Raw genomic sequence first — 57,671 nt, 5'->3', positions numbered from 1 at the left:
AAATCAGTAATTCCAATTCGAACTTTACCATCTTCCACACGCACCCATTCATGTTCTTCAGAATAGCGCAATTCTTTTGGTGTGTTCATGATTTATGTCCCTCCAACAGCAATGTATTCTTTTTAATAATAACTGATTTTTTTGAAAAACTCGACTGTATTCGTTATACTTGTCCAAAAATTTTTTCATAAGCTTGCTCATCAAATCCTACTACCACATGCGTCCCATCTGTTGCAATCGGCCGTTTAATCAGCATGCCATCCGATGCCAATAGTTCAAGCAGCTCGTCGTCAGTCGCTGTGCTGATGCGATCTTTTAATCCTAGCTCCCGATACCTCATGCCGCTTGTGTTAAAAAACTTTTTGAGCGGAAGCCCGCTTTGTTGATAAAGCTCTCTTAATTCATCTTTTGTTGGTGGATGTTCGGCAATATGTACATCATTCACTGCGATGCCGCGCTCCTCTAACCATTTTTTCGCTTTTCGGCAAGTGCTGCATTTCGGATACCAGTAAAAAGTTAACATGATCGTTCATCACCCTCTATAAACAAAGTACCAGACGCTTCGTCTGGTACTTCTCATTATTACACAATATAACGTTCTGCTTCAATGAGCGCGGCCGCCGCTTCGCGTTTTTTGGCAATGACATTGATTAGCGTATGGCGCGTAAGCTTGCGCAATGCCGATAGCATCATTCGCAGCATATCTCCTTGCTCAACCGCTACAATCGTTTCTTTTGCATGTGCTTCGATTTCATTAAATGCTTCCTGGCAGAAAATTTCTGTATATAAAATTTTTTGTTTATTTTTCTCTGCTCCAAATTTTTGAATCGCCTTTTCTGTGCGAAGAAGCGCTGATTCCATCGCATAAATATTGCTGACAATGTCGGCAATATTCACTAGCACTTCTTGTTCTTTCTCTAGTTTCGGCCCAAATTTCTGCACGGCTAGGCCGGCTGTCAACAGAGCAATTTTTTTCGCGTTCCGTACCAAATATTTTTCTTGCTCTAGCAATCCATCTCCTACTTCTTCCGGCATTAGCATCATGAGCTCTTCTTGCAGCTTTTGCGCTTTTTGCAAAAGAGGAAGCTCTCCCTTCATCGCTTTCCGCAAATACGTTCCCGGTACTAACAGGCGGTTGATTTCATTCGTTCCTTCAAAAATACGGTTAATGCGCGAGTCGCGATACGCCCGTTCAATTTCATATTCCTGCATAAAACCGTAGCCGCCATGAATCTGTACCCCTTCATCCACAATGTAATCCAATACTTCCGTTGCAAAAAATTTATTCAATGAACATTCAATGGCATATTCAGCAATAGATCTAGCAATTTCTTTTCCTTCTTTCGCTTGTTCGGCATCCAGCTTGCTCATGCGCTCCTCAAATAATCCAACTGTGCGATATACCGAGCTCTCCGCAGCGTATAGTTTTGATGCCATCGTCGCAAATTTTTCTTGTGTTAATGAAAATTGGGAAATTGGCGTTTTAAATTGCTGGCGCTGATTCGCATATTGAATCGTCACCTCTAGAGCCCGTTTGGAGCCGCCAACCGCTCCGACACCTAATTTATAACGGCCAATATTTAAAATATTAAAAGCAATGACATGCCCCTTTCCAATTTCCCCCAATAAATTTTCCTTCGGCACAAGGGCATCTTGTAAAATTAATGTGCGAGTGGAAGAGCTTTTAATTCCCATTTTCTTTTCTTCTGCTCCGGTAGACACCCCAGGAAAATCACGCTCTACAATAAAAGCCGAGAAATGCTCGCCATCCACTTTAGCATAAACGACAAACACATCCGCAAACCCTGCATTGGTAATCCATTGCTTCTCTCCATTCAAAACATAGTGAGTGCCTTCTGCATTCAGCTTCGCTGTCGTTTTCGCCCCTAAAGCATCCGAACCGGAGCCCGGCTCTGTTAAAGCATAAGCCGCTATCTTTTCACCTGTGGCCAATGCCGGCAAATATTTTTGTTTTTGCGCTTCTGTTCCAAATAATACAATAGGAAGTGAGCCGATTCCTACGTGGGCGCCATGCGAAATCGAAAACCCCCCGGCCCGCGCCATTTTTTCGGCAATTAATGCTGAGCTGATTTTATCAAGCGACAAACCTCCATACTCTTCCGGAACATCTGCGCTTAAAAGTCCAATTTCTCCCGCTTTCTTTAGCAGTTTAACAGAACGATCAAACTCATGATTTTCTAAGTGCTCTAACTGAGGCAACACCTCATTGATCACAAATTCCTCTGTTGTTTTGGCGATCATTTTATGCTCATCTGTAAAATCTTCCGGAGTAAACACGCGTCCGCAGTCTACCTCTTCAATTAAGAAGCTGCCACCTTTCACCACATTATCCATCGCTTTTGCCATTGCGTTTCTCCCCCTTGTTTTTTATGTGAACAATCTTCATATCATCTGCTCGGCCCTACTCCAATAATTCAAATACACCAGCGGCTCCCATGCCGCCGCCGATGCACATCGTAACAATACCAAATTGCTCATGCCGGCGGCGCATCTCATGAAGCAAGGTCAGCGTTAATTTAGCCCCTGTGCATCCGAGCGGATGCCCGAGTGCAATCGCTCCGCCATTGACATTGACTTTTTCTTCATCTAGACCGAGCTCGCGAATCACTTGAATCGCTTGTGAAGCGAACGCCTCATTTAGCTCAAATAATCCGATATCGGAAAGCTCTAATCCAGCAAGCTTTAGCGCCTTTGGAACAGCAGCAATCGGCCCGATTCCCATCACTTCTGGAGGGACGCCTGCTACGGCGAATGAACGGAATTTTCCAAGAGGCTTCAAGCCAAGCGCTTCTGCCTTTTCGCGATCCATCACCATGACCGCTGCTGCCCCATCGCTTGTTTGCGACGCATTTCCTGCAGTGACTGTTCCATTAACGGCAAACGCCGGGCGCAGCTTTGCTAATATTTCTTTGTTCGTTTCCGGACGAACACCTTCGTCTTCAGCAAATACGATCTGTTTTTCCGTAAGTCGGTTATTTTCAACCGTACGGATCGTGACATTCACCGGAACAATTTCATCCACAAACTTCCCGTCACGGATCGCTTGGGCTGCCCGCTGATGGCTGCCTACAGCAAACGCATCCTGTTCTTCGCGGCTGATTCCATACTTCATAGCCACTTGCTCTGCTGTATGTCCCATTGACATATAGTATTCTGGAATGTTTTCAGCAATTTTTGCATTCGGCCTCACAACATGCCCCAGCATGGGGACAAGACTCATTGATTCAACGCCGCCAGCGATAATCGTGTCAGAGTGGCCAAGCATAATGCGTTCCGCTGCATAAGCAATCGCCTGCAGCCCTGATGAGCAATAGCGATTGATCGTAATGGCTGGAACAGTGTAAGGGAGACCTGCCAATGCCCCTATGTTGCGGGCTATATTTAGCCCCTGCTCCGCCTCCGGCATGGCGCAGCCAAAAATCAAATCATCGATGTCTCCATCATAATTTTCCGCTCTCTTTAATGTTTCTTTCACAACAAGCGCGCCTAAATCATCTGGACGCATATGAGCAAGCGTCCCTTTTTTCGCCTTTCCGACCGGAGTACGCGCTCCCGCTACGATGACTGCTTCTCTCACAATCTTCCCCCCTGTTTCTATATAGGCTTTATTTAAGATTTTACGAGCATGAATGCCTTACAGCATCCAAACCATATTCCACGCAACTTCGATGAGAGCAGCGGATCATAAGCTAGTCAATCCATCCCCTTGCTATTGTTAAGAGAAAGCCCCCTGTGCTCATTTGATACGGCCGCATATCTATGTTTGTTATTTAGTTGCGCAGCGGCTTTCCTTTTACAAGCATATGCTGCATCCGCTCCTGCGATTTTCTTTCTCCTACTAAACTTAAAAACGCTTCTCTCTCTAAATCTAATAAATATTGTTCATCTACCTCCGTACCGTACGGCACTTTTCCTCCAGCAATGACATAGGCAAGCTTTTTGGCAATCTTTACATCATGCTCTGTAGCATAACCGGAAAGGTGCATGGATTGAGCAACTAAAAGCAATGCTGCGTATCCAGACTCGCCTACGACCGGAATCTTTTTGCGCACAGGCGGCTGATAACCGCTGTCGTATAGAGAAATTACAGCCTGTTTGGCATCATAAAGCAAATGGTCACCATTCATCGTAATTCCGTCTTGTCGATTTAAAAAATTCAGCTCGCGAGCTTCCAACGCCGATGTAGATACTTTGGCCGTCGCAATCGTTTCAAACACTTTATTCGCCACTTTTTGCAAATCAAAGTCCACACCATTCGGCAGGCTGTTTAAATATTTAATATATAGTTCCTTGTTTCCACCGCCGCCAGGAATCAACCCAACACCAACTTCAACTAATCCCATATACGTTTCTCCTGCCGCCTGAATGCGTGCTGCGGGCAAGCAAATTTCCGTACCGCCGCCAAGCGTCATCGCAAAAGGAGCAGCAACCACTGGCTTTGGACTATATTTAATATTCATCATCGCCTGCTGGAACTGTCTCACAACGAGCTCAATTTCAAAATAATTATCATCTTGGGCCTCCATTAAAATCAGAGCCAGATTGGCACCAACACAGAAGTTTTTCCCTTGGTTTCCAATGACAAGGCCTTTATAGTTGCGATCGACTTCCTCTAGCGAGTCGTTGATCATTTGGACAATATCAAGGCCGATCGCATTATTTGGTGAATGAAACTCTAATAGCGCAACATCATCCCCTAAATCAATCAAGCTGGCACCGCTATTTTTTTTGATAACCCTGTTTTCTTCTTTTAACCGTTTAAGATGAATGACTTTTGGATTCTCTGAAACAGGCTTGTATTCTCCCTTGTCATAAACTAAAACTTTTCCGTTTTCTCGCTTATAAAAGGATGTATGCCCCGCAGCAAGCATTTGAGCAACCCAATCAGGAACGTTCTTTCCTTCTTCTTGCATTTTGCGAACAGACGCTTCCACACCGATCGCATCCCATGTTTCAAACGGGCCAAACTCCCATCCAAATCCCCATTTCATTGCCCGGTCAATGGCGACAATATCATCGGCAATTTCCCCTAGCAGTTGTGCCGAATAAAGAAGGACCGGGCTTAAAATATTCCAAAGCAATTCTCCAGCACGGTCATCGCTATATACAAGCGCTTTCAATTTATTGCTTAATCCTTTAGCCTGCTTGCTCATCTCGACCGCTGGTGTTTTTAGTTTTTTGCTTGGTTCATATTCCAGGGTTTCATAGTTTAATTCTAAAATGTCCTTTCCTTTTTTGAGGAAAAATCCTTGTCCTGCTTTGCTGCCAAGCCATCCTTTTTCCAGCATTGCTTTCATAAAATCAGGAGTGCGAAAAACCTCTTTTTCCTCTCCGTCCACTTTTTCAAATACATTGTTCGCTACATGAATAAATGTATCTAAACCAACGACATCCAGCGTGCGAAACGTAGCGCTTTTCGGACGTCCGATTAACGGCCCTGTAACCGAGTCAACCTCGCCAACGCTGTAGCCTCCTTTGATCATTTCTCGCACTGTTACTAGCAGCCCATACGTTCCAATGCGATTAGCAATAAAATTAGGCGTATCTTTAGCAATGACGACTCCTTTCCCAAGCACTTCCTCGCCAAATTCCTTCATAAAGGCAACAACCTCTGGATCAGTGGCTTTCGTCGGAATGATTTCCAGAAGTTTTAAATAGCGGGGCGGATTAAAAAAGTGAGTCCCTAAAAAATGCTTTTTAAAATCTTCCGAACGTCCTTCAGACATGGCTTCCACTGAAATACCAGACGTATTGGAACTTACAATGCTCCCTTCTCTTCTGACTGCGTCGATTTTAGCAAACAGCTGTTTTTTTATGTCTAAATTCTCCACCACTACTTCAATAATCCAATCAGCCTCCGCCAGACGGTGTAAGTCATCTTCAAAATTTCCGGTCTCGATGAGCGCCAGCTTTTCTTTCGCCATCAGCGGCGCCGGTTTTTGCTTCAATAGCTTTTGCAGAGCCTGATTCGCCAAGCGGTTACGAACAGCTGTATGTTCAAATGTAAGACCTCTTGCTTCCTCCTCCTTTGTTCGTTCACGCGGCACGATATCAAGAAGCAAGGTTGGAATGCCGACGTTCGCTAAATGTGCGGCAATGCCGGAGCCCATTACTCCAGAGCCTAATACCGCGGCCCGTTTAATCCGTTTGACCATGGCAACTTCCCCCTCCGATATATTGAATGAATAATCATTCATTTTTTCTCAAAAAAAATATTGGCTGACTATTATTCTTATAATTTAAATATAAAGTATCTTTTAAATTTTCGCAATATATATGCTTAACAATTTTTGTCTAGAGTATAAATTATTTTTTTCAGCCAAGCTAAAAACGGAGGTGATAGGGATGGCAAAAATGCAGAAGAACCCGTCTAAAGCAGCCGTCAGCGCCGCAAGTGTCAAAGGAAACGCAGGACCAAATGTCGAGATGGATGGAAGCGGGAAAAAAACAAGTCAAAATCAGCAATATAAAAAAGCAAACATGCAAGGAGAGTAACGATACTTGCTATAGCTGGGCAATACATGCAACAATGATCCATACAACTTGATCCTTCAACATTCACTTCCACTTGAGAAGTCGATGGTTGAGCGATCGAACATCCCCCTTTCGGACAACCGGATTTGTCTGAAAACGGCCTGTTGATTGGGCTGGCGGTCGCGCTTTGGCGTAACGGCCGCAAGTTACCGACTTGCCTTTCGACCGTAAGTTTTATTGACACCATTCATTTATTCAGTAGATATAGCGTAAGGACCATAAACGAATCGATGGGATCTAGCACCACGAGTGAACGATATAAAGGGGCTGCCTTCTAATAATAGGCAGCCCCTTTTGGATAGAGCAGAAAAATAAAAGCGGAATCAAACGAAGAAACAAAATCGCGAATTTTTTTCTTCATTCACTGTTAAAAGCTTAACCACATGAGATAGGTACGGCCCTTCCCAAATAACGAACGTTATCATTCTGTTCAAGGGAAGGGGCAGAAAAGCTTGTGTTTACCCATATCATGCTGTGATTTTTATAAAACAATAAACCATGGATATTTGTGCCTTTACTATTTACGCAATATTCCTTTGATAACAAATGCTACATTCGCTGGGCGTTCAGCAAGACGGCGCATAAAATAGCCGTACCAGTCCGTTCCATACGGTACATAGACACGCATGGTGTATCCTTCGCGAACAAGCTGTTCTTGTCGTTCTGGGCGAATCCCGTACAGCATTTGAAACTCAAATTGATCATTTGGAATGTTATATTCCTTTACTAGCTGCTTTGTATATTCAATAATCGCATCATCATGAGTCGCTACCGCCGTATAGTTTCCATTCAGCAGATGCATTTTAATAATTTTTTTGAAATTATCATCAACATCTTTTTTCTCAGGAAACGCTACTTCCTGCGATTCCTTGTACGCTCCTTTAACAAGGCGCAAATTCGGATGGTAATCTTTTAAATCTTCAATATCGGATTCCGTACGATATAAATACGCTTGCAATACCGTACCCACATTATCATATTCTTTTTTCAACTGCTTAAAAATATCCAATGTTTTTTGGCAACGTGAATAGTCCTCCATATCAATGGTAACAAATACGCCGTTTTCTTTTGCCGCATCTAGAATCCGGCGCATATTTTGCATCACAAGCTCATCAGAAATGTCTAGTCCCATTGATGTCATTTTTAAGGATAGCTGGGAGTTCAACTTCTCTCTTCCAATTGCGCGAATGGCTTCAATAGAATTGTCAGCCATTTCATTCGCTTCTTTTGCGTTATCAACAAACTCTCCTAAATAATCGATCGTTACTGCAAGCCCTTTTTTATTTAAATCTTTAATCACTTCTACAGCACGTTCAATCGTTTCTCCAGCTACAAAGCGAGAAGCCCCGAAGCGCAACCCGTATTTTTTCGCCAATTTTGTCAATGTTTTATTTTTTGATAAAAACAAAAAAAAGTCACGCATCAATTGCTCCATCTTACTACCTCCTTATTTCCGTAAACGCCTTCATGTACTATCTACGATGATTTTAGCATGTTTTTTTATAATTGAATATCTTTTTTCGACAAAATTCGCCTTTATGTATATTATTCCACAAACCGGATAATCTACAACCGAGTCATTGATACCATATTTATAAAAGGAGTGGAACCTTATGCAACAGCAACCCATCCAACAGCAGGCTGCTATGCCTCAGCCGCCGCAAATGATTTCATCAAAAGATGCCATGTATTTCACAGATATGATGTCTTGGAACTTGCTCGCTATGAAAAAAGCGCACTTTTTTGCATCGCAGTGCCAAGATCCAGAAGTCGCAGCTGCTATCGAAAGAGCTGGACAAATGCATCAACGTCATTATGAGCAAATTTTACAACACTTGAAACAGCAACCAAATCCATCCATTACATCATCTTTTCAATAAGGAGGGAAAATAAATGAACCAAGCATCTATTCAAAATCCAGAAACACAAGTGGCTAAAACACCACAAATGAACGACCGCGACTTTTTAAATGATTTATTAGCCACTGAAAAGTATATGACCTCTTCCTATACTACATTTTTACACGAAGCAAGCCACCAACAATTATATCAGGATATGCTTCATATTTTTACTGAAACGCAAAATTGCCAGCGTGAACTGTATAATCTTATGTTTAAAAAAGGATGGTATAAGCTTGAAGCGGCAGATCAGCAAAAGCTGCAACAATCTTATCAGCAATTCCAAGGATATACGAATCAATTTCCATATCAACCAAATGTTCAATAAATGTTTCCCCCGTATAAAACGTACGGGGGAAACACTCATTAATACCAATATCCTCCATAAGGATATGGACCATACGGAGGAAACGGGCCATATGGTCTTGGGTATCCATAAAAAAGCGGTGGAATTAACGCGCTCCCGACTAATCCTCCTAACAGTCCTCCTAAAAATGGGCCACCGAAAAACCATCTCGTTTCATAAGGGTTTGCCCGAATCATTACGGTTCTCCTCTCATCAGTCCATATTAGCGCTTGATTCACCCTTTCCTATTTTTAATAGTAATAAGGGTATCCGAAAAATGGAGATCCGCCATAAAACGGAGGAACCAATGCGCTGCCTAATAATCCTCCTAAAAAACCTCCAAAAAAGGGACCGCCACCGAAAAATGGACGTGGACCAAAAAATCCCCATGGACGAACTCCCCATCCCCAAGGACGTCCCCAAACTCTCGTGTCTTGACCAATAAAATCATTCATGTTGATTTTCCTCCTCATCTTTCATAAATTCCCACACTTCATACATATGTCAGGCAAGTGCGGAGAGCGTGGGCGAATGTCCCATTTTGAGCAAATAAAAACTTCCGCTTAGAGTATAGGGAGCTATCTATATAAACGATGAATGATTTCAGCATTCAATCCATTTGCGAATGATATAGAATCATCCAATAAGCAGAATCCCATGTTGGCAACGCTCGAAAGCAAGTGCGTGACTTGTCTCCAACCGCCGCTTACTTGAGGACAAATATTGATATATCAAGCTGTTAATCTATCTAAATACCCGCCAGTTTGTCAATCTAAATCTCTATGCATCATAACACACATGGTAAAAAGTTACGTTTTATCCACGTCATAATAGGCAACCCTCTGCTTTGGCTTAAGCAACGATTCCACGAATCATGATGGAAAGCATCTTTTTGAACGCTTCAGCATCATCTACGGTATCTCCATGAAGCACAGCTTTGTATGCTTCTGCTCCTTTTGCCACATTCACGTATCCTATCTCCGTGTGAACAAACTAACACAGACCATTTTTTTCTTCCGCATGAAAAGGTCATTCTCAGCAAAAACGATCTCCCCCTGAAGATCACCTTGATCTGATTAACATTGGACAATAAACAAGTTTTTCCTTTATACTAATAGATAAATGATAACTATTCTCAACTAAGGAAGAAAGGATGCTTTACGTTGCGAGATGTTCACAATACGGCTCTTTTAGCCATTTTATTTTTCGTTTTTATCCCTATCATTGTTTCATACAAACAATCATTAAACTTAGAAAAGGATATCCTTTGGTCCTCGTTAAGAGGATTCGTTCAACTCCTGCTGCTCGGGTATTTTATTTCCTATATTTTCTCCTTTAAACACTGGTATGTCATCATAGGTTATGTATCGGCTATGATTATTGCTGCTTCGCTGAATGTTTCTAAAAGAGGGATAGAATATAGACGCACATTTGCTTTTGTATTGTTGGGAATCTCTGCATCTGTCGGCTTTTCTATTTGCTTATGGCTTATAGTTGGCGTCATTCCTTTCCAAGCTCAATACATCATCCCGGTCGGCGGAATGTTTTCGGGAACAGCCATGGTGGCTGCTAGCGTAGTTCTAGAAACGATGAAAAAATCAGAAAATACAGATGAGAAGGAAATGAAACGGAACGCTATAAAAATCGCCATGATCCCGACGGTTGACACGTTAAAAACAATGGGGCTTGTTCAAATTCCCGGCACAATGACAGGGATGATTTTAGCCGGGGCTGAACCAATCGCTGCAGTCAAATATCAAATTTTTATCGTCTTTACCCTTATGGTTGTCGCTGCTATCGCCTCCATCATCGTTTGCACATGCAACTACCGTGTATTTTTCTATCATTCTCATACGGCGCGGCAAGAAGCAAGCGCAGGAAAATAAGGTTTGTAGAAGCTGACGGCTTTACTCTCCATCGTCGTTCCCATATCCTTGATGCTTTCTAGCAGCTCTTCTATTTTCCATTAAAGAGCTGCCGCATCAACTGTCTGTATTGCTCTCCTGCCCCATCAGCGGCCGAAAGTAGGGACATCGCCCTTATGACACAAAACAGCGGACCATGACTCGGTTTTACAAGATGATATGGCCGGCGTTCAATAAAATCAGCAGGGACCCCCTGCTGGTGTTAGTTCTGTCTATGATTATGATTGGAGTAAGTCACTCCACGATTTTTCTGGTGTCTTTAATGTGATCTCACTGAAAAATGTATGGAGACGCTGCTTCCATGTATGGCATTTAGCACATCGTTCTTGTCCGGCACGGGCAATCGCTTCAGCCTCGTCAGGGTGATCTAAATAGTAACGAATTTTTCCAATTAAATCCTCTTTATTTTTATATCCGACAATTTCTTTATCATATTCAAAAAACTGACGCATTTCATCGAAATACTCTGTAAATAACAACCTTCCCGTAGCCACCGCTTCAAAGACACCAACTTTCACATTCGTATACCCTGCACCTGTTTTTGGAAAATTGACGACCATTTTCGCCGAATGCATCGCTTGAAACCATTCCTCGCCATATACAGGACCTTCCGATTTCAAAGGCCATCCTCTTCCAAAAATTTTTGCTTGAAAAATATCTTGAAGCGATTGGGCAATTTCTAATCGATTGGGCCGATAATGGCCAATGATTGAAACATCTGATTGGTACTTGGCAACAGGCTCTCGTGGAATAAAAAAGCGCGAGTCGATCCCAAACGGCATATAAAAAGTATTCGTTATCCCTGCTTTCTTATATTGCTTATAGGATAAAACTGAATTCGTTGTGTGGTAATCAAATTTTCCAACGAACTGCCTGACAGTCGGATACACATCCGGATCGCTTAATGTTATTCCAATGACCGTGCAATATTTTTTGACTTCTTCTAGAACCTCCGGCTGAAATGTCAATCCTCCGGCACAAAACAGAATGATATCTGGTTGAAAGCGGGCCACCTCTTCCTTAATAGCTGGCCATTTCACATACACAGGTCCATGGCCGCCAAAACGACGATAAGGATTATAAATGAGATGGGGTCTTAGCTTTAAATTGATCTCATGCACTTGATAGCCATTTTCAAGCAACCCCATTTGAATGCTGCGGACAATTCCTGTTTCTCCCTCTGTATACCTGCCAATAAATACGATTTTTAACGGGCTGCTGTCCATCCTTACATCCCCCCAAGCATTTTCATAAGAACGGTTTGATTGATCCGTTCTCTTTCTTGCAAAGCGGTAACGTTATCTTGAATCAACCGGCGATGATTTTGAGGGTTGGTCAGACAGTCCTCGATGATCATGCGGAGAGAGGATATATCGATCTTTTCAATAGGAAAGCAATATGGCTTTAAATCGAGTTCTTGATAAAGACCGCTTACTTTGTCATCATAGGATAACCCGATGCTTGGCACTCCTTCGCTCAAAGCAAAAATACTGGCATGAAGCCGCATCGCAATCATTAAATCCAGCTCTCTACACATCGATTTATATTCCTCCGGAGAACAATCATATGGCAAAATCAGTGAATCTCCTTTAAGACGTTTAGCAAGCTGGCGCGCTTTTTCTAATTCTGATGGTAGTTTGTTAAAAGACATAATCACAAAAGTAACCAAATATTTCTCAGACAGCTGATTGAGTACAGAAATAAGCTGATGCTCCGCCTTCTTTGCGCTTTTGCGGTCATATGACCAATTGCGCAAATTCAATCCAATATATTTATGCAACGACGTTTTTTTGTTTAGTGAGAAGTTGGTTTGAGCAGCAGCAGGTAATGTGATCACTGGGTCGGCAGACAGTTGTTGCTTGGAGATACCTAACGAGGTTAATAGCTGCGCTGAAGCAGCATCTCTTACTGTAATGCTGTCGACCATTTCGCCGATCCACTTCATAGCCCGCTTCGATTCCTCGCTCGCTAGCGGACCGATCCCAACAGCATATAGCATGGTTTTGACATTTAGCATTTTCGCTAAAATAATGGGAGCTGAGTAATAATTTAATGCTCCTTTTTGATCGATGAATAAATTTTCTGGTGCAAAAGTGTTATAATCTTGAAACAATCCTCCGCCCCCGACAATCAATAGTACGCTTTCTTTTAAAACTTGGGTAATCCGCTTAAAATCTAAGCCGAAAATATAATCAATTTTTTCATCTCCATAATACGCTTTTATGTTTTTGGACCAAGCAATCACTACAATTTCTATTCGATGATCGACTTGTTTAAGCGTCCGGATAATAGAATGAAGAATAGCGTCGTCTCCGGCATTTCCAGCTCCATAAAAGCCATGGATTAATACTTTCATATAACATCACCCTTTTCTTTTTGTAAGTACAAGTAAATGGTTCGACATCCATAAGCTCTTCTTGTTTATTCTTTCCGCCTACTAAAACGGATAGCGATAAAAGCAAAAGGCTAAGCAACCCATTGGATTTTGCAACACACACATAGTGCATGATTATTGTTTCTGTTTCATATTTTCATAGAAACAAACTTCTTTGTTCGTTCCATTAATAAAAATAGATGGCCAACGTTTATGATTATATTTATATTGCTCTTTCCTATTTTCGGAACGGCAGAAAACCTAGAATATCCTTGGAGCATATCGCTCTGCGCATTTTCATACTTTCGCAACAAGACTGAAAACCTCTATATAAGCGATCAAAGATTTCGACATTGGATCCATTTGTGAATGATCGGGATTGAACGAGAAGATGAAATAGATGGCCTATTCAAAAGCAGCCTTTGATTTTTTCGCCTTGCCTTCGTCATACCAATGTGCATGACAGATGACCAAACAACGAACCGCCTTCCAGACAAATGTATTGATCCGGAAGCGGTGTTCTTCGGTCATCCAACAGTCGTTTATTCAAAGAGGTGAATATGTTAACATGTCAAATTGCCTCTCTATATAAATGATATGGTGCCAGTTCCAAATATGAGAAATGATGTCGAAAGCGTCAATCTGTTTGATGATAGAATACATCTTTCGTCGTTATATTATCTCTTGAAATGTGTAAATTCTTTAATAATCGCTTCGATTTGCTCACCGCGGTGATCCCAAGTGTGCTGTAAAGCATAGCGGATGCGGTCAGACGCATCTCCTGCATGATGGATATAGTGAAGTACCTTGGAAACAAACTCATCATGAGAATGTCCGATCTCTACATAGGGATACATCTGTCTGCATTCGGGGAGATCAGTTGAAACGACGGGCTTTCCAGCGGCTAAATATTCATATGCCTTTACAGGATTAACAGCGGCTGTAAGTTTATTCTTTTGGAAAGGGATGATACAAACATGAAAAAAAGGAAGATAGTTCGCAAGCTGCTCATGCGTTTTATGCCCTAGAAAATGCATGTTCGATTTCCCATATGAACAATAATTCAAACCAAATTCGGCTCCAATGACAACCAAATCAATTTTCTCCCGCAGCAGTCGCCGCACAAGCTCTTCGTCAATCCACGGTGCCCATGCCCCCACATAACCTACTAGCGGTCTATTATTTTTTGGTAAATCACGTGGAAGGATGGACGATGCATGTTCTAGATGAAGTGATAAATCGGGATCGTAGCCATTTCGCACAATCTCAATACGCTTGAAGGGATAGTCCTTTCGCAGCCGCTCAAACAGAGGCTGTGACGTGCAAATAATGGCATTTGATCGCTTTACCATTTCCGGCTCGTAACGCTGCCATCTTTCCATTTCATCTACGCAATCATAGATCACCCAATCCGGTTTCATTTTTTTTATATAAGGTGTTAATTTCGGCCACGTACACCATAGGCCAATTACATTTCCTTCCGTCTGTTTCAGTCTTGGATACTCTTCTCTCACCCATTTGCTAAAATGATGAACAACATATAATCTTGGCATCATTTCTTCTACAGGCTTCTTTTGCGTTGATTGATTGCAATAAAAAACGGTATATCCTCTTTTAGCCAGCTGCTTGGCCAATTGTTGCGGCCGTTGCCTCATCCATGACCAATCAATCGTCGGGGGAAAAATAATCATGTTCATCATGATCCCTCCATCACCATTTTTCCTCTATATACAATTTTAAAGATGGATTTATAGCAGATTGGAAAGAAGCGACTTGATTTTTTCGACAGTTGGAGACAAGACGGTGACTTGCTTCCATCACGATGGAAGATCGAACAATGAAGTGTCTTTCAGACCTGGGAACGACATTGTTTGACCACTCAACTGCCGAAAGCCAACAATCGCTTCAGCGAAGAAGCGAAAATGTCGATATGTCAAGTTGCCTCTCTATACATACTATGAAATATAGCGGAAAAAGTACGAGAAAAAATGGTTTCGCTAGCAAACGATAAGCTACAACATCCCTTGAAGATGAAACTCTCTTCGCGTCCGTGTGACGAAAGGTGGAACAACACCGACGGCTGACCAATCCCTTTGTCAGCAAACGATGTTGTTTAGTCGCCCGACTAGCGAAATGGCTTATCACCTGCTCACTTTGGAATAAAGTTGATGTATCCAATTGCCTCTATATAAAAATAAATACTAGTGAATATCCAACATTCACAAACCATTTTCTGTTATTCTTTCTCCACACTGAAACACTTTCCGTCGCTGTCGATTTTTCGCTCCAAATCTATATAGTTAATTGCATCAAATATGCAATTCCTAGTGAAATCGCTTATCCAAGAGAATCCGTTGATACATATACTATCAAAGTATCAAACATCAATGAATGAAAGGATGGTTACATTGGCAACTAATCCACAAACAGAAAAATTAAAAAAACAGCTCGTTGCTCTTACACAACGATTAACGCCGACGGACTCCGCTAACTGCGGGATCGATTTCTCCTTTATGATTGACCTGCTAGGTATCGATCTTGATTTTTCTATTCATCTCCCATGTCCTAGTCCTCCAACTCCTGGCGGGCTCGAGCAATATCTTTATAAGGAAATTGCCGTTACAACTCCAAGTGAAGTGATTAGTGGCACACTGATTGCGATTCAGGAGGATTATATCGTAATGGTAGAGTTTGATGGTTCATTAGTTTTGATTCCCCTGGACAAAATTGAAGAAGTTAATGAAATTTAAAGGAGGGAACCACTTCTATGTTTAGTCCCACATTTAGAGAAGAACTTGCAAAGCGTGTTGGTCAATTGGTAGAGCTTGAAACGAATGATTTATTTGTATCCGGGATTTTAGGAGGCTTAAAAGATAACTCGATTGTAGTGGTAGAATTTACTGGATACAGCAATGTCACACATTTTATTTTAATTGCTGACATTAACTTTATCCGCTTCCCGATCGCTTCTTAATCAAGATATTTGATGAATTCGCTCCATTTGGAGTGATTTTTTTTCGTAATGCTTGCATGATGCCTACGAACATTATATATAGTAAAATTTTCATAATGAAGACGTCCCTTTTTTAATAAATCATTTAACACTAGTACATCCTCGTACAGGCGGCCATCCTGAAAATCTTTTACAGGGAAGCCGCCATTTTCTTTTAAAGCCGACGTTCTATAGATACGCGGTCCCAGCGGAAAAGGATATTCTATTAAATCCTGCTGATTGTGAACAGGCTTCCCTTTTCGAATTCCTTTAAATATAACATCCCCATTGTTTTGTTGCTTCCAAAATCTCAAATTCCCATAAAGAACAGAAACTTCCTCGGAAAGATGGGCCAAATGCTGTTTTAAAACAGCTATTGCATCAGGATCCAGCCAATCATCGGCATCCAGCTCCAACACAAAATCCGACTTGATTTGCGGCAATAATTGATTGAAAGCACGCGCTTTCCCGCTATTTATTTGCTGGAAGCTTTCGAGAGGGATTACCCCGTTCCACTTTTGGATTTTTTCATAGGAGCGATCCCTTGAGCCATCGTCAATCACCAATATTTGATCAGGTTGTACCGTTTGATAAAAACAAGAGGCAAGAGCGATGTCAATATATTGTTCCATATTGTAATTCGCCAACATAATGGAAATTGAAGGGGATTCTGTGAGATTTATAGGACGGCTAAAGTATTTCTGGATCATCTCTTGTTTATAAAAGCTAGTATGATTCGCAACGCTTCTTGTTTGCTTGACCGCCCCCTCCGAAATCATGATCGTATTGACTGCGTTTAAACGACTGAACCAGCAAGGCAATACCGCTTCCTTGAACGGGACTTGGCGCTCCACTAAAGAAGAGGATTGCTGCAAAAGACGCGTTTTTACTAAAAAAGGACGCTGTATCGTTAAATCGCGGACACGATACGAATCGACCATCATCATATTGTCTTTCTCTAATTGCAATAATACGTGTTGAATTTTTTCTGTTAAATAATCATGATCGTACAGAAATAATGTATATTCGCACCCTCTTGCTCTAACAAGCTGTTGGATTGTTTTCCCTAAATTTTCCTCGATGATCTTTTGGTATGTGACCGGTTGCGGCAAGGCGGGAATATGAAGCGAAGGAACTAAATCCCCTTTATTTATTATGGTAATATGTTTGATCCGCGAGTGAAGAAGCTGTAAAGAAATAAGCGCCTTCGATAATGAAATCGGCGATGTATAATCTAAAAGCAACACATGAATATCTTCCGCCACTATCATCCCTCCAATGTTCTTTCTTTATCACATAAACAGACAAGCTCCAGCGCTCTGAATAGGGAAACTGTTATTCATATATATGTAGAGACGGTGCATTCCGCTCTGCAAAATCATTCAATATGATCATATCTGCCTTTCCACCTATCCAAAAATAGTCCCTTCATCTATGATGAGTGAATGGCCGCTTTTCCTCCTTCCGACGGTGATGGAGTTTTTGTCATAAACATCTATACAGATTCAGCTTAATAGTAAAAAAGACGGAAGGGATGAAAGATCTTCAACTGTCGCTTCATCACATGAATGGACGGCATCATACTTTCCATACTCATCTATCAAATCAAAATCTACAATCTACAGCTGCGGATACGTGACAAAGATTGAAACAACGCCGCTTTCAGACCTATTCACCATTCTGTAAAGCGGCGTTGTCCGGTCGTCCACCATTGGAATTATCCGCACCTGTTTCCGTTATTCTTTCCGTCCGACGAAGCTTTTTCATTGATGACGATTTTTTTCACACCCCCCACCGAGAAGTCTCCTCCTCTACACGAAGGAACGGGAGGAGAGGTTCATTCCGGTCCATATAGGTTAAAGTAAAAAAACAGCTAGGCTTTGTTAGAAGGCCTGCCAGTAAAAACATAAAAAAATAGTCCCTATCCATAATGGAACAGGGAACAAAACAGATGATAAAAGGGAGAAGCTATAAGGACGAGCGCTGCTTTAGCCATTCATCCCAAAATTCCGGCATTCCTCCTTGTAACGCAAACGATACGTGTCCTCCTTCCACTTGTTGATATGTTTTATCATGGCTTGAAGCTTTTTCGATGATCGGATAAGATAATTCAGCTGGAATTAAGCGATCTCCATTTGTGCACACAACCAACAAATTGGCCGTGATATTTTCCAATTGAACAGACTTTCCCTTTATTCGAAGGAGGCCATTGATTATTTTATTTTGAGCAACCAAATCCATTAAATCAAGAAAAGCGGCACTCGAAAAAGGAATATGATCGTTCGTCCAATCGTTGAAAAGCTTCCATTTCCTCACATAGGCTTCATCATGGGCGCGCTGCAAAAGAGAGAAATAGTGGCTAAAGTAAAGAGGAACTGTGCATAATCGAACTCCTGCCTTAATGAATTCCCTTGGTACGATGCCGATCTCGCGAAAAAATGAAGCAGGCTGAATCGTTCCGCTTCGAAGCGCCTCCACCCATTTATTCATAATGGGGAGATTTTTCATATCCACCGGTGTAGCAATGAAAATTAAATTTCGAATCGGTTCCTCCGCAATGGCAGCATAAATCGCGGCCATTGTCCCTCCTAAGCAGTAGCCGATTAATGAAATTTCAGCGGCTCCCGAATGCCTGATTGCCCGTTTCACTGCCTGCTGAAGATATGAAACAATATAGTTTTCTAGCGTGATATCTTTGTCCTCATAAGCAGGAGCTCCCCAATCTAGCAAATAAACGTCATATCCTCTCGATCCAAATCCCTCAATTAAGCTTGTGCCCGGGGCCAAGTCCAAAATGGAGGCGCGATTCACGAGCGAATAGACATGAAACACCGGAATATCATACTTTTTATCTGGAGAAGGATAATACCATAGCACAGCTTTGTTTTTTTTCCAAATCGAAATTCGTTTTGTTTCATTTGCACGCTCCGCATCTGATCGTACCGTCCATATATTGCGCCAGCGGCTGATTTCTTTGTGGACATGCCCTACTAATTCATTCTGCTCCATTTTTCATATCTTTCCCTTCATTCAAAGAGTGAACAACCTTCGCCAGCATTTCTCGAATATCCCCTAATTCTGCTTCTATTTTGTTGATTTTCTCATTAAGTATGGTTTGTTGCCGTACATCAGATAGCGGCCAAAGCTGCTCTTCAAGGGCATCAATTTTTTCTTGTGTATCCACGACAAGTTGGGCAATATTCGCCATATCGCTTTTTAAAGGAAGATTCAATACATTGGATAGCAATTCCTGATGGGCTTTTATTTTCCCTACTTGCCGAGAAATAAGCGGCTCTAAAACAGCGAATAACCGAACCCATGCTTCATGATTCAACAATTGCTGAATAGATGCATTTCCCTTGTTTTCAAGCTGAAAGCTTTTTGTTTTTAATTGTTTATATATGGCATCTAAATTGCGAGCTTTGAAAAGATTTTTATTGATTTGAACCTCTATGTTATATGGTCGCACTCATTCCACCGTCCACTACAAGAATATGGCCTGTCACGTAATCCGATGCTTTAGATGCAAGATAGATCGCAGCTCCCTTTAAATCCTCTGCATTCCCCAATCTCCCCGATGGTGTTTTTGCCAAAAGATCATCACGGACATGCTGTAATGCAGACGTTAGTTTTGTAGGAAAAAAACCTGGGGCAATCGCATTGACCTGTACATGAAAAGGAGCTAGCTTGGCCGCTAAATCTTTTGTCAGCGCAATCACAGCACCTTTACTTGTCGAATAGGGCCATGCATCCATCAATGTTGCTTGCTGTCCGTACATGCCGGCTATGGAAGCAATATTGATAATTTTCCCTGACTGCTGCTCAGCCATCATTTTTCCAGCCGCTTGCGAAAATAAAAACATCCCTTTGACATTAACCTCCATCACTTTCTTCCATTTGTCTTCAGGAACATCGAAAAAGGGAGCCATCCATGATGTTCCGCTATTGTTGACAAGAATATCAAGCGCTCCAAACCTTTCCTTTGTTTGCTGTAAAACCCGCTTGATATCATCCGCTTGAGTCACGTCACAGGCAAGAGCCATGGATGGTGCTCCTAATTGTCGAATTTCTTCGCATGCTTCCTCGCACTTTTCCAGCTTGCGTGAACAAATCACTACATTCGCCCCTGCTTCTGCCAGCCCAATAGCAATTTGCTTTCCTAACCCGGTACCTCCGCCTGTAACAATGGCTGTTTTATTTGTTAAATCAAATAATTGATGCATCATTGCTTCTCCCTTCTCTACTGCTTTTTTCGCAAAAGAAAGCCATGCTCTCGTTCATTCCTCGCTTCGCTCAGAATGATCTTACATGGCTTTCTTTACATTGCACAATCGATTACGATACAAATGCAATTGAAAGATGGAATAACGGATCTCTGAAACATGAACGGCCGAAGGCAAGTTCACTAACCTTCCCCTGTCGCTCATTCACGTGACAAAGATCCGAACTGTACCGCTTTCAGCCGCATTGATGGTTTTGTGAAGCGATTCGTTGTTCGGCCATCTCACCATTGAAAAACAATCTGAACTCCATATCCAATATAAATTACGAAGAAGGTTGAGCTACATCTATATAGATATAGCCCTTAATGAAGAGATGCTAAATTAAGGAGTACAAATATCTAAAGTTGGGAACAAGGCGCAGAGCACTGCTTCAATGACACTTAGTAAAATATTCAATATCTCTGTTAGATCAACTTCTGGAAGATCTAAATCAAAAGAAAAACTAATCGTACCAAGCGGAGTGGTAAGCGAAATGCTCAATCCAAAGTCTGGATCAATTACTTGTTGTGCGCTTACTTGCTGTGTGCTAGCTTGAGCTGTTGATGGAGCCGCTGTGCTCGCTGTATTATTAGTCGTAAGCTTCCCATTTCCCAATGACTTGACAGCCTCGTTAATTCGGTTAATGAGCTCGGCTGCTTGCGCAGAATTTCCTAGCCCGCCAAGGTTAAGCTTCATAATTTATTTTCCCCCTATTATTAGATTTCTCTATACTATACTCATTTTGATTGAAAATGCTGTAGGTAAAGAGAATAGATTTCAAAAAATATGCTATTTCAACATAGATTTAGGAACATATGTTTAAATCTGGGTCTATTGCACAAATGATCGCTGTCACAACATTTAAAATCGTATTCAACAAGTCTTCAATCGGTAAATCCAAACCAATTGAAAACGAGATGGTTCCTAGAGGTGTTGTTAAAGTAATCGTTAAACCGAGATCTTCTCCAACCTGCTGCGCACTTACGTCCTGCTGAGCTGTCGGATTCAAATTCAAAGAAATATTTTGACTGTCTGGCAAAGCCGCTAATAAATTTTTAAACTGTCTTAACAGTTGAACCTGTGTATCTGTGAAGCTCCCTAAATTCGCTAAAACGAGTTTTTTCGCCATTCTGCTTTTCCTCCTTTCAAGCAAGTTATTATATTCTATTTTTTCCCATCATCATTGTTGTGTGCGATTGTAATGGCTCTTGTATCAACTATTAACTATTTTTTCAGCTCACAGTCGAAACAAATATCCATACTCAATCGAGTACAGGACAAATTCCGACAATCCGTATAGAGATGATGCGGCGATCCAATAATAGCCGCTCCAAAGAAAGATCGCTCATTCGATGATGGGAGGAAAATCGGCGAATGGCTCGTGTCACGTCAAAACGTGACCAAAAGCTGAACAACATGACAGACTCCTTGCTTATTCAGGATGAAAATCAAATGTCAACACACCCTATTGGATTGATAGAGTGAAATCATCTGTACTGGATGGCAACGCTAAAAGCCACATCTATCAAAAATGACTCTTCAACGGCTTGTCTGTTGTAACATATTTACTTTATTGATATGGGCTATCCTCGACATCATGAATAAAAAAAGCGCAAAGCACCCTTCCAGTGTGAGTCGACGCGACTCGAGCCGATGGTGTTTGAAGCTAGACAGCGCCTTACTTCTTTAATAAGGGAGAGAAATTCTAATATGAAAAAAAGCTCCATTTTCCTGTTTTATATTCTTCAGGAAAAGGAGCCCTACTAACAAAACCTTTATGTTTATTCTTTTTTTCGTCTTCTTCCGCATCCACAGCCTCTTCTCTTTTTTTTGTTTTCTTTCTCTTTCTTTTCAGCCGGTTCTGCAGACTTCTTATGCTTTTCTCGTGCCATCCTTTCTCCCCCTTCTACAAATAAATTTAACTTGAAATTTCAGCTCTTCGCTGTTCAAAAAATCAGTTCGTCTATTCCCAAAGAAGGCTTGGAGGGAGCACTCATGTCCAGCCGGACGGCCCAATAAATGGTTTGAAAAGCCGAAATACCAAGCTATTTCTATATAATCTTATGTTCACTCTTTGATAATGGTTAACAAAATCAACTATTCTACTAATTTTTCTACAATGGCTTCGATCACTCCAGCCATTCCCGCAATCGCCAGGATCATGATCACCGGTTCAAAAACTGCCGGAAAAAGCCACCCTCCCAAAAATAATCCTGCCGCACACCAAATTCCTGTGCACCAGTAACAGCTTAAAAGCTCTCCTAGAAAGGCACGAATCCCTTTTCCTTTAATGACCACATATGTTTCTGTCACATTTTCATCATTTGTTTCTACAACTTCCTCTAAAAAAGGTTTTCTAATAAAACTCGTTATTTGATCGTAGACCAACAATCTAGTCAGCCGAAAAACAGCAAACGAAAAAACGAACAGTTCTATATATGAAATACTGTTCAGCATCCCTTTCCCCTCACTTTCCTTATCATCATATGCAGGGAGGAATCAATTATGTTCAGCCAACTGCGAACTTGGGAATGGATCAATCCTCTCTATAGAATGGGCGTTCGAAGCCAAATCTGTGGACTTTCTTTCCCACGCCAATATGAACCTGCAAAGCCATCGGCTCTTGGACATCGGACAATCGACAGTCAATCCAAGCTCTGAAAAGATGCAAATGTGAACATCTAAAACCTCATCTCCCCTGAAATTATCGATACATCAACATGCCAAGTTCCATCTATATCTCCTGTCCATAAACAACAAAAACAGCCATCAAAGAATAGTCCTATTTTTATAAGAATAAAGCAGCAATAACCGATCTTCACACGGCCGAATCCTAAATGGCCGGCCCCAGTGAAGCAAAATAGAAAAAATGGGCACAGGCATTTGTATGTTTATCCAATCAAAAATCGGCACATTTGCATTATATGTATACAGGAAAGGAGGATATTTACCACGTTTCTATTCCATTTTGCCGCATTCCAATTGAAAAAACAGTTCATCTCAAAAGAAAAAACGGCCCTGAGGACCGACACTGTGACACATTGAAAGGAGGAGAATCCATTTGTCTGATAACAAAAAAAACCTGGAGCAAATCTCATCAAGCTTAGCCAAACTGTTTATTTTAGATGCATTTAATAAGCACAACGTAAGCAGCGAGCACAGACGGCAGCTTTCAGATGACGAAAAACAGCAGCTGAAAGCACTAGTAGGAAATTTACAAAACCAAGTAAATGAATTTCTCGAAAAGCAAAACCAACCAAAAATCGCGAAAGCCAGCAAAACTCCTGAACCCCCAAAAAACACCACTCTAAGAGATATGTTAAAAAACAGAAAAAAATCGTGACAAGTACGCAATAAATGGGTCAATCCCCTAGGGCAAGTATCATATACAAAAAAATCCTTTCCGCATTTAATAGTATTAAAAGAAAAAGGAGGAAAATAACTATGGAAGCCAGACCATATTCGTGGCAGGCTCACGGTTCCGCATGTCATCCCATTGAAAAACGGTTTGAGCCGAATAATTACTATAACAACAGATTTAACGTCTGTGATGATAGCGACAACAATTCTACAGTGATGCAGGATGCGGTTCAGAGAGCTGACACAGAGCAATTATCGTCAGAAACCATTATCGTTAAGGACTCTTGCGACATCGAAATCTCTTCTACAGAAACACAAGTAGCTGTCGCTCTACAAGTTGTTCTTCAAGTAGCGATCGCATTAGTCATTAACTTAACAATCGCTGACAGCATCCGTGCTGAGGCAGTCACACAAGAATTGCTACAAAAAGCAACGATTACTCAAGCAAACAAACAAAAATTGATCATCGAAAATTCTAAAAACGTCGTTGTTACTACTACAGATACTGATGTTGCTATCTCCCTCCAAGTATTGATTCAAATTCTCGTCGCGCTTGTTGTACAAATCGACATTCTCTAAATCTGTCAAGGCGAGGGTATTCGCCCTCGCCTTTGTACCTTTCCTCTCCCAGCACGATTGCTTTTGTATCATCGATTATGAATCAGTGTTTTATCATTTGGCTCTTGAGATTTTCTTTTCATCTGTCATTTCAAATCCAACATTCTTAGGCAAATCTATAACATAAAAAGCAAATCTTTTCCATGATAAACACATTTCTTTCTTGAATATTTTCCCTAATTTTTAGACAAATGCCCACACACTATAAAATGAACGCACATACTCTGTTAGGGACAGAAGGTCAATAAAACCAGTTATAAGGAGTTGAATTAAATGGGCCACGATAAGCATCATAAAGATTATAATTGCGTATGCAGAGCGGTTGAAGAAATTTTTGATGCGCAAGAAGCCATTGAAGAACAGTGCCCGACTAGCTGCTTCAGCAACTTGTTAAACCCTGCTATTTCTCCAGGAAGAGATACCGTTCCTTTTATCCTCTATACAAAAAAAGGAGATCCTTTCACTATTTTCGGAAATGTGGGCGGCTTTACTGGCGATATGGCATGCTTTAAAACGATTTTCTTCCGTGTTGAAAATATTAAAGACTGCTGCGCAACGTTATCTTTATTAAGACCGGTTGATGGAGATGGCGAAACCATTAGTGTCTGCGATCCTTGCGATCCAGATTTCTTCGGTCTCGAAAAAACGAATTATTGCATCGAAGTCGACTTGCAGAACTTCACTGCTATTCAATGCTTACCTCCTGATTTAGTAGGCCGTGCGAGAGATACAAAAAAACACCATCACCACGGTTAAGAAAGGAAAATGGCTGCTGGTTCTACCAGCATTTTTTCTGTCAAGTTCCTAAAAATAGACTGCCCAATACAACGAGGCAGTCTATTTTCATACAATAAAGAAAGAAGCAAACAAGAAGATGGCCAAAAAAATTTTTTACCCTGCAGAATATATTTTATTCAGAAGCTTAATATTTGAATATTCAAAATTTCATTTTGCGCAAATTCCAATAACCGTAAATCGCCGCTTCTTCTAATTTTCACTCTGTTATCTTCTCTCTCTACAATCACACCTCGAATGTTTTCTGATTCTGTTTCAATGATACATAGCGCTTTAGGTACATAAGATGGCAAGTTCGTTAAATAATCGATTTTCTCGGCAACCGTCATCTCCGTAAATCGTTTCCGATGCTCACGTATATCCGTATCGCTCCATGTTTCTTCTTCTTGCTCTGCCTCTTCCTCTTGTTCCGTCACTTCTTCTTGCTCCGTCACCGCTTTCTCCTCTTCCGTCTCTGCTTCAGTTTGTGTAGCATCCTCAGCTTCTTCAACCACCATCTCATACTTTTCTTCCACTTCTTCTACATCTTTGACTTCATCTTTTACCTCTTCAACATGTTGCTCTGTCTCATCCTTCTTTTCTTTATATGGTGTTTCCGAAACATCCTTTTCCTTTTTTATAACAACTTTTTGCATCGGAGCATTCATTCTTTGAAAGCCCGGCTGCGCAATATACAACAATGGCTTAGGTGATGGTTTTCTTTTCATGCAATTTTCACCTCCTGTTCATGTTTATTCTATGCGTTCCCTCTCTTTTTTGATGACCAGAAAGTGAACAGGAGGGATTGTGCATGAAGTCACAAGCGTTTCGTCTTGTCTGTTGCTTAGAGGAGGAATTAGAGAGGCCTGATCAATCTATCGATAGAAGCGGAAACCGAACCATTCATCAGCTGGCAAAATACGAACGTTTTTCTGGAGGATCGAACAAACGGCATATGCAAACAGCTACGGTCGCATGAATCTCGTTCACTCGCTTTTTCGTCAGCGTGACAGAAGCCCGAACCACGCCGCTTTCATCTCCATTTCAAGGGACGGCGTTGTTCGGCCAGCGGATCATCCACGCGCTTCTTACCAATGGTAGTCTCCCACCTACACTTCAACTTAGAGGCGGGAGACTTCTCGATGAATATGTTTTAAACGACTTTATATAAGATCCATCGCCAGCACACATGATTTTTTCCTATATCTCGTTATGATTCAATGACGGTTAATTTTTCTTCCGCTTTTGTCCGCGGTCTGGCCTGTGGGATCGAAGCAGGGTAGCCAATATGTAATAGCCCAACAATTTTTTCTCCCAGCTCTACTCCTACTTTTTTGCGGAAAGATGGCGAATAAATATTGGCTCCTGTTTTCCATATAACGCCAATTCCTTTTTCCCATGCAGCCAGTTGGAAATTTTGGATTAAGGCACTTGTTGCCGCTAAATCCTCCTCCCATTGCTTTTGACGCGGATCTTCCTGCATGACGACTAATAAATGCGCTGGAATCGGTTGCAGCTTTTCTCTTAATAGATCAATATTCTTTCCATTATTGGATTCTTGAGCAATCGCATCAATCAGTTTTTCTTTTCCTTCATTCACAAACAGTATAAAACGCCATGGCTCTCTTAATCCATGATTAGGCGCCCAAACAGCTGTATTTAATAATTCACATATCACTTCTTTTGGAATGGGATCTTCTTTAAACTCCTTAATCGACCGACGCTCTTTAATGGTATGAGCTACTTTGTATTCCTGCTGCATGGTGATCATTTATGCCTCCTTATGATAATAATAATGATTTTCAATTACAATTATTTCAAAATTGAAGGAATTTGTAAATGTCTTTCCCTTCAGCCTTTTCTTCACCTTGCTCCTCATTAGATATGAATTCCCCCACCTGCGTCTATTATCATTGCAGCACTTCTCCCTTAGATGCCTGCTGAGGCTCTATCACCAAATTGTGCCATATAAAGACGATAATAAGCTCCTTTCCGCCGCATGAGCTCATCATGGCTCCCTTCTTCAATAATCCGCTGATCCGCTACCACGGCAATCCGATCAGCCTTTTTAATAGTCGCCAGCCGATGCGCAATCACAATGGTTGTTCTTCCCTGTGCCAAATGATCCAACGCTTCTTGCACAGCTTGTTCGGTTTCTGTATCTAAAGCGGATGTAGCCTCATCTAAAATAAGAATAGACGGATTTTTTAAAAACATCCTTGCGATCGCGATTCTTTGTTTTTGCCCGCCTGACAGCTTCACTCCTCTCTCCCCGATCAACGTATCTAATCCATCCGCTTGACTGTAGATCACATCTTCTAATTGCGCTTTTCTTGCGGCTTCCCAAATTTCTTCTTCTGTTGCATCTAATTTGCCGTAAGCAATATTATCGCGGATGGTGCCATCAAAAAGATAGACATCCTGTTGCACAATGCCGATATGTGAACGCAGAGACTTTAAAGAAATATCCTGAATATCGATTCCATCAATCATGATGCGGCCACGATCTCGCTCATAAAATCGCGGCAGGAGATGGCAAATCGTCGATTTTCCCGAACCTGAAGGCCCTACCAATGCAATGGTTTCTCCCGGACGAATATGAAGATTTAAGTGATCCAGCACACGTTTATCATGTTTATAGGAAAACGACACATTCTCATAACGAATTTCCCCATGGACATGTGACAGCTGAAGCGCATGAGGGTGGTCCGTAATTTCTGGTTTTGTCTCTAAAAACTCGATAAAACGTTTAAAGCCGGCAATGCCCTTTGGATATGTTTCAATGACCGCGTTAATTTTTTGAATGGGCCCGATCAACACGTTGGCTAATAATAAGAAAGCGATAAATTCACCATATGTCATTTGCCCATCAATCACAAACCACGCTCCTGCCAGCAGCACAAACAAGGAAAGAATTTTCGTTAAAACATAATTCATGGATGAGTTATTGGCCATAATTCGATAAGAGCGCAGTTTTGTCCAACGAAAGAGATCGTTGCTTTCTTTAAATTTCGCAATTTCATGCTCTTCATTAGTAAAGGACTGCACAACACGAATACCGCTTACATTGTTTTCAACACGTGCATTAAAGTTTGCAATATCGCCAAATAGCTGCGAAAATGCCGCGGACATTTGCTTCCCAAAATAAATCGTCAACAGCATAATAATCGGAACGAGAATAAAAATCATCACGGCCAGCTTGGGGTTCACCGCAAGCATAATCCCAAATGTGCCAAGCAACGTCATGATGGCAATAAACAAATCCTCTGGACCATGATGAGCCATTTCTCCAATATCCATTAAATCGTTCGTCATGCGTGAGACTAAATGTCCCGTCTTTGTGTTATCAAAATAGCGAAAAGAAAGCTTTTGAACGTGCTGAAACGATTCGTTGCGCATATCTGTCTCAATATTGATCCCTAATTTATGGCCCCAATACGTAACAACGTAGTTGAGCAAAGCATTCAAAAGATAAATGAACAACAGTCCTACACAAGCCCATAATATTAGGCTCCAATTCCCGCTCGGCAATAGATCGTCTACCACTTGATTCACCGCAAGCGGAAACATTAATTCAATAATGGCTGCTAATACAGCACAAGAAAAATCAAGCAAAAATAATCTTTTATATGGTTTATAATAAGCGAAAAACCTTCGAATCATCTTTACTACCCCCTTTTCATCGAAGCTCTATATACATTGTACAGACTTCAGCGCTTCCCCGCCATTCACTCTTTCTCTCTATCGCCTTCCAAACTCGAATCAATTTTCAAATGTCGATAACAACCCATTTAAAATAGGTCGCGGACACCTAATGAATGATAATGAAAATCATTTTTGATTATAATTTTACAATCAAGCTCTTGTCAATAAAAGAAAACGTCTGGATTGATGCTGCGGTTGCCCTATTTTTTTAATCCTGCTGGATCAATTTATATGAACCTTCCATCAGATTCCGTGAGGCTGTCCAATGCTTATCCTTGACCGTTCCAAGGGGTTCTGGGATACTGAAAAAAAGCGGGAAAAGGAAAGAAACCAGAGCTTGATCACGCTGATTCCTTCACGTTAATGGAAATTATACTGTCCACTTTTCGGACCGCAGTGCACAAGCGCCGTTTTTCATACTTTTCCCTTTTGATTGCCGACTACTTTATGAGCAATATCTACTTTTTTAGTTAAATAATTACTATAATCAAAAATATATCATTATAATAAACCCAATCGGTCACAGCTATAGGATTGTAGTTATAAATTAACTTCATCGTAGAGTCCAAGTGTGAAGCAGCACCAGAATTATTTATAAAAAACAAAGATGATGAATGTGATGAATGCTTCAATAAGTAATATCACAAGGACATAATAATCGTTCATTTTATCATCTTTCGATAGGAATCTTTGACCTATATAATTTAAAATGAAAAATACAAAAGATGTCAATCAAAATAAGAAACAGATTTTCAAAAGGATTTTAACGAAGAGATATGTAAAATTTGTACTATTCATTTCTTTAGAAAGATCCAGATACTTATTGTTCCATTACCTCAACTAACGAAACTAGGAGGATATATATGAGCAACAGCGCAAAATTATTGTTTAGCTATTTAAAAGATTTTAAAAAGAACTTGTCCATCGCTTTTCTTTTATTAGTTGTTCTTTCTGCGATTACGGTACTTCCAGGATTAATCATTAAGAATATTTTTGATTTTGGAATAGCCAAAAAAGATTATCACTATGTTCTTATATTCAGTGCAATACTTGCATTCGTATATGTAAGTAAGAGCATGCTCAACTATTTTTCCAATGTAGTTTTTACAAAAGTAAGCCAAAATATCGTATTGAATATTCGGCAAAATATATCAACACGGCTACTGAAGCTACCTATGGAGTTTTTCCATTTTTACCCCAGCGGATATATTACATCAAGATTAAATGAGGTAAACCATATAGGGGGATTGTTTTCTGCCAACACCTTTAAAATTTTGCTAAGTTTTTTTGAACTAGTTGCTACCTTTATTATTCTGACAACAATTAATTCCAAATTAACATTCATTTTATGCCTGTTAATGCCAGTATATTATATAATTTCAAACAAATTCTTGTCTTCGATATTTCATATATCTACTGAAACTGCTGAAAAAAGTGCCGTTTTAAACAACAAAATACAGCAGTCCGTACAGGGGATCGAAGAAGTTAAAAATCTCTCAGTAGAGGATAAGGAAACAGAAAAAATCCATTCAGCAGCTAAAGATCTAGTGGCTGCCAATATTAAACAATCAATCTTTTATTCAATTGGTATGGAATTAATTGTTTTGGTTGGTTCGCTGTCTTCTGTTTTATTAATCGTTATGGGCGGGAAAGATGTCATATTGAACAACATGACAATAGGCGGATATATGGTATTTATGAACTATCTCCCTAGACTGTATTCGCCTATTCAAAATATATCGGCTACTGTTCTGACAATCCAGCCGGCATTAGTAAGTCTGAAAAGGCTTCATATATTTATGGAGCAAATAGGAGAAGATGAGGAGCAGAATAAAGTCAAAATAAATGATATTAAGAGCATTGAGTTTAAAGGCGTATCTTTCAGATATAAAGAAGACCAGCCCTATATCTTGAACAATGTAAGTTTTTCACTAGCCCCTTCTGATAATCTTCTAATAAAGGGGAAAAATGGAACCGGCAAAACAACAATACTTAGAATATTAATGGGATTATATAATGTGCAAAAAGGACAAGTTCTTATAAATGGAATACCGATTCATGACATCGATAAAAAATCGCTTCGGAAAAACATTGGCATCGTATCGCAAAAAATCTATTTATTCAACGATACAATTGAAAACAATATTAAATATGGTGTAGAAAACGTTGATTCGAATACTTATATGGAAGTGCTGAGAGCGACTGGTTTAGATGATATGATAGAAAAATTGCCTGATAAAGAAAAGACATTAGTCGGGGAAAACGGTAAAAATTTATCAGGAGGCCAAATTCAACGAATTGCTATTGCCAGAGCTCTTTTAAAAGGGGCAACCATCATCATGTTTGATGAAGCAATTTCTCATATGGATTTTAGCGGTAAAGAAAAGATAAAGAAATTAATCGAAAACGGCTCATCACATTCCATTTTTATCATTATAGACCATGGCAATGATTTTGAGTCAGTATGTAACAAAATCATCCACTTACATGCCCATTCCCAAGGAGAAGCAATCATGGCCACCAATTAGCAAAACTCATGATTTTATCGTAAAATTTGCAATGATGTTCACATGTTACAAATTGCCTAGATTTTGTGCTCTTTGGACAATTTGACTCTTCCCCGATCCATGTCCCAGCCTGTGAGAAAAATCCATCACTCCTTCTGCGTGTAAGGGGAAGTATTGGATACCCTGATGAAAAAACCGAGGCCGGTGCCTCGGTTTCTATCATTTTTTATTCTTTTGCTTTGAGCATAACCTCCCCCACCTCTACTCCGTTTAGAAGTGGGGTCTTCTCAGTGAATGTGTTAAAACAACAGTCGATGCTCCAGAAAGCATTCGTTTCATCTTATATAATAAAAATTTATTAAAATCCCTCTATCTTTTCCTTTTGTTTTTTTCTATAATTTTCAAAAGTCTATTATTTTATTCATTTGAGGTGAGGCGAATGATTCTATTCATACTAGCGAATATAGGTATCTTGCTGCTGATGCACTTATTCATTCAAGCCCTTTACTTGCAAAATGATGAAGAGAAATATTTCTCTGCTAACCAAGTCAAATGGCTGCATATTCTGATCGTGTCGTTGGCAACCATCAGCTTGTTTGATTTGCTGGCTATAAACAGCGGACAGAACTGGAATTGGCAAACGCTCCCCCTTGTCATTTTAGCTATGCTGCATGGTACAAGCTATGCTCTTCCTGCCCTTTGCTTCGTCGTTGCGTGGAGGTGGATATTAGAAGGAGAAGGTACCTTTGCAAGCATTTTATTCGAATGGATGCTGCCTACTTTTTTATCCCTTTTATATTATCGCTTCAAGCTCAAAAAAGGATTTCATTACATCCAAGTGTTCTTCCTCTTTTCTTTCATTTGGCTAATTTCCCAGTTTCCGATCCTTCTTTTTTCTCCTTTTAATGGAGAGGTATTTCAAAAGGAAACATTCATTCATTTTCTTTCCTTTCAACTAGGAGCACTTCTATTGCTTTTCTTCATTTATTTGGGCAAAAAGCAGCTCCAGCTTATAAGAAAGCTCCGATTTTACGCGGACCACGATCCCCTTACCCATTTATACAACATGAGAAAATTTGTAGAGGTCGTCAACAGCCAAAAACAAGGACCGTCTTATTATATCGCGATGCTTGATATCGATTTTTTTAAAAGAATCAATGACACATATGGGCACCAAAACGGGGATGAAGTATTAAAAAAACTAGCCGATATGATTAAGGAGTTTATTCCAGAGCGAATCATTGTTGGACGTTACGGGGGAGAGGAATTTATTATTTGCATCATGGTATATAGTGAAAAGGAAGCGGTTGCACTGCTTGAGAATCTTCGGGGTGCCATTGCCCAGCATACTTTCTATACAATAGATGGAACAGAAATGCCGCATATCACCGTCTCCATCGGTCTTGCGCGATTAAATAGGCAAACGGGGATTGAAAAAGCAATCGAACAAGCTGATCAATATTTATATATAGCCAAGCAAATTGGCCGCAATCGAATTGTGTTTCAACAACCTACTATTCCATCGTAATGCCATTTCTCTCTCCTTTGAACGGGTCCCGCTTTCCTTTACGCTATGCGTAGAAGCTGAAATGGCTCGCTCAATCAGTAGAAGGACTATGAACGAAGCTTAGATGCGGCGATCTCCTTCTTTTTTCGCGCGCTCCCGTTCGTTTAAATGCTTAATTTCCTGAATCATCACTTTTACTTGTTCCTTCGCATCAGGATACAATTGATTCCAGTGTTGTCCAAGCGCGGGCATAGATTTGGCAATATGGGAATAAAGAATCCAAACCTTGACCTTCTCTTTTAACTCATGATTGCTTTGTCCAAGCAGCAATTCTGTATACTTCTCAATAAGTGCTTCAAACTGTTCGATAAAGGATTCATTCATTTTTTATCTCCCTCCGATATCCTTTATTTGATCATCAGCTAACATAAAAGAGGCCATCTTCACTACCTCAGCCCAGCAAGCCAATAAGTGCCACTTGTTCAGCTGCTAAACCATATAGCGGCGACTACTTTAAAAAAATTAAACGACAACAGGTGCTTGATGTTCCATCCCTAACCCCATATTCTCAACAGCGATCCATCGTCCCGCTTCCTTGTTCTTTAAAAAAGAGGCCGAGAATCTTGCCGCATGTTGTATCCATTATAAACAAAATTTTACCAACATCGCAAAAAATGCGCCCGGTTTGCTCGCAACTATGTTTGCTACTATATGATGAATACAACTTGATACGGCAATATTCCTTAAGAAGTGAGCAGGTGATAACCGATTTTAACTGTTGGTTTTTACAGATATCATTTACTCATCGTATTTACACGGCACAAGAACAACAAATGCATCCATTTATTTTCCACCATCATGAAAACTATCACTCGCAGAGGAAGCGAATAATCTCTGGAAAGCTATCGTCAGACAAGCCGTTTTATCGAAGAGCTGATTGTCCCCCTATTGTACAAATCAAGAGACATGTTATATAGTTTATGAAGAAAATCATTCGTGATTCCGAGCACAATTGGATAAGCCATGCTGCCAAAAAAGGATGATGTGAAAATGACGAATAATGACATGACATATAACATTCAGCAAGTAGCCGCCATAACAGGGCTTTCTAAGCAAGTCATCCGCAAATGGGAGGAACGGTATGGAATCGTTCAGCCGAAACGGCTTGACAACGGATACCGCATTTACTGCGATGAAGAAGTGCAACAGCTTCTATATGTGAAATCTTTAGTAGAGAAAGGCCAGTCTGTCAAACAAGCAGCGCTGCATCTAAAAGAAAAAGCGGCACTCAACCAGAAAAACTTGAACGAACAGGCGGATGACACGCATTCATGGGCTCATGAATCTGTTTGCACATTACTTCATGAGGGAGATCTTTATCATGAAGCAGCTATCTATCGCACTCTACAACGATCATATCAGATCTATGGATTGCAGCCCTTCCTCCATTCCATCGTCATTCCCTTTTTGCAAGAGGTAGAAAAGCGCAGGGATCAGGGGCATTGGAGAAAAGATCAAGCAATGTTAGCAAGTGTAGTGGTTCGCGATGTTCTCATCCAAATACGCCGCAACTTCCCTTGCCATGAACATGCGCCATTGCTGCTGGGTGCATGTTTTCCTCAGGAACAGCACGAAATTTGGCTGCAAATCATTTTATTAGAATCTTTGCTTTGCGGCTGGAAGACGATCATGCTTGAACGAATTTCTGCCTTTGATGTCATCGAGTCGGCCGTTCAGCAATTAACACCAAAAAAAGTGGTGCTGTCAGCTTATACAACGGCTTCCTTGGAACAAAATAGCGATCTTCTTACAAAATGTCATCATGTTGCCAAACATTATCCGCACATTTCATTTTATATTGTGTCCCCTGATACAACATCGTATATCCAAGAAGGAACAGCTCCAAATTTACAAATGACCGATGACATTTTCAGCCTTGTAAAAGACCGCTAAAGCAAAGGAACAAAGCTCCCCCGTTTCTTTTGCTCACTAATGAATGAGCAAAAGAGCGATAGATGTTTGACATGGAAAGAAACGATCAGATGTCAACATTATGAGCCGCTTCACAGCCCGGACATGGGACTGCAAGCGGCTCTGCCTTCCCCTGCTGCGCACATGTCCCTGTCCCCCGTCTTTCCCAAAATCCATTCGTTTTCTCTTAGAGGGGGATTTATATAGTAAATATGTATTTATGAGCCTCCCTCCATTTTGTTAAGAGGTGAGAGACTTCTTCATAGGTATATGAAATCATTTTGATAGAAACTTGGTAAAAAATGAATACTAGATGGATAGAGTCAATCTGTAATCATCTTTTCATACGAAAAGGCCTCACAATGGGGGGAGCGAGCTCATCCCACCTATTTCACAGCCCATAAAAGTAAATATCTCTTAGAATGTTAAGGCTTATAGGAGCTTCTCTTATGAATGTTTCTTTGATATTCCTTCAACAAATATTTTTCTGCGATCATAGGCAAACAGAATCATTGCTGCTCCTAAGCCCGCACAAATCATATACATAAATGAGTATGAAGAGAGGTCAGCTACCGGTCCCATAATGACCCCACCTAATGAAACCCCTAAATCGGCCATAGCAATAAATAATCCCAATAATACATTGCGGTTCATCTCCGGCAGGACAAAGGTTAAGTATGTTGTTAACGTTGGATAGAGAAGGGCTTGAGCGATCCCCATCAAAATGGCACCAACATAGAAAAATATCGCTCCGCCGATTATAGAAAAGCTTACACACTGTGCGGCTACGGCTAAAATCAACATCGTTCCCATGATAAAAGAAGAATGCCATTTGCCATCTGAAGGAATCTTTTTTCTTAAAGCAAAACGAGCAAAAACAACAGTACCCGCCTGAAGCATAAGATAAATTCCCGCATTACCGCTTTTTAATTGCGCAGCATATAGTGGGATAAAAGTGGTGATAGCTCCGAATACAATAGATGCCACTAGCATCAGTACGCTACATTTAAATAAGAATGGATTTTTTACTAACTGGCTAAACGATTGAAGCATCCTTGCCCCTTGTCCAGCATGGTTGGCAGCAGGCTGAGTTTCTTTTTTATCCATCTTTGCACTATATCCAAACAGCCCTGTAAAGATGGCAATGGCGATCATCACCACTGTAAAGTAATCCATCCCTCCTTGCCAAATCCCTAATGCCAGCATGGGACCAATAATGCCTGGTATATATGAAAATAAAGAATATAATGAAATGCCCTGAGAGCGATCCTTTTCTGGCAACGCATCAATAATCCCTATCTGTAATGCCATTGAAAAAAAAGCGGTCGACACCCCTTGCAACATCCGGGCAACCAGAAAGCCTCCTAACTCAGTAAACGTATAGAGGATTAAAGCAAGTCCATTGATAATAAGAATGATGCGTAACACGTTTATCGGTCCATGCTTTTGGATCATATAACCGGCCCATGGCCGAAAGAACATGGTAGTAAACAGATAGGCTCCCATGATCATGCCAATGGTTGTATTGCTTGCTCCCAACGTTTCCCCTTGTAACGGAATAATCACATTCAAAATAGAATTGGCACTAAAATAAAGAAAAACCAACATATATAAACGCAGAAAAGGCCAAGACATAGCTCCTCGCAATATTTTCTCCTCCTATATAACTACAAATATTCACGGTCCGGTCGAAAGGCACGTCCACAACTCTGGCTTTTTGTTACCACGGCACTCTCCTTTTAAGCCCATGAATGGTGGTAAGCCCCCACTAACCATTGAAAAACATGCCGAACTTCATGGCTATGGTTGCCATGCCAACCGTTATTAAAAAGTGATAATCATTTGTAATAACTTTCTAGCATATTCTGACTGAACATCCTTTAAGTGTTCAGTTTTAACGATCTCTTCGATTTGACCGTTTCTAAAAAAAATGACCCTGTCACAAATATAAGCGGCGGCCTGTATATCATGGGTTATGAAAATATAACTCATATTGTAACTTTTCTTTAACTTTTTTAATAAATCCAGCACCTGGGTTTGAACAGATACATCTAAAGAGCTGATTGCCTCATCTAATAAAATGCATTTCGGTTCTGTTGAAATAGCTCTTGCTATACACACTCTTTGGGCTTCTCCTCCAGATAATTCATGGGGATATTTTTTTCTATAAGATGGATCTAATCCAACCTGATTTAATAGATGATCAATCTTGCTTTGAATCTCTTTTTGCCCCTTTTTTTGCCCTTTTAAAGGCTCCATAATGGCTTCTTCCACAGTAAAAAACGGATTGATTGAGGAGATATATTCTTGAAATACAGCACTAATGTTCCCTACTCTCACTTTTCTATCCTGTATGTTTTTCCCCTCAAATAAAACAGTTCCGCGATCCGGCTTTTCAATTCCAAGAATTAAACGGCCCAATGTTGATTTTCCGCTTCCACTTTCTCCGATAATGCCGAGACATTCACCTCTTCTACATTCAAAACTGACATTTTTCAAGATTTTCTGTTTTTCCCTCGAGAATAATCCACCTTTTTTATAGCTTTTCTCCACACAATCAACTTTCAGCAACTTTAAACTCTCCCCATTATTTTTCTAAAATGGTTACTAACCTCAAGTCTTGTCGATACTAAATATCTTGTATATTCATGTTCTGCTTTGGAAAAAACTGTTGGGATATCTCCTCTTTCAACAATTTTCCCATCCTTCATGACTAAAACGTCATCCGCAATTTTTTTCACAACACCTAAATCATGGGAAACAAAGATCATCGAGCATCCCATTCTTTCACGTAATTGAATGAATTGTTCAATGACCTCAAATTGTGAGATGGTATCCAGCGCTGTTGTCGGTTCATCAGCGATCATAATGTCGGGCTCTAATACTAGGGCCAATGCAATCATGATTCGCTGCAGCATTCCGCCTGATAATTGGTGTGGATACTTATTCATCGTCTCTATCGGGTTTTTTAGCATGACACTTTCCATGGCCTTTTTCATTTTTGTTTCTATTTCTTGATTGCTCCATCCGAAATGTTCAGCAAGTGTTTCTCTTAAATGAACGCCGATCACACAAGAGGGATCGAATGCACTCATCCCATTTTGCAGAATCATGCAAAGGTTTTTTCCTCTTTTCTTTCTCATTTCTTTTTCAGAAAGATGGTTTACATTTTCCCCCTTAAAGAAAATATCCCCTGATTGGTGAATCCAAGGTTTATTTAGTCTCATAATCGACCTGCAAGTCACGGACTTTCCGCTTCCGCTTTCCCCAACAATGGCAAGACAGTTTCCCTGCTTTAAATGGAATGAACTGTTATAAACAATGATTTGGCCCGTGTTCATATCCGTCACTTGCAAATTTTCAACTTCTAGTATATTCATAAATTTTTCCACCCCTTGTTTCTGTTTCCACCTCTTGTTTCTGAAATTTATTAGTAGAACGTATTAATTTCGGGTCTAAAGCAACTTGAAGCGCATCAGATAAGAAATTAAATGCTGATACGACAATAATGATCGCTAATCCGGGCGCTAGCATTAGCTCTGGTCTTGAAAACATCACTTGCCTTGCCTCATTGAGCATCATTCCCCATTCAGCATTTGGGGCTTGAATTCCCAGACCTAGGAATGAAAATCCCGATATTTGCAAAATCATGGACCCCATCGAACCGCTTGAAACAACGGCAATATCAGAAAGTGTAACAGGGACAATATGCTTCCAGATAATTTGTATGTCACTCATACCAGTTGCTTTAGAAAATTTGACATAGTCTAATTCCGCATACTGCATAACAGCCGTTCTGATTACTCGAGCAAACCATGCCCATTTCATCAAAATAAACGCAATCAATATATTCTTAAGCCCGATCCCCAAAATACCGACAACCGCCAATGTCATAACGTACCCTGGGAAAGAAAGCATAATATCACAAATTCTCATCATAAAGAAATCGACTTTTCCTCTAAAGTAACCCGCTATAAAACCGGCAATAGCTCCAATTAAAACAGATATGAATAATGCTCCTAAAACCCATAAAACGCTGGGACGAATGCCATAAATTAATCTGGATAAAATGCATCTCCCCAAGTGATCGTTGCCTAATAGGTATTCCCAAGAGGGTGCCGCAAACCGAAGTCTCATATTTACTTCATTAGGATCATGCGGCGCAATGTAAGGAGCCAATATACCAGCAACAATCGTTACGACAATGAGGATAAAAGATGCAGCGGCCAATCGATCTTTACTTAAGTTTCTTAATATTTTCATTTATAATCCCTTCCTTAATTTAGGGTTCATCGCCGCATTGATAATGTCAGAAAGCGTGTTAAATAACACAAAAGCGGCCGCCAGTATAAGAACATAAGCTTGGATAATCGGAAAGTCTCGGCTTAGAATGGATCTAACACTTAAACTTCCTAATCCTGGCCATGCAAAAACATTCTCGATCACTACCGTACTCCCCAATATAATAGGAATAGCCATACAAAATATTGAAACAGCAACTTGTAACGAATTTCTTAAGATATGCATGGTAATTTTCCTCTCAGGTACACCGCATGCCCTTGCATATAGGACATAGTCTTCGTTTAAGTGGTTTAACACCGAACTTCTCACCACCCGAAAATAAATGCCAGCGTAATTAATCGCAATGACAGCAACCGGAAGAATATAACTTTTATATGAATCCATTCCGTTTGTCGGTAACAAGTCCAACTTAACAGCAAAGTACCAAATCATCAGCGACGCAAGCCAATATGGCGGCATGGTTGCTAGGAAAAAGGAAAATCCTCTTACCGATTGATCAATGATGGTTCCTTCTCTCAACGCGCAAACGACACCTAATAAGATGGATAAAATAATAATCACAACAGACGAAACGACCGTTAGCTTTAATGTGTTAAGAAAAGCTGGACCTATTAATGACCAAACTGGTTGTCCTGTCACGTATGAATTCCCAAAATCCAACTGCAAGCATGCCACAAGCCAATCGAAATATCTTACGATAAATGGTTTATCGAGTCCCAGTTCTGCTTTCGTTTGAGTCATTAATTCATCGGTTATTTTAGGGACGCCTTGCGCATGCAACACCACTTCGGCCGGATCTTGAGGAGAAAGGTTCATGAAAACAAACGTCAAAAACGAAATGATCAAAAGCAAGGGAATGGATACCAGTATCCTCTTCATCATGTAACTTCCCATAGAAACCTCCTTCTATGTGACAAAATCGTTCGAAAGCACACTCGCAATCATTACCATGATCTAGAAAGACAGCGCTAAAAACTTTATAGTCGGAAGGCAAGTCCGCCGCCTTGCCTTCCACAGTGGAAAACGCCCAAGCTTCACGCCATGTGAAATTTGCTCTTTAAGAAACCATCATTTTCCCCTGTTTTGCTAGTTCATAAGAGTAATCAATCAGTATTCACCTTTTTATCGCAATGGCTATTCAACATCCATTTGTTCAAATGGCAACTCGAATTGTGTTTGTTTAAATGAGATGCCTTTTACATTTTTTGGCGCAACTATAGTGATTCGGCCGTTTGTAATTGGAATAAAGACGGCCTCGTCATGAACAATGGTTAAGATATCCGCATACAACGATTTTCTCGTTTCCTCATCAGTGGACCCTGTCACTTCTTTAATTTTTTTGTAGAGTTCATCTGCTTCTGCGATGCCGCTCGTCGTATGCAAATAAGCAGACTCCGAAGTAAAGCCGGCAATTGTGCTTTGAGGATCATATGCTAATCCCCATGTTTGGTTGAATAATAAATCATAGTCACCTGTTGTTCTTCTATTAGCGATTGAAGTGGATTCTTCACCAATGATCTCCAGCTCGACTCCTATCTCTTTTAAAGAACTTTGAATAAATTCAGCTTCAGCTTTTTGGGAAGGAGAGTTGCTATCATAATACAATTTCACGGCCAATTTTTTGCCATCTTTCGTCCTCACTTCAGCTCCCTCCTCTAATGTCCAGCCTGCTTTTTCTAAAATTTCTTTTGCTTTTTCTAAATCATAGCCCCGCTTCTTCAAGTCAACATCTGCATACGGAACATTAGATGAAAAAAGGGTATTAGCTACTGTTTCAGTGCCATTTAAAATATCTTTGCTAATGGTTTTTCTATCGATTGCGTACCAAATAGCTTCACGAACAGCGGTTTCACTGACTGGGCTATCCACTTTGCTGCTATTGGCTACGATCATCTTCGTATTCATCGGTTCACTTTTAACAAGTTGATAATTGCCTGAATCCACTAATTGATTCATTGCTTCAATGTCAATGCTGTCTACACCTCGATCATCTGTGAAAACAAAGTTGACTTCTCCTTTTTGTAAGGCTAAAAATGTTGTTTCACCTGCAGGAAGAACTTTAAAAGTAATTTTCTTCATTTTAGGTGAGCCGCCCCAATAGTTTGGATTGGCTTCAAACGTTGCATATTGATCAACTTTATGTTCAGTGAGAACATATGGTCCTGTACCATGATAGCCTTTTACGCCATCTTTTGTGCCCCCGTTAGTAAAATCTTTAGGGGACATAAATACATAAGGTCTAGTCAAAGATAGTTCAAGCAACGTTGGATAATAGGGTTCCGATAGCACTAACTCAACGGTATATTCGTCTATTACATTGCAACTGACTATTTTGGTTGATAGTTTGATCCAAGCATGTTTTTCTGCATTGTTTTGCACAGCATCAATATTTTTCTTCACTGCCTCTGCGTTAAATGGTTCGCCATCATGGAATTTCACGCCCTTTCTTAAATGAAATGTGTATACTTTTCCATCCTTCGAAATTTCCCATGATTCAGCGAGCAAAGGCTTGATTCCGTCTTTGGTATTTTCCACTAATGATTCATATACCATCCCTTGAGCTGGCATTGAGCCTGCATACAAATGCGGATTCATATCATTAATGTCTTTCGTTGTTGCAATCACTAGTTCTCTATTATTAGAAGCACCTCTTTTCTTGTTCTTGCTATCAGAGTTCGTCGAATGGGCAGAGCAAGCAACTAGCATAGATAAGACTAAAAACATAAGAGCCACTATCTTCAACTTTTTTACTATCATGTATTTCTTCTCTCCTTAAGTCTTATTTATATACCATTTATCCGGCTGGAACATTGTCGTAGCGCAGGTCTGAACAACGCCGCTGATCCGTTTATGGTTCTGTCAAACGGCGCTGTTCAACACCCGATCATCGTTCCAGCTCCATATCGATGCAAAACCGAACATGTCAAGCGACAGCTACAAAATTGAACACAACTGACTTTCGCATGTAAAATATGATCTATTTTCCAATCATTATCATCGGATTAAATCGAATTGATTACGATTTATATAACATACTACTTTATATCATCTAAGGCATTCGGTATCTTTCAACTCTTCGCTGTTATGCTTTTTCCGATTTCACTGCATATCATTTGCAAATCTTCCGCAAAATGTTGAACGGTAAATGCATGAGACAATAATTCTTCTCTATGAGATTGAGTAAATGTTTCGATTTTCCTTTCATATCTTTCAATAAATGTATCGATTGTTGGACAATCCACGTTTAAATATTTGGCGATCCCTTGTATGATTTTTATGCGATAATAGTCTTCCTTAGGCATTCTTGGGATCTCCCAATACCCTTCCTTGTTGACAAATACCTTCCTAAATGGAACAGCAGAAAAATCAAAATATTTTCCTTCTTTATCTGGTTCTGAAAAAGGATCGATCAATAGGGAAGTATAACGGATATACAATAAATACTCTTGATGAATAGGCTCCAAATGATTGAAATTTTCAATATCCTCGCGTGATAAGCTTTCCGGTCTTACCGGATAATTATCATCGATCATAAATTTAAGCAAATTGATACCTTGTATATTCATTTTCCCGATCATATTCATAATTTCTTTCCAATGAGCCAGCATTTCACGAATTAAATATTGCGTAATAGGCCCCTCAGGATAAATTTTGTATACATATTTCTTCGTATCTAACTCCCCAAATATCGCTTGTAATGAAAAATCGTTCATAAATAACGGCGGATGGACATATAAAGAAATATTTCTTGTTTCCGCCTCAATCGGGGACTGCATCCTTTCTAAGGCAATGCCTAACTTTTCATATAGCTGACACAGTCTGTCGATATTCTCAGACGGATCATGTGTCGATCCTATATAAATTTTTTTCTTCACACCTGTTGTTAAAACATGATTAGGCGGCTGGTTATGTATCCATCGCGTATCGCCGTAATAGGTGGAGAAACTAATAATTTCTACATCTGAATTTATACGTTTCATATAGTTTCTGATTAAGCTATTTGAACCGAAAGTTGGAGAAATTAAAACAATACATTTAACTTGTTTTAATAGCTCATCATTCATTTGCTTTAATACGTCCATATAAGCATCTGTTGTTACGGAAAAAATAATGGTATCCCAGTCCCCTTTAATTGTTCCATATCCTTTAAACACTTGATCAATAAAGCATTCCCCTGCCATAGCTTGATGCTTTTCATTTTGAACGCTCACACGAATAAGATGGCTACTTTGCTTAAGAGCCGCAAAGACTTTTTCCGAACGAACAGATTCTCTCCCGGAAATCCCCACATAGCAATTCAACTGTTTTTTTAAAGTGGCAGCCAGCTGAATGGATGTTGGTCCGGTTCCTAACAACAAGACTCGTTTAAAGCCGCTCATAAAAACCTCCCTTTCTATCAAGCGAATAAGCTATACTTTTTTGTACAGCGCTATATCAAACACGTGCTCTGGGCGTATGATATGCTCAACTAACTTCCATTTTTCCTCATCTACTTCTCGTAATGGATAATTAAATAAAGACTTTAATTGATTACCATACCTCATAGCCACCACTACATGGTCATTGGTTAATTCATATAATTGGTCCAATATGTCGTATTTACTTTCGACAGTTGAACTGAAGATGACATGGGTGACGTCTTTCGTAAAATCAAGATCTTCCACTGATAATTTTTCTAATCTTATGTTTAATCCGCTCCCTAGTCTTTCCACGACATTTCGGCCAAGTTGAATAGCCTCATCATCGATATCTATGCCAACAACCTCCGCCCCAGTTCGTTTAGCAATTAATAAGGGGGTCATCGGGAATGAACCCGAGCCTACTAATAATACTTTTGATTCAGAAGTGATTCGGAAACTGCCAAACTCTTCTTCAATACATGATTCGATATTTTTAAAATAATCGGCTATTTCAACATGTCCATCTCGCAATTTTAAGGCACGATATTTTTCCATAATCGCCACGCAAAGGGCTGATTTTTTCCTCAAATTCGCCACAAGCTGACTCCATTCGCTGGATTCGTGAAGTTCTAGTTGCTCCCAAGCCTCTTGATTTTTCTCATTTGTTATAAATTTGGAGTAGTCATCTATTAAAAGCTCTAATTCTGAACAATGATTGATTGTATGATCATACTTTTTGGCCAACTCATCAAACTTCTCTAAAAAGTAGCTTAAAGATTCTTGAAAAGTTTTTAAGACAATCATTCATTTCCCCCCCATACAATGCGGTAACTAAACATTAATAAAAGCCTTGCCTTGTGCGACTATCCCGACACATCCTTCAATCTTAAGATTTGTTAATATTCCCTCATGGCAATGGGCCACTACCTTCATAGTGCCTCCGGGCTGCCTAATCGTTGCAGCAACATTTCTTTTATTCTTATTTTTCCATGCTAAATAGGCTCCTAAGGACGCCGTACCTGAGCCGCAACCTCTTTCCCAAACCATACTGTCTAGATGAGGAACGTAAATGAGGGGAGCCAATTCATCAGATTTCGACTTATACAATAAAATGCCGATCAAATTAGCTCCGATAGTGATCCCAAGCAATCTTGCTAATGATTGGGCTTTTTCCCTCACGGCACTACTAAATTCATTCACTTCTATCACAATATGGATGAACTCCTGATATCTCACAATCACAATATGCAAATCGTCTCCGTCATACTGAATCGTTTTCTGTTCGATCTGTTTAGGAATCGGCATAGTAACTTGACAATAATATTCATCTGAATCCCTTTTTACTTGGCACATTATTAATCTGTCCGTGCCCGAGGCTTCCAATAAAAGTTCCATCCAATCATTCTGCTTTAGCCCTTTTTCAGATGCAATATAAGCGGCCAACGCCATGCAAGCATTGCCGCAAAATTCACCTCCGGCCATCTGTAGATGGGCAGCAGCTTGATGATTTCTCGGCTTTTCTATAAAACCTACCTGCTCAGCATATACATTGTCATATGACATAATTTTTGAAGCGATTCGTCCATACTCCTCAACTGGTTGATTAGCTTTTACGAGAACGGTCATATTTTGTGTTGGATTAAATTTAATAAAATCGATTTCCTGTTTCATCGCAGCTCCCCTTTACACTTATATTTGCTTCATAATCATTTTTTTGTAAAGCGTAATGATTATGATTTTCATTTTAGAACAAATTATATCATATGGTTAAACATTGTCAATATTGTTATATTTTTTATATTAGTGAACACGAATTGTGCATAAAGAGAGGATATTCTCTTGGTGAATGAACCTCCCCTTTCTCTTTGTCTAGAGTTGGGAGACTTCTCGGTGGATGGTGTTTTCTGCGCGTCGAAATTCCTAAACAACGCTGCTTTCAGGTTCGTTGGTGGCTCTGTGAATGAGCGTAGTTTGGCTACTTGGCCGTCAAAAAATCCTCCTTAAGCACCATATTTATAAAAAGATAAGTAGATGGAATATTGTTTTTTTTTTTTGCGAAATCCTCACGCAATGGAGACTCATATGAAGGGGGCCACGCTAACCTTTATTGATGTTGCCCAAACGGTTGAAGCGAACCCTTGGCTAAAGAATCATAGCCATAAAGATTGTTTGGCTTATGTCCATTCTTATCATGCTATATGTCTGATTAAGCCCATATAACGTCTATAAAAAGAAAGAATGATAGAAATTTTCAAAACATATCATTATGGTTATATGTGCCGCCATGTTATAATGGGTCATGGAGAAATTTCCATAAGGAGGTCTCAAATGATGTATGATGTAGCGATTATCGGTGCTGGACCAGCCGGGGCAAGCGCCGCTCTGTTCACCGCAAAAGCCGGAAAGAAAACGCTATTAATTGACAATGGAAAAAGTATGACAAAGCGGGCTTGGGTTGAAAATCATTACGGTGTCATGGAGATCACGGGAACCGATTTAGTAGAGACAGGAAAGAAGCAAGCGGCTAAATTTGGCGCAGAACTCATAAGCGGTCAAGTGACCAGCATTCAAAAGCTAGAAAAAGGATTTCAAATTGAAGCAGCCGAGCAAACATTCGAGGCTGAGCATATTATTCTAGCAACCGGTATAGCAACAGACCTCGCAGAAAAAATTGGAGTCAAAACAAAACAAGGAACTGAACCGAGAATTAAAACGATCGTTGAAGTAGATGAGTTAGGACGAACCAATGTAGAAGGGATTTGGGCTGCCGGCACAGTGGCTGGCGTCAGCGTGCATACCATCATCACCGCTGGCGATGGAGCCAAAGTTGCCATTAATCTCATTAGCGAGTTAAATGGCGCGCGCTACGTTGATCATGATGTTCTCCAATCATAAATCCAAAGGGCAGCCTTCAAAACGAAGCTGCCCCTTTGGTTGCTTTATGATGCCTAGAAAGATCCCCTTCTCGTACGAGCAAACCTCTCTCTAAATAGAAATCAGCTTTCGATATAAAAATGTCTCTCTTAACCGGAAGATCATAAAAAATGAATATACGCACATCGTACGAGATCAAATCGAAGTACTTGTTGTCTTGGGGTGGTATCGAATGGTATCACACCCTTTTCTGAAAAGAAACACCGCTCTTTTGATGATGGCTTAAAAGAGACGCAATATCACTTACTCTCTTCCATCACTGTTTAGCGGAAATGATTCTTTAGCGATTGCTAAATAAAACATGAGGGTCAGGACATGGATCACCGCAAGAACTAAGAAGAGATTGCTGTAAACAGCTCCGTTTATATAGACATTGGCAGGGTTCCAAGCAACATCAGCCCCAAGATCGATCATTTTCCCATAAATCCCCGATGCCATTCCGCCGGCAATAAAATTTAACATAGACAACAGTCCCATGCCGACTCCTGAATATTCCTTCAGCAAGGTCAGCGAAACGGCATTCCATATGGCAATCGTGATAAACGTTTGCCCCACTTGACCGATCACCAAAAAGAAAGCGATCCATAAAGGAGAGACGCCTATAAATGTAGAAAGTAAGGCAAAACAGAGAATTAATAAGCTTGAGGCAATAGAGTACAAATAAGTGTTACCTTTTCTATCGGCTAACTTTCCTCCTTTTTGTCCGAGCAAAGCGGCTGTTAGCGCGGCCGGGACCATAGCCATACTGATCCAAGCAGGAGGCAGATGATGAATTTCGGCTAAAAATAAAGGGCTCAGAAAATAAAGGGAAAAACCGATTCCGTTCACGATAAAAGCAATCGCTAATCGCCTTGTATATTGTTTATTCTTAAAAAGCTGAGGTTGAATAAAAGGTTGGCGAGCCGTCAGAATACGCAAACTGAACACCCCCAATCCAATCATTCCTCCTAACAACAGCCACCATGATTCATTGGTGACGCTTAATAACCATAAAGTGACGGATGCAGCAAGCAAAAATCCCCCGATCCAGTCTATATGGGCCGATGAACCTTCTTCATCGCCAAGGTATTGGCGATAAAACGGCAAAGTCAATAAGAGAAACACAGGAATACAAAATAACCATCGCCAATGGACCATGCTGATCATTAAAGCAGAAATAATCGGACCAAGTGCGCTCCCTAGGGCTAAGCCAACAAAGGCCATTCCCATCGCGTGTCCCCTTTGTTCGGGAGGAAAATAACGTAAAGGAATCAGCATGGCTGACGCTGGGATTGCGGCGGCCCCTGACGCCTGTAAACACCTAGCAGCAAGAACCATCGAAAATGATTGAGCTACAAGACCAAGAAAGGAACCCCCTGCCAGTACGAGCAATCCAACGGTCAGAATGTTTTTCAATTTATAGCGGTCCGCCAGCTTTCCATATATCACGGTTCCGATTCCATAAATGAGGGAGTAAGCGGACGTGACCCAGCTGACTTGGGCTGTCGTTAAATGAAACGACTCGCTGATCTCTGGCAGAACAAAATTAAACATCAGAATACTCATAGACGACAGAGTTAAGGTAAACATCACCACACGCATCAATTTCATGCCTTCTTGCCGAGAAAACGGGGCATCCATCTTGATTAGACCTCCTCTTTATTTTGTCATATTTCATGATCCACTCATGACTGTCAGTGCTGACTGTCAATCGTCAAGGTAAAAAAACTAGGGAGACAAAGCCCTAGTCCACAACTGTACGCTATGTTGAATCATTTGCTCTAGCGAGACGTTCATCACTGTCGTATCCGTCGCATCTATATAATTCATAAACGCGCCGAAATGCATAAGCATAAAAGAAACAGCCGTTTGTTCGTGGTCGGTGTGAATCACCTTGCCTCGCTTTTCCATCTCCGTAAAGTAATCGATCAATAGTTTCTTTAACTGCTGTGGATGCTGATGTGTTCTCTCCCGAAAGCCAGGCAAATGATGGCCTTCCGCAATGGATATCTTAATCATTTTGCGGTTTCGAAACATAATTTCATGGTAAGTGCGGCTGATGCGAAGCAAATCTTCGTATAAATCCCCATTCAGGCCGCCTTGAAATAAGTCATTCATTTCCGCTGCATAGTGGTAACGGTCAAAAGCGGATTCTAATAAGTTTTGTTTGCTTCCAAAATGACGAAATAAGGTCTTTTCGCTTAAACCTGCAGCGGCCGCAATCTCCTGTGTGGTCACCCCGTGATACCCTCGTTCAGCGATCAAATCGATCGCTGCCTGCATTAATTTATCCTTATTATTCATCACATCGCGATTCTCCATCCATTTTCACCCTTTTTTGACTGTCAGTACTGACTGTCATTTAAGTGATTTCATTTTACTCCTTGACTTTGTTTTCGTCAAGAGATTAGAGCGGAGAGACAGCGCGATGTTTTCTTATCTTTCCAGTTTCGTATTGTTTCGAAGGGTATAGTTAAAAGTGATAAAATAGAGCACCATCTTTCAATAGATCAATGTCTTTCGGTTGTAGAAATCCGGTATGAGATGTGAGGACTACCCATATCGAGAAAGTTTTCTCTTTTGAAAATGCAATTTTGTTTTTTCTTTATCTTTATATGAAATTGGTTTAACATTAGTTTTTAAATAATCTTTCCATTCTCGTTCTAATGTGTCTAATGATTTATTAAATGTTTTGTTAATATCAACTTCCAAATTATATCAATTATATATTTTCATAACCTTTTTTATCGGATATTTTTCAAATTAGATATTTTATAAATAACCCTGGCTCGATATAACTTTTTCCAGAAATCAATTTTATTTTCTTCATTGTTAATGTCAAAATAATTATAGCTATTGGTGTTACTACATAATTCATTTAACGGAATGTGTATCTTTTCCTGCAAAACAAAAAGAGGCTGATTCTCCCGTTTCGCGATACGTTCGATACGACGAAGCATGCACTATTGGAGCTTGCGAAGCAACGTCTCTTCATCATCATAGGCTTTTCATGAAAAATGGCTCAGTTATCGTTCGATGGTTCGGATGAAAACTCCCAGTCAACGCTCCCGAAAAGCCGTTCATGATCATGGCATCCACACCACATAAACAAGAGGCTTCATGACCGGTTTCGAGAAATAAAGCGTCAATCCAAACATTTCGAAAAACCTATGGATTCCTCGATGATGTGCTAATCTATTCATGAGACATGAACCTCCTTTTGGATAGTTGTGGGCACATCTATTCTAACCAAGGAATCAGGTTCATGTCTCCTTTTTTGTTATAAATTTATGTCATTTTTTATTTTACTCAGCTACAGGATATTTTTTAAATCTGTCTTGGCAACTCTTAATCAATTTAAGAGCAACATCTCTCCCTTCCCATCCAATAATAGTTGTTTCTTTATTTTCGAGTTCCTTGTATCGTTCAAAAAAATGTTTAATCTCCCTAAGGGTATGAGGATTAACATCTTTAAGACTATGCACATTTTCCCATCGTGGATCAGAAAGCGGAACACCTATTAGTTTTTCATCCTGTCCTTTGTCATCGCTCATAATAAGTGCTCCTACAATACGCGTATCAATCACGCATCCAGGGAAGGTAGGGTTTGTAGTTAGTACTAATACATCTAATGGATCGCCGTCAAGAGCTAGTGTGTTCTCAATATGGCCATAATCGCAAGGATAAAACATAGGGGAAAATAGTACACGGTCTAATTTAATTTTCCCTGTGGATTCATCAAATTCATACTTATTTTGTTCTCCACGTGGGACCTCAATAGTTACTTCAACTACATTTTCCATTTCAGCCACCTCTTTAAAGCATTTTAGCTAACGAATTTTTTAACTGCATAAAATTGTATCACAATTGTCAATAACGATTTAAAATTCCCCAATTTCAACGAAATGAAATTCCCCATTATGAACGTTTAATTAGGCAACTGGGCAGGATAAACCCCTGCTTTTTTCTTTATCTCGTAGACGATAAGAATCGCCTTTGATATTAAAGGTAATGGCGTGATGTAATAGGAGATCTAAGACGGCTGTGGCTCGTACATCCTCACCGAGTACCTTCCCCCATGTTTAGAACAAAATAAAAGTGCAGAGATGTACAAGATTTTATTCAAAATTCATTCATAGGGGCTTTACATGGAGTGGCAACCATGGGTAATCTGTATTGATTTGCGAAACTTACTGATTCTGTATTATTTGGAAAAAATCATGGTTGCAAAGGCTCCATATCAAGCCCCGGTATGGCCAACTTCAATCGAATATTTATTCAACCAAAACAAATTCACTTTTTGCAAAAAACACTGTAAGATTTACGGAAGTCCGAAAATGACGCAAGAACTACGCAAATAAGGGATTCGTGTGTCTCAAAAGCCGATCGCTCGCATCATGAGTGAAGAAGAATTGAGACCCATTACAACGTATAGGACAATTTATTGAAACAAACCTTTCAAGCAACGGCTCCCAATGAAGGATGGATGGCGGATATTACGTACATTCCTATTAAAATATTGTGCGAATACTTATTTAAACCCATGGTGCTAGATAAAATGAGATGAGCATAAAAATAGCCCTTGCATGAAGGATCTCCTTTAAAATGAAAGTGCGACCAAACATTCAAAAGGAGAAGTCCCATGCAAGAGCACTTTCATTTTACAACAGATGAAGCGAAAATTCAAAAACAATATGCAGCGATTTTATTCTTTGTATCTGGACAATTGTCTTTGATTCAGATGTATTTACAACACCGAAATCGCCATTTGTTGAAATAAGAAGAGGAGGTCATCATCGCCGTCCATGTTCTTGGAAAGTTATTAGGTTTTACATCCGAACGAGCTTGACACCGATTTGTGATCGGAAACTTATTTTCGAAAGATTGATTTCCTGAACACTCTCGATAGAACCGGCGTTGTCGAAATCTTGGCTTTACCGTCCAATGGATCCGATATCAACTAGCCAAACGTGGGCAACATCACGCTTATGCAGTAGTGGATAGCTTACCCATTGAACTCTGCCACCCCGCACGAATGGATCGCGTCAAACGGTTTCAAGGAATCGCCGATATTGGGTATTGTGCATTCAAAAAGATGGCTTACTATGGGGTTAAGCTCCATCTTCAGACCACCGACCAAGCGCTTCCGATGGGATATGTCGTCACCGAAGCATCCTGTCACGACCGGACAGCTGCGGAAACCGTGATGGCCCAACTTCCTCATCCGTATACACTTGGTGACAAAGGATAGGTGAGCCAAGACTTGCAAAAGAAGCTGTATGATGAATACAAGATCACTTTTTGGACTCCCGTTCAGAAAAAACAGAAAATCCATCAATCGAAAGCATGGAAACGATGGATGAAACGAAAGCGCAAAGTCATGGAAACCGTGTTTTCCGTTCTCATTGATCAGTACCGGATCACAGAGATTCGCGCCAACTCTGTTTATGGATTTGAATCAGCTTTGGATGGCATTTTACTCGCTTATTCACTCGTCATTCTTGGGCTAGTTGAGCGTTAAAGTTCAACTAGCACCACGGGTATTGTATAAATTCAAGTAATATTTATTTATACGAGGTGGCAAAGCTATCATGTGTTTACGAAATTTAAAAAAAACGTAAGAAATCTGAAGAAAGAAAATTAAAGTTTATAGAGGGAGGTGCTAAAAATGAATTTACAAAAAGAGCGGCAGTTACTGAACTGCCGCTCTTTTACCCCAAAATTTTACTATAGATAACATTGCTATCAAAAGTCTAATAATTTTCTAATTCACCTTCTAAATCTCCTAACAAAACTTCAACTTCCATTACTGCGGAATCATAACCATTCCAAAAAATCGATGGTCTATATCCCTCTTCTTTTATCCTAGGAAGCCATTCATTCATAAACTCATCGAGTTCAACTGGTTCAGGAGTATATCCTTCCCATTCTTTGGCGGCACAATATTGAGCAAATTCTCTTTTAGGCCAAAAAGGAATTAGTAGATTGCCATTATCATCCTCAGTCATTGCCCAACCGTCTTCATAGAGTCCCCATACCTCTCCCCAATCGACTACTTTTTTTATAAAGTATTCATACCTTTTGTTAGCTGGTAAGTTAAGAACAGAGTAAAATTCTTTTTCATTTATCATGTTTTTACCTCCTTCTTCCATAGCGATCATACTTGTGCTGAGTTCTATGATTTCTTATTGTTTGTAAATCACTGTGTTCGTACCCGTATCCTTTTCTTGCCTCATATCCACGTCTATGAGCTAACTCATATCCCTTTGGCACTCTTATAGTTCTTCTTTTCCCCCTTTTAATTTCATTAATATCACGTCGAATTTCACCACGTAAAACTGATGATAATTTATCATCATTTGCTAATTCTCTTAAACGTGCTTGTTTACCTCTTCTACCACTAGCAAAAAACTGTAAATCCAACCTTCCAGCCCGTCTAACTTTATACACCCTATACGCAATTTTGGCTCCTTTAAACGCCGCACCGCCAACCAGTCCCACGCCAACGGCAATCGCCGCCGCTTTCCAACCGCCTTTTTTAAAGGCCTTATACCCATCATACGCCGCCAATCCCGCATTAATCGCCATCCACACAAAATGCCCATCCGGATCGTCCAGCATCACCGGGTTGTTGTTCGCATATGTGTAGCCGTTTTGGGTTAGAATATCATCCGAATCTCCTGGATCAGGGTCCATGGACAAGAACACGCCATGGGTTGGGTGGTAGTAACGGGCGATTAGGTAATAAACAGGGTGTCCCAAAAATGATCACTTTTGGGACACCCTCTTTCAAATTCTTTAAATTTCAACAAATATTAATGAAAAAATTAAAGTATAGAAATATTAAACCTTAGTATGATTTAACGACTTCTAAAAGTAATTCCCGAACCCTTTCGTGAACTTGTAATTCTTCGGAAAAATGGGGGAATTTGTTTAAATATTTCCTTAAAGGTTCGTAATAAGGATACAAAGCAAAAAAATCTTTATACAACAATTTTCTTTGATACCTAGGTATCTTTTTATGAGCAAGGACATAACTTAAACTGCCACTTATTAATGAACAAAAGCTGTCAAAGTCCCCTGTCAAACAGTATTTATCATTATCTTTAAAAATGGTATTTTCAATTCTTTCTATATCTTCTGAGGGAAAATCATTGTTTAATAATATACTCATTTTTTCAAGTTCTAATATTACATCGTGATTAACCTTCATAAATTGTTCACCTCTTTCCCTCTTTAACTATGTTAAAAATGATAATATTCATATTTCTACTTTTTCTTGAGTTTCCAACCGTTATGCCAAAATGTCACTATTTTCCCCCTTTTGGTATAATAACCTCCAACCTTTCCTTTCTTAATTCTATATTCTTTTTTGCCTGTAGATAGTGTCACTTCTTCTCGCAAATGTTTATTTGAACGATAGAATGCTCTCGCTAGTTTTGTGTATCTTTCCGGACTATAGGAGCGTCCCTTTCTAACGACATGTTTGTTATGATGATATGCTAGCGATTCTATACTATTTTTAAAGGTACCTTTATACCAAAACCGTGCGAGACCCTTTGCTGCTTGTGCTGCTCGAAATGCCTTAAATGCAGCACCACCAACCAGCCCCACGCCAACGGCAATCGCCGCCGCTTTCCAACCGCCTTTTTTAAAGGCCTTATACCCATCATACGCCGCAAATCCCGCATTAATCGCCATCCACACAAAATGCCCATCCGGATCCACCAACATCACCGGGTTGTTATTCGCGTACGTATAGCCGTTCTGCGTCAAGATATCATCCGAATCTCCCGGATCAGGGTCCATGGACAAGAACACGCCATGAGTTGGGTGGTAGTAACGGGCCATGAGGTAGTACAATCCCGTCTCTTCATCGTATTGGTATCCCGCGTAGCGATATGGGTTTTCGGCTGCCATCTCACCGGATTTTGAAAGAAGCTGGCCCCATGTGTCGTACTCGTAACGAGCCACCACATTTCCTTGCGCATCGGTTAACGCGATGACATCGCCATGCGCGTTGTAGTGGTAGAAGTAGGTGACATTGCCCTTTTTCATCGCCAACAGTTGGCCGTTTTCTCCGTATACATACGATTGTACCACAGTTCCGCTCGCGTCGGTTTCATATAAGACGTTGAGGCTGTCGCCTTGGTAGTGGTAGTTCGTCACCACGCCATTCACGGTCTTTTGAATGCGGCGACCGTCTTCGTCGTATTTTGATATAACAAAAAGAGGTTATCCTCGAAATTCTCGGATAACCTCTCACTAAGAAATATTTGGAAGCTGTCCTTGCAATTGGATCATCGAGTTTAGCAAAAAGATTGCTTCCTCGTTCAAATAGTATCTTGGAATTTTTGAATTAATAAATTTTCAATCGCTTTCTCACCAGCGATTCCAAGAGGATTAGGAATCTGATCGGCTTCCTCTTTCGAAATCACTTCACATTCCGCGATTTCTTTTACACTATCCCCGACGCTCTTACGATACTTATCCAAAAAATAGACTTTATATGGTATCTTTCTTAGTTCTTCATCACTAAATACTTTATCGGAGTAATTAGTAACAAATCTCCACCTACGTTCCCTAATACCGCTAATTCCTGTATTTGCAATGAATAAAAATTTCCTTTGCTTGACTAACTGAAAAATTTCATCTATTAGAAGCGCTGTGGGAGAGAATTTGTTCAAATAACCAATTAAAATCTCTTCATCCTTATTTTTGTTTATTTCCCCCGATACAACAATACCGTACACATATTTACTAATGTCCCGCAAATAAATTTCAAAAATATCTCCTTGATTGATTTCTTTAAAATATTTGCTCCTGTTTTTTTTAAACTTTATTTTTACTTCTGTTATTGTTAGATCACGTATTTTTCTATTGTCAAAATTGATAGCCTCCATTATTCTATTCTCAATTTCTTTTAATGTAACATCGTTAATTTCGTTAAGATTAGAAGTAAGTAACTCATGTAACTTCAGTTTTTTTTCCTTCATTTTAATCCCCCCAACTACTTTAATGATCTGTACGCATTTCTAGATACACTCATGTAATATTTATACTTTTTATTCTTACGGCTTATTGGCCTAATAACATTTCTCAATTTCTTTTTCCCACCATATTTCAGATATAATCTATGTTCTAATCCTCTAGCTTCTGCATAAGTCAGATTCGATTTTACAACACTAAACGTTGCATCTCGATGTTTCCCTAGTTTATGGGCACTTCTCCGACTAACAACATTTTTAGTTCTCCTACATACACAACCTTGCTATTCTTAGTCAATAAATAAACACTATGTGACGCTTGCTTAGCAGCTTTAATTCGCCCTCCACCAACAAAACCAAACGCCGCCGCGACCGCGACACCTTTCCATCCTTTTCCCGATTTATATGCCTTATACCCATCATACGCCGCAAATCCCGCATTAATCGCCATCCACACAAAATGCCCATCCGGATCGACCAGCATCACCGGATTGTTGTTCGCATATGTGTAGCCGTTCTGCGTCAAGATATCATCCGAATCTCCCGGATCAGGGTCCATAGACAAGAACACGCCATGGGTCGGGTGGTAGTATCGGGCGATCAAGTAGTAGAGTCCCGTCTCTTTATCATATTGATATCCCGCGTAGCGATATGGGTTTTCGTCTGCCATCTCACCGGATTTTGAAAGAAGTTGGCCCCATGTGTCGTACTCGTAACGAGCGACCACATTTCCTTGCGCATCCGTCAACGCGATGACATCGCCATGCACGTTGTAGTGGTAGAAGTACGTCGCCCCGCCTTTTTTCATCGCCAACAGCTGGCCGGTTTCTCCGTATACATACGATTGTACCACATTTCCGTTTGTGTCGGTTTCATATAAGACGTTGAGGCTGTCGCCTTGGTAGTGGTAGTTCGTCACCACGCCATTGACATTCTTTTGAATGCGGCGGCCGTCTTTACTGTGTAATTTACATAATAAAAGGCTATCCCTAGAGTCAAAGGGATAACCCTAAAAAAGCTAAATATCTTATTTTTGACCTTGTTTCTCATAGTAAGCTTTAACAAGCATTTCCGTAATATTATTACTTCCAATCAGACCAATTGGATTTTTGATTTTCTCCCCTTCTTCTTTAGAAATAGGTTGTAATTCTACGATTGGTGTATTTGCATCTCCACTACTCACAAAATACTGCTTACCATTATAAAATACAAAGTCAGGTAACTTGTATTCTTCCGTATTGAATTTCCCTTTAGATAATTTTCCAATATTTATCCATTCTTTATTGACAATCCCATATATTCCACTGTTAATAGTATATAGAACAGAAAGTTCCTCAAATTGATTACTAAAGTTTTTTATATCTAATATTTCATTCGTGAAGATATCAAAATATTGTATATAAATGTCATCCTTTAAACCTTCTCCTTTTACTACTAAACCATAGGCATATTTTTCAATTTCTCTAAGTGGGATTGCAAACACAATGCCTGGTTCAATATTAGGAATCTTTTTTCTCTTTTTTAACTTAAATTTCACATCGGAGATTTCCATTTCCTCCAATTGTTCAACGATATTTGAATCAAGTTGCATAGCCTCCATAATCAATGCTTCTAATTCAGCCACCGTTGGTTTTCTTTCGAAATTTCCTTCATAAATTTTTTTGATTTCTAATAGTGTGTCACCTAACAAATCGATTGCATCATCACTTAAAATAATTGTTTGCTTGTTTTTTATGCTTTCCCAGAATGACATACAATCACCATCCATATCTTCTTACTACTTCTTTATAAACCCTTCTAGATTCACTCATATATTTTCTATACTTTTTATTTCTTTTACTAATAGGTCTTATCTTGTTTCTAAGCTTACTTTTTCCACCGTGTTTCAAATATAGACGGTGTTCTAATCCACGCGCTTGTCCCCAGGACAGATTGCTAGCAACTTCTTCAAAATCTAAATCAGGATGGTTTTTACTATGGACATATCTTCTCTTCTTAATATTTTTAGTTCTTCCGACATATTTTACTATATTTCCTTTCTTTAAGACATAAACAGATTGTTTTGCCGCTTTGAATCTTCCTCCACCAACAAAACCAAACGCCGCCGCGACCGCGACACCTTTCCATCCTTTTCCCGATTTATACGCCTTATACCCATCATACGCCGCAAATCCCGCATTAATCGCCATCCACACAAAATGCCCATCCGGATCGACCAACATCACCGGGTTGTTGTTCGCATATGTGTAGCCGTTTTGGGTTAGAATATCGTCCG

The 57,671-nt window shown here is 40.1% G+C and carries 53 protein-coding genes and 7 pseudogenes (1 of these 60 running past the window's edge); 15 read left to right on the top strand and 45 right to left on the bottom strand.

The genetic code is table 11. The features are described from left to right. From gcvH to AT864_RS10205, 5 genes are all read right to left on the bottom strand, one after another. Positions 1-89 carry the beginning of a glycine cleavage system protein GcvH gene (gcvH, locus tag AT864_RS10225; RefSeq protein ID WP_044742760.1) on the bottom strand. Its footprint begins 295 nt before the window's first position, so only the first 89 of its 384 coding nucleotides appear in the window; the start codon lies at positions 87-89; the stop codon falls past the left edge of the window. Positions 90-163: 74 nt separating this feature from the next. Continuing rightward, on the bottom strand, positions 164-523 hold the full coding sequence (locus tag AT864_RS10220; protein ID WP_066148804.1) for an arsenate reductase family protein: 360 nt from the start codon (positions 521-523) through the stop codon (positions 164-166). A gap of 59 nt (positions 524-582) precedes the next feature. Beyond that, the gene (locus tag AT864_RS10215; protein ID WP_066148802.1) at positions 583-2,367 is read right to left on the bottom strand and encodes an acyl-CoA dehydrogenase family protein; all 1,785 of its coding nucleotides are present in this window, start codon (positions 2,365-2,367) and stop codon (positions 583-585) included. Positions 2,368-2,422: 55 nt separating this feature from the next. After that, positions 2,423-3,598, bottom strand: a complete 1,176-nt coding sequence (locus AT864_RS10210; RefSeq protein ID WP_066148800.1) for an acetyl-CoA C-acetyltransferase — start codon at positions 3,596-3,598, stop codon at positions 2,423-2,425. Positions 3,599-3,791: 193 nt separating this feature from the next. Further along, positions 3,792-6,176 (bottom strand): 3-hydroxyacyl-CoA dehydrogenase/enoyl-CoA hydratase family protein, encoded by a 2,385-nt coding sequence (locus AT864_RS10205; RefSeq protein ID WP_066148798.1) that lies wholly within the window; start codon positions 6,174-6,176, stop codon positions 3,792-3,794. Between the two features lie 190 nt (positions 6,177-6,366). Here AT864_RS10205 and AT864_RS17580 point away from each other — a divergent pair, with 190 nt between their 5' ends. Beyond that, positions 6,367-6,516, top strand: coding sequence for a YuzL family protein (locus tag AT864_RS17580; protein ID WP_080862757.1), 150 nt, complete (start codon positions 6,367-6,369; stop codon positions 6,514-6,516). 556 nt (positions 6,517-7,072) lie between these two features. Here AT864_RS17580 and AT864_RS10200 read toward each other — a convergent pair. Then, complete coding sequence (locus AT864_RS10200) at positions 7,073-7,990, bottom strand: proline dehydrogenase family protein (protein WP_044742765.1); 918 nt, start codon at positions 7,988-7,990, stop codon at positions 7,073-7,075. A gap of 178 nt (positions 7,991-8,168) precedes the next feature. Between AT864_RS10200 and AT864_RS10195 the strand changes: the two genes are divergently transcribed. Together AT864_RS10195 and AT864_RS10190 are read left to right on the top strand one after the other, a co-directional pair. Then, positions 8,169-8,435: a hypothetical protein gene (locus tag AT864_RS10195; RefSeq protein WP_066148797.1), complete on the top strand. Its 267-nt coding sequence runs from the start codon at positions 8,169-8,171 to the stop codon at positions 8,433-8,435. 13 nt (positions 8,436-8,448) lie between these two features. Continuing rightward, a complete protein-coding gene (locus AT864_RS10190; protein ID WP_044742767.1) occupies positions 8,449-8,781 on the top strand; it encodes a spore coat protein in 333 nt (110 codons plus the stop codon). 38 nt (positions 8,782-8,819) lie between these two features. On the opposite strand, the gene AT864_RS18160 is transcribed toward AT864_RS10190, so the two are convergent. Beyond that, a complete protein-coding gene (locus AT864_RS18160) occupies positions 8,820-8,996 on the bottom strand; it encodes a hypothetical protein (RefSeq protein ID WP_172798659.1) in 177 nt (58 codons plus the stop codon). Positions 8,997-9,050: 54 nt separating this feature from the next. Next, positions 9,051-9,254: a hypothetical protein gene (locus AT864_RS10185; RefSeq protein WP_066148795.1), complete on the bottom strand. Its 204-nt coding sequence runs from the start codon at positions 9,252-9,254 to the stop codon at positions 9,051-9,053. Between the two features lie 708 nt (positions 9,255-9,962). Between AT864_RS10185 and fetB the strand changes: the two genes are divergently transcribed. Then, on the top strand, positions 9,963-10,685 hold the full coding sequence (gene fetB / locus AT864_RS10180) for an iron export ABC transporter permease subunit FetB (protein ID WP_082741677.1): 723 nt from the start codon (positions 9,963-9,965) through the stop codon (positions 10,683-10,685). A 257-nt stretch (positions 10,686-10,942) separates the two neighbouring features. Here fetB and AT864_RS10175 read toward each other — a convergent pair whose 3' ends face one another. The 3 genes from AT864_RS10175 to AT864_RS10165 form a co-directional block, all read right to left on the bottom strand. Further along, positions 10,943-11,950: a glycosyltransferase gene (locus AT864_RS10175; protein WP_066148793.1), complete on the bottom strand. Its 1,008-nt coding sequence runs from the start codon at positions 11,948-11,950 to the stop codon at positions 10,943-10,945. Between the two features lie 2 nt (positions 11,951-11,952). Then, complete coding sequence (locus tag AT864_RS10170) at positions 11,953-13,080, bottom strand: polysaccharide pyruvyl transferase family protein (protein WP_066148792.1); 1,128 nt, start codon at positions 13,078-13,080, stop codon at positions 11,953-11,955. A 695-nt stretch (positions 13,081-13,775) separates the two neighbouring features. Continuing rightward, positions 13,776-14,795, bottom strand: a complete 1,020-nt coding sequence (locus tag AT864_RS10165; RefSeq protein WP_066148790.1) for a glycosyltransferase — start codon at positions 14,793-14,795, stop codon at positions 13,776-13,778. 711 nt (positions 14,796-15,506) lie between these two features. On the opposite strand from AT864_RS10165, the gene AT864_RS10160 reads away from it, so the two are divergent. Continuing rightward, positions 15,507-15,848, top strand: a complete 342-nt coding sequence (locus AT864_RS10160) for a hypothetical protein (protein ID WP_044742772.1) — start codon at positions 15,507-15,509, stop codon at positions 15,846-15,848. Positions 15,849-15,865: 17 nt separating this feature from the next. Next, positions 15,866-16,072 (top strand): hypothetical protein, encoded by a 207-nt coding sequence (locus AT864_RS10155; RefSeq protein WP_044742773.1) that lies wholly within the window; start codon positions 15,866-15,868, stop codon positions 16,070-16,072. Here the strand turns inward: AT864_RS10155 and AT864_RS10150 are convergent. The 8 genes from AT864_RS10150 to AT864_RS10120 form a co-directional block, all read right to left on the bottom strand. Beyond that, a complete protein-coding gene (locus tag AT864_RS10150) occupies positions 16,069-17,355 on the bottom strand; it encodes a glycosyltransferase family A protein (RefSeq protein ID WP_066148788.1) in 1,287 nt (428 codons plus the stop codon). The genes AT864_RS10155 and AT864_RS10150 overlap by 4 nt on opposite strands. A gap of 703 nt (positions 17,356-18,058) precedes the next feature. Continuing rightward, complete coding sequence (locus AT864_RS10145) at positions 18,059-19,099, bottom strand: alpha/beta fold hydrolase (protein ID WP_066148787.1); 1,041 nt, start codon at positions 19,097-19,099, stop codon at positions 18,059-18,061. Next, positions 19,086-19,559: a hypothetical protein gene (locus tag AT864_RS10140; protein ID WP_044742775.1), complete on the bottom strand. Its 474-nt coding sequence runs from the start codon at positions 19,557-19,559 to the stop codon at positions 19,086-19,088. The genes AT864_RS10145 and AT864_RS10140 overlap by 14 nt, the downstream gene beginning before the upstream one ends. Further along, a complete protein-coding gene (locus tag AT864_RS10135) occupies positions 19,546-20,313 on the bottom strand; it encodes an SDR family oxidoreductase (RefSeq protein WP_066148786.1) in 768 nt (255 codons plus the stop codon). Before AT864_RS10135 ends, AT864_RS10140 begins: the two co-directional genes overlap by 14 nt. A gap of 381 nt (positions 20,314-20,694) precedes the next feature. Then, positions 20,695-21,048, bottom strand: coding sequence for a hypothetical protein (locus AT864_RS10130; RefSeq protein WP_044742777.1), 354 nt, complete (start codon positions 21,046-21,048; stop codon positions 20,695-20,697). 109 nt (positions 21,049-21,157) lie between these two features. Further along, entirely contained in the window at positions 21,158-21,481 is a 324-nt protein-coding gene (locus AT864_RS10125) for a hypothetical protein (RefSeq protein WP_066148783.1), read from the bottom strand. Positions 21,482-21,614: 133 nt separating this feature from the next. After that, a complete protein-coding gene (locus AT864_RS17925; RefSeq protein ID WP_156450528.1) occupies positions 21,615-21,770 on the bottom strand; it encodes a hypothetical protein in 156 nt (51 codons plus the stop codon). A 679-nt stretch (positions 21,771-22,449) separates the two neighbouring features. Beyond that, on the bottom strand, positions 22,450-22,809 hold the full coding sequence (locus AT864_RS10120) for a DUF1360 domain-containing protein (protein ID WP_066148782.1): 360 nt from the start codon (positions 22,807-22,809) through the stop codon (positions 22,450-22,452). A gap of 604 nt (positions 22,810-23,413) precedes the next feature. Between AT864_RS10120 and AT864_RS10115 the strand changes: the two genes are divergently transcribed. From AT864_RS10115 to AT864_RS10105, 3 genes are all read left to right on the top strand, one after another. Then, positions 23,414-23,695 carry a hypothetical protein gene (locus AT864_RS10115; RefSeq protein WP_044742780.1) on the top strand — a complete coding sequence of 94 codons (282 nt, stop codon included), beginning with the start codon at positions 23,414-23,416 and terminating at the stop codon, positions 23,693-23,695. A 101-nt stretch (positions 23,696-23,796) separates the two neighbouring features. Next, positions 23,797-24,291 carry a spore coat protein gene (locus AT864_RS10110; RefSeq protein ID WP_044742781.1) on the top strand — a complete coding sequence of 165 codons (495 nt, stop codon included), beginning with the start codon at positions 23,797-23,799 and terminating at the stop codon, positions 24,289-24,291. Positions 24,292-24,603: 312 nt separating this feature from the next. Next, a complete protein-coding gene (locus AT864_RS10105) occupies positions 24,604-25,086 on the top strand; it encodes a CotY/CotZ family spore coat protein (protein WP_044742782.1) in 483 nt (160 codons plus the stop codon). Positions 25,087-25,244: 158 nt separating this feature from the next. On the opposite strand, the gene AT864_RS10100 is transcribed toward AT864_RS10105, so the two are convergent. Then, positions 25,245-25,832, bottom strand: coding sequence for a CotO family spore coat protein (locus tag AT864_RS10100; RefSeq protein ID WP_066148780.1), 588 nt, complete (start codon positions 25,830-25,832; stop codon positions 25,245-25,247). Between the two features lie 83 nt (positions 25,833-25,915). Between AT864_RS10100 and AT864_RS17920 the strand changes: the two genes are divergently transcribed. Continuing rightward, complete coding sequence (locus tag AT864_RS17920) at positions 25,916-26,083, top strand: hypothetical protein (RefSeq protein WP_156450527.1); 168 nt, start codon at positions 25,916-25,918, stop codon at positions 26,081-26,083. A 231-nt stretch (positions 26,084-26,314) separates the two neighbouring features. Here AT864_RS17920 and AT864_RS10095 read toward each other — a convergent pair whose 3' ends face one another. Next, on the bottom strand, positions 26,315-26,875 hold the full coding sequence (locus AT864_RS10095; protein WP_066148778.1) for a nitroreductase: 561 nt from the start codon (positions 26,873-26,875) through the stop codon (positions 26,315-26,317). Positions 26,876-27,033: 158 nt separating this feature from the next. After that, entirely contained in the window at positions 27,034-28,767 is a 1,734-nt protein-coding gene (locus AT864_RS10090) for an ABC transporter ATP-binding protein (protein ID WP_066148777.1), read from the bottom strand. 905 nt (positions 28,768-29,672) lie between these two features. Between AT864_RS10090 and AT864_RS10085 the strand changes: the two genes are divergently transcribed. Then, positions 29,673-31,337, top strand: a complete 1,665-nt coding sequence (locus tag AT864_RS10085; protein ID WP_044742786.1) for an ABC transporter ATP-binding protein — start codon at positions 29,673-29,675, stop codon at positions 31,335-31,337. A gap of 418 nt (positions 31,338-31,755) precedes the next feature. Continuing rightward, complete coding sequence (locus tag AT864_RS10080; RefSeq protein ID WP_066148775.1) at positions 31,756-32,844, top strand: GGDEF domain-containing protein; 1,089 nt, start codon at positions 31,756-31,758, stop codon at positions 32,842-32,844. 99 nt (positions 32,845-32,943) lie between these two features. Here AT864_RS10080 and AT864_RS10075 read toward each other — a convergent pair whose 3' ends face one another. Then, positions 32,944-33,207, bottom strand: a complete 264-nt coding sequence (locus tag AT864_RS10075) for a DUF2573 family protein (RefSeq protein WP_066148773.1) — start codon at positions 33,205-33,207, stop codon at positions 32,944-32,946. A 666-nt stretch (positions 33,208-33,873) separates the two neighbouring features. Between AT864_RS10075 and AT864_RS10070 the strand changes: the two genes are divergently transcribed. After that, positions 33,874-34,776: a MerR family transcriptional regulator gene (locus AT864_RS10070; RefSeq protein ID WP_066148771.1), complete on the top strand. Its 903-nt coding sequence runs from the start codon at positions 33,874-33,876 to the stop codon at positions 34,774-34,776. A gap of 465 nt (positions 34,777-35,241) precedes the next feature. On the opposite strand, the gene AT864_RS10065 is transcribed toward AT864_RS10070, so the two are convergent. From AT864_RS10065 to AT864_RS10025, 9 genes are all read right to left on the bottom strand, one after another. Then, positions 35,242-36,441 (bottom strand): MFS transporter, encoded by a 1,200-nt coding sequence (locus tag AT864_RS10065; protein WP_066148770.1) that lies wholly within the window; start codon positions 36,439-36,441, stop codon positions 35,242-35,244. 177 nt (positions 36,442-36,618) lie between these two features. Continuing rightward, positions 36,619-37,365 carry an ABC transporter ATP-binding protein gene (locus AT864_RS10060; RefSeq protein WP_066148768.1) on the bottom strand — a complete coding sequence of 249 codons (747 nt, stop codon included), beginning with the start codon at positions 37,363-37,365 and terminating at the stop codon, positions 36,619-36,621. 2 nt (positions 37,366-37,367) lie between these two features. Next, complete coding sequence (locus tag AT864_RS10055; RefSeq protein WP_066148766.1) at positions 37,368-38,174, bottom strand: ABC transporter ATP-binding protein; 807 nt, start codon at positions 38,172-38,174, stop codon at positions 37,368-37,370. Beyond that, entirely contained in the window at positions 38,155-39,057 is a 903-nt protein-coding gene (gene opp1C / locus AT864_RS10050; RefSeq protein ID WP_066148764.1) for a nickel/cobalt ABC transporter permease, read from the bottom strand. The genes AT864_RS10055 and opp1C overlap by 20 nt, the downstream gene beginning before the upstream one ends. After that, a complete protein-coding gene (gene opp1B, locus AT864_RS10045) occupies positions 39,058-39,990 on the bottom strand; it encodes a nickel/cobalt ABC transporter permease (RefSeq protein WP_066148762.1) in 933 nt (310 codons plus the stop codon). Between the two features lie 240 nt (positions 39,991-40,230). Continuing rightward, on the bottom strand, positions 40,231-41,802 hold the full coding sequence (nikA, locus tag AT864_RS10040; protein WP_369815527.1) for a nickel ABC transporter substrate-binding protein: 1,572 nt from the start codon (positions 41,800-41,802) through the stop codon (positions 40,231-40,233). Between the two features lie 362 nt (positions 41,803-42,164). After that, complete coding sequence (locus tag AT864_RS10035) at positions 42,165-43,475, bottom strand: opine metallophore biosynthesis dehydrogenase (RefSeq protein ID WP_066148760.1); 1,311 nt, start codon at positions 43,473-43,475, stop codon at positions 42,165-42,167. 30 nt (positions 43,476-43,505) lie between these two features. Further along, on the bottom strand, positions 43,506-44,300 hold the full coding sequence (locus AT864_RS10030; protein WP_066148758.1) for a nicotianamine synthase family protein: 795 nt from the start codon (positions 44,298-44,300) through the stop codon (positions 43,506-43,508). Between the two features lie 27 nt (positions 44,301-44,327). Beyond that, complete coding sequence (locus tag AT864_RS10025) at positions 44,328-45,167, bottom strand: diaminopimelate epimerase (protein WP_066148756.1); 840 nt, start codon at positions 45,165-45,167, stop codon at positions 44,328-44,330. 660 nt (positions 45,168-45,827) lie between these two features. On the opposite strand from AT864_RS10025, the gene AT864_RS10020 reads away from it, so the two are divergent. Further along, positions 45,828-46,391 carry an FAD-dependent oxidoreductase gene (locus AT864_RS10020; protein WP_066148915.1) on the top strand — a complete coding sequence of 188 codons (564 nt, stop codon included), beginning with the start codon at positions 45,828-45,830 and terminating at the stop codon, positions 46,389-46,391. A 282-nt stretch (positions 46,392-46,673) separates the two neighbouring features. Here AT864_RS10020 and AT864_RS10015 read toward each other — a convergent pair whose 3' ends face one another. The 5 genes and pseudogenes from AT864_RS10015 to AT864_RS18690 all read right to left on the bottom strand — a co-directional run. Continuing rightward, positions 46,674-48,050, bottom strand: coding sequence for an MFS transporter (locus AT864_RS10015; protein ID WP_066148755.1), 1,377 nt, complete (start codon positions 48,048-48,050; stop codon positions 46,674-46,676). A gap of 87 nt (positions 48,051-48,137) precedes the next feature. Further along, positions 48,138-48,731 (bottom strand): TetR/AcrR family transcriptional regulator, encoded by a 594-nt coding sequence (locus AT864_RS10010; protein WP_066148753.1) that lies wholly within the window; start codon positions 48,729-48,731, stop codon positions 48,138-48,140. Between the two features lie 644 nt (positions 48,732-49,375). Next, positions 49,376-49,612 (bottom strand): annotated as a pseudogene (locus AT864_RS17575) (IS701 family transposase); the annotation flags it as partial. 102 nt (positions 49,613-49,714) lie between these two features. Further along, positions 49,715-50,221, bottom strand: a complete 507-nt coding sequence (locus AT864_RS10005; protein WP_369815521.1) for an inorganic diphosphatase — start codon at positions 50,219-50,221, stop codon at positions 49,715-49,717. Between the two features lie 147 nt (positions 50,222-50,368). After that, a pseudogene (locus AT864_RS18690) lies at positions 50,369-50,488 on the bottom strand (ATP-binding protein); the annotation flags it as partial. Positions 50,489-51,051: 563 nt separating this feature from the next. Between AT864_RS18690 and AT864_RS09995 the strand changes: the two are divergent. Next, positions 51,052-51,930 (top strand): annotated as a pseudogene (locus AT864_RS09995) (IS982 family transposase). A 232-nt stretch (positions 51,931-52,162) separates the two neighbouring features. Here the strand turns inward: AT864_RS09995 and AT864_RS09990 are convergent. The 8 genes and pseudogenes from AT864_RS09990 to AT864_RS18320 all read right to left on the bottom strand — a co-directional run. Beyond that, complete coding sequence (locus AT864_RS09990; RefSeq protein ID WP_221212137.1) at positions 52,163-52,540, bottom strand: DUF2750 domain-containing protein; 378 nt, start codon at positions 52,538-52,540, stop codon at positions 52,163-52,165. A gap of 4 nt (positions 52,541-52,544) precedes the next feature. Beyond that, positions 52,545-53,159 (bottom strand): annotated as a pseudogene (locus AT864_RS18155) (polymorphic toxin type 8 domain-containing protein); the annotation flags it as partial. Between the two features lie 100 nt (positions 53,160-53,259). Further along, on the bottom strand, positions 53,260-53,622 hold the full coding sequence (locus tag AT864_RS09980; protein ID WP_044743943.1) for a YxiJ-like family protein: 363 nt from the start codon (positions 53,620-53,622) through the stop codon (positions 53,260-53,262). A 56-nt stretch (positions 53,623-53,678) separates the two neighbouring features. Continuing rightward, positions 53,679-54,638: pseudogene (locus AT864_RS09975) on the bottom strand (RHS repeat domain-containing protein); the annotation flags it as partial. Between the two features lie 104 nt (positions 54,639-54,742). Beyond that, complete coding sequence (locus tag AT864_RS09970; RefSeq protein WP_066148744.1) at positions 54,743-55,405, bottom strand: Imm26 family immunity protein; 663 nt, start codon at positions 55,403-55,405, stop codon at positions 54,743-54,745. A 214-nt stretch (positions 55,406-55,619) separates the two neighbouring features. Then, positions 55,620-56,360: pseudogene (locus AT864_RS09965) on the bottom strand (RHS repeat-associated core domain-containing protein); the annotation flags it as partial. A 63-nt stretch (positions 56,361-56,423) separates the two neighbouring features. Continuing rightward, positions 56,424-57,149 (bottom strand): Imm26 family immunity protein, encoded by a 726-nt coding sequence (locus AT864_RS09960; RefSeq protein WP_066148741.1) that lies wholly within the window; start codon positions 57,147-57,149, stop codon positions 56,424-56,426. A 4-nt stretch (positions 57,150-57,153) separates the two neighbouring features. Further along, positions 57,154-57,671, bottom strand: a pseudogene (locus tag AT864_RS18320) (RHS repeat-associated core domain-containing protein); the annotation flags it as partial.

This window comes from Anoxybacillus sp. P3H1B, from assembly GCF_001560855.1.
Lineage (GTDB): Bacteria > Bacillota > Bacilli > Bacillales > Anoxybacillaceae > Anoxybacteroides > Anoxybacteroides rupiense.
This window is presented reverse-complemented; position numbering and strand designations above follow the sequence as displayed.

Bases quoted from the DNA above. Each gene is read 5' to 3' on its own strand.
- AT864_RS10220 (WP_066148804.1), bottom strand. From the start codon at position 523: ATGTTAACTTTTTACTGGTATCCGAAATGCAGCACTTGCCGAAAAGCG.
- AT864_RS10215 (WP_066148802.1), bottom strand. From the start codon at position 2,367: ATGGCAAAAGCGATGGATAATGTGGTGAAAGGTGGCAGCTTCTTAATT.
- AT864_RS10205 (WP_066148798.1), bottom strand. From the start codon at position 6,176: ATGGTCAAACGGATTAAACGGGCCGCGGTATTAGGCTCTGGAGTAATG.
- AT864_RS17580 (WP_080862757.1), top strand. From the start codon at position 6,367: ATGGCAAAAATGCAGAAGAACCCGTCTAAAGCAGCCGTCAGCGCCGCA.
- AT864_RS10200 (WP_044742765.1), bottom strand. From the start codon at position 7,990: ATGGAGCAATTGATGCGTGACTTTTTTTTGTTTTTATCAAAAAATAAA.
- AT864_RS10195 (WP_066148797.1), top strand. From the start codon at position 8,169: ATGCAACAGCAACCCATCCAACAGCAGGCTGCTATGCCTCAGCCGCCG.
- AT864_RS10190 (WP_044742767.1), top strand. From the start codon at position 8,449: ATGAACCAAGCATCTATTCAAAATCCAGAAACACAAGTGGCTAAAACA.
- AT864_RS18160 (WP_172798659.1), bottom strand. From the start codon at position 8,996: ATGATTCGGGCAAACCCTTATGAAACGAGATGGTTTTTCGGTGGCCCA.
- AT864_RS10185 (WP_066148795.1), bottom strand. From the start codon at position 9,254: ATGAATGATTTTATTGGTCAAGACACGAGAGTTTGGGGACGTCCTTGG.
- AT864_RS10175 (WP_066148793.1), bottom strand. From the start codon at position 11,950: ATGGACAGCAGCCCGTTAAAAATCGTATTTATTGGCAGGTATACAGAG.
- AT864_RS10170 (WP_066148792.1), bottom strand. From the start codon at position 13,080: ATGAAAGTATTAATCCATGGCTTTTATGGAGCTGGAAATGCCGGAGAC.
- AT864_RS10165 (WP_066148790.1), bottom strand. From the start codon at position 14,795: ATGAACATGATTATTTTTCCCCCGACGATTGATTGGTCATGGATGAGG.
- AT864_RS10155 (WP_044742773.1), top strand. From the start codon at position 15,866: ATGTTTAGTCCCACATTTAGAGAAGAACTTGCAAAGCGTGTTGGTCAA.
- AT864_RS10145 (WP_066148787.1), bottom strand. From the start codon at position 19,099: ATGGAGCAGAATGAATTAGTAGGGCATGTCCACAAAGAAATCAGCCGC.
- AT864_RS10135 (WP_066148786.1), bottom strand. From the start codon at position 20,313: ATGCATCAATTATTTGATTTAACAAATAAAACAGCCATTGTTACAGGC.
- AT864_RS10130 (WP_044742777.1), bottom strand. From the start codon at position 21,048: ATGAAGCTTAACCTTGGCGGGCTAGGAAATTCTGCGCAAGCAGCCGAG.
- AT864_RS10125 (WP_066148783.1), bottom strand. From the start codon at position 21,481: ATGGCGAAAAAACTCGTTTTAGCGAATTTAGGGAGCTTCACAGATACA.
- AT864_RS17925 (WP_156450528.1), bottom strand. From the start codon at position 21,770: ATGTTGTTCAGCTTTTGGTCACGTTTTGACGTGACACGAGCCATTCGC.
- AT864_RS10120 (WP_066148782.1), bottom strand. From the start codon at position 22,809: ATGCTGAACAGTATTTCATATATAGAACTGTTCGTTTTTTCGTTTGCT.
- AT864_RS10110 (WP_044742781.1), top strand. From the start codon at position 23,797: ATGGAAGCCAGACCATATTCGTGGCAGGCTCACGGTTCCGCATGTCAT.
- AT864_RS10105 (WP_044742782.1), top strand. From the start codon at position 24,604: ATGGGCCACGATAAGCATCATAAAGATTATAATTGCGTATGCAGAGCG.
- AT864_RS10100 (WP_066148780.1), bottom strand. From the start codon at position 25,832: ATGAAAAGAAAACCATCACCTAAGCCATTGTTGTATATTGCGCAGCCG.
- AT864_RS17920 (WP_156450527.1), top strand. From the start codon at position 25,916: ATGAAGTCACAAGCGTTTCGTCTTGTCTGTTGCTTAGAGGAGGAATTA.
- AT864_RS10095 (WP_066148778.1), bottom strand. From the start codon at position 26,875: ATGATCACCATGCAGCAGGAATACAAAGTAGCTCATACCATTAAAGAG.
- AT864_RS10090 (WP_066148777.1), bottom strand. From the start codon at position 28,767: ATGATTCGAAGGTTTTTCGCTTATTATAAACCATATAAAAGATTATTT.
- AT864_RS10085 (WP_044742786.1), top strand. From the start codon at position 29,673: ATGAGCAACAGCGCAAAATTATTGTTTAGCTATTTAAAAGATTTTAAA.
- AT864_RS10080 (WP_066148775.1), top strand. From the start codon at position 31,756: ATGATTCTATTCATACTAGCGAATATAGGTATCTTGCTGCTGATGCAC.
- AT864_RS10075 (WP_066148773.1), bottom strand. From the start codon at position 33,207: ATGAATGAATCCTTTATCGAACAGTTTGAAGCACTTATTGAGAAGTAT.
- AT864_RS10070 (WP_066148771.1), top strand. From the start codon at position 33,874: ATGACGAATAATGACATGACATATAACATTCAGCAAGTAGCCGCCATA.
- AT864_RS10055 (WP_066148766.1), bottom strand. From the start codon at position 38,174: ATGAATATACTAGAAGTTGAAAATTTGCAAGTGACGGATATGAACACG.
- opp1C (WP_066148764.1), bottom strand. From the start codon at position 39,057: ATGAAAATATTAAGAAACTTAAGTAAAGATCGATTGGCCGCTGCATCT.
- opp1B (WP_066148762.1), bottom strand. From the start codon at position 39,990: ATGGGAAGTTACATGATGAAGAGGATACTGGTATCCATTCCCTTGCTT.
- nikA (WP_369815527.1), bottom strand. From the start codon at position 41,802: ATGCTAGTTGCTTGCTCTGCCCATTCGACGAACTCTGATAGCAAGAAC.
- AT864_RS10035 (WP_066148760.1), bottom strand. From the start codon at position 43,475: ATGAGCGGCTTTAAACGAGTCTTGTTGTTAGGAACCGGACCAACATCC.
- AT864_RS10030 (WP_066148758.1), bottom strand. From the start codon at position 44,300: ATGATTGTCTTAAAAACTTTTCAAGAATCTTTAAGCTACTTTTTAGAG.
- AT864_RS10025 (WP_066148756.1), bottom strand. From the start codon at position 45,167: ATGAAACAGGAAATCGATTTTATTAAATTTAATCCAACACAAAATATG.
- AT864_RS10020 (WP_066148915.1), top strand. From the start codon at position 45,828: ATGTATGATGTAGCGATTATCGGTGCTGGACCAGCCGGGGCAAGCGCC.
- AT864_RS10015 (WP_066148755.1), bottom strand. From the start codon at position 48,050: ATGGATGCCCCGTTTTCTCGGCAAGAAGGCATGAAATTGATGCGTGTG.
- AT864_RS10010 (WP_066148753.1), bottom strand. From the start codon at position 48,731: ATGGAGAATCGCGATGTGATGAATAATAAGGATAAATTAATGCAGGCA.
- AT864_RS09990 (WP_221212137.1), bottom strand. From the start codon at position 52,540: ATGATAAATGAAAAAGAATTTTACTCTGTTCTTAACTTACCAGCTAAC.
- AT864_RS09980 (WP_044743943.1), bottom strand. From the start codon at position 53,622: ATGAAGGTTAATCACGATGTAATATTAGAACTTGAAAAAATGAGTATA.
- AT864_RS09970 (WP_066148744.1), bottom strand. From the start codon at position 55,405: ATGAAGGAAAAAAAACTGAAGTTACATGAGTTACTTACTTCTAATCTT.
- AT864_RS09960 (WP_066148741.1), bottom strand. From the start codon at position 57,149: ATGTCATTCTGGGAAAGCATAAAAAACAAGCAAACAATTATTTTAAGT.